General features: G+C 61.9%; 50 protein-coding genes, 1 other RNA gene and 3 pseudogenes (1 of these 54 cut by a window edge). 25 read left to right on the forward strand and 29 right to left on the reverse strand.

Annotated elements, in window-relative coordinates:
- Nucleotides 1-162: 162 nt before the first annotated feature.
- From V7787_RS29090 to V7787_RS29115, 6 genes are all read left to right on the forward strand, one after another.
- Entirely contained in the window at nt 163-1,101 is a 939-nt protein-coding gene (locus tag V7787_RS29090; protein WP_064493263.1) for a 2-hydroxyacid dehydrogenase, read from the forward strand.
- Between the two features lie 52 nt (nt 1,102-1,153).
- A complete protein-coding gene (locus V7787_RS29095; RefSeq protein WP_010955053.1) occupies nt 1,154-1,942 on the forward strand; it encodes a PhzF family phenazine biosynthesis protein in 789 nt (262 codons plus the stop codon).
- Nucleotides 1,943-2,009: 67 nt separating this feature from the next.
- Nucleotides 2,010-2,417, forward strand: a complete 408-nt coding sequence (locus V7787_RS29100; RefSeq protein ID WP_004577113.1) for a GFA family protein — start codon at nt 2,010-2,012, stop codon at nt 2,415-2,417.
- Nucleotides 2,418-2,544: 127 nt separating this feature from the next.
- Nucleotides 2,545-2,883 (forward strand): FKBP-type peptidyl-prolyl cis-trans isomerase, encoded by a 339-nt coding sequence (locus tag V7787_RS29105; RefSeq protein ID WP_064493262.1) that lies wholly within the window; start codon nt 2,545-2,547, stop codon nt 2,881-2,883.
- A gap of 234 nt (nt 2,884-3,117) precedes the next feature.
- Nucleotides 3,118-3,780: a histidine phosphatase family protein gene (locus V7787_RS29110; protein ID WP_064493261.1), complete on the forward strand. Its 663-nt coding sequence runs from the start codon at nt 3,118-3,120 to the stop codon at nt 3,778-3,780.
- Between the two features lie 44 nt (nt 3,781-3,824).
- A complete protein-coding gene (locus V7787_RS29115; RefSeq protein ID WP_064493260.1) occupies nt 3,825-5,018 on the forward strand; it encodes a D-amino acid dehydrogenase in 1,194 nt (397 codons plus the stop codon).
- A 118-nt stretch (nt 5,019-5,136) separates the two neighbouring features.
- On the opposite strand, the gene V7787_RS29120 is transcribed toward V7787_RS29115, so the two are convergent.
- From V7787_RS29120 to V7787_RS29130, 3 genes are all read right to left on the reverse strand, one after another.
- The gene (locus V7787_RS29120; protein ID WP_010955048.1) at nt 5,137-5,865 is read right to left on the reverse strand and encodes an aspartate/glutamate racemase family protein; all 729 of its coding nucleotides are present in this window, start codon (nt 5,863-5,865) and stop codon (nt 5,137-5,139) included.
- A 16-nt stretch (nt 5,866-5,881) separates the two neighbouring features.
- Entirely contained in the window at nt 5,882-7,414 is a 1,533-nt protein-coding gene (locus V7787_RS29125; protein WP_020193562.1) for an NCS1 family nucleobase:cation symporter-1, read from the reverse strand.
- Between the two features lie 496 nt (nt 7,415-7,910).
- Nucleotides 7,911-8,348, reverse strand: a complete 438-nt coding sequence (locus tag V7787_RS29130) for an Lrp/AsnC family transcriptional regulator (protein WP_064493259.1) — start codon at nt 8,346-8,348, stop codon at nt 7,911-7,913.
- Between the two features lie 133 nt (nt 8,349-8,481).
- Between V7787_RS29130 and V7787_RS29135 the strand changes: the two genes are divergently transcribed.
- Nucleotides 8,482-9,405 (forward strand): DMT family transporter, encoded by a 924-nt coding sequence (locus V7787_RS29135; RefSeq protein ID WP_010955046.1) that lies wholly within the window; start codon nt 8,482-8,484, stop codon nt 9,403-9,405.
- A 31-nt stretch (nt 9,406-9,436) separates the two neighbouring features.
- Complete coding sequence (locus tag V7787_RS29140; protein ID WP_371928137.1) at nt 9,437-10,363, forward strand: class I SAM-dependent methyltransferase; 927 nt, start codon at nt 9,437-9,439, stop codon at nt 10,361-10,363.
- A gap of 13 nt (nt 10,364-10,376) precedes the next feature.
- On the opposite strand, the gene V7787_RS29145 is transcribed toward V7787_RS29140, so the two are convergent.
- Nucleotides 10,377-11,375, reverse strand: a complete 999-nt coding sequence (locus tag V7787_RS29145) for a sulfate ABC transporter substrate-binding protein (protein WP_064493257.1) — start codon at nt 11,373-11,375, stop codon at nt 10,377-10,379.
- A gap of 211 nt (nt 11,376-11,586) precedes the next feature.
- Entirely contained in the window at nt 11,587-12,408 is an 822-nt protein-coding gene (locus tag V7787_RS29150) for an ion transporter (protein ID WP_064493256.1), read from the reverse strand.
- Nucleotides 12,409-12,562: 154 nt separating this feature from the next.
- Here V7787_RS29150 and V7787_RS29155 point away from each other — a divergent pair.
- A pseudogene (locus tag V7787_RS29155) lies at nt 12,563-12,856 on the forward strand (RHS repeat-associated core domain-containing protein); the annotation flags it as partial.
- A gap of 564 nt (nt 12,857-13,420) precedes the next feature.
- On the opposite strand, the pseudogene V7787_RS29160 reads toward V7787_RS29155, so the two are convergent.
- Nucleotides 13,421-13,576: pseudogene (locus V7787_RS29160) on the reverse strand (urea transporter); the annotation flags it as partial.
- A 217-nt stretch (nt 13,577-13,793) separates the two neighbouring features.
- Nucleotides 13,794-14,049, reverse strand: a pseudogene (locus tag V7787_RS29165) (hypothetical protein); the annotation flags it as partial.
- A gap of 140 nt (nt 14,050-14,189) precedes the next feature.
- Here V7787_RS29165 and V7787_RS53185 point away from each other — a divergent pair.
- Entirely contained in the window at nt 14,190-14,921 is a 732-nt protein-coding gene (locus V7787_RS53185) for an RHS repeat-associated core domain-containing protein (protein ID WP_081273299.1), read from the forward strand.
- Here the strand turns inward: V7787_RS53185 and V7787_RS29175 are convergent.
- The 6 genes from V7787_RS29175 to gcl form a co-directional block, all read right to left on the reverse strand.
- Complete coding sequence (locus V7787_RS29175) at nt 14,918-15,793, reverse strand: urea transporter (RefSeq protein ID WP_064493254.1); 876 nt, start codon at nt 15,791-15,793, stop codon at nt 14,918-14,920. The genes V7787_RS53185 and V7787_RS29175 overlap by 4 nt on opposite strands.
- Before the next feature lie 206 nt (nt 15,794-15,999).
- A complete protein-coding gene (gene pyk, locus V7787_RS29180) occupies nt 16,000-17,415 on the reverse strand; it encodes a pyruvate kinase (RefSeq protein WP_064493253.1) in 1,416 nt (471 codons plus the stop codon).
- Nucleotides 17,412-18,686 carry a glycerate kinase type-2 family protein gene (locus tag V7787_RS29185; protein ID WP_064493252.1) on the reverse strand — a complete coding sequence of 425 codons (1,275 nt, stop codon included), beginning with the start codon at nt 18,684-18,686 and terminating at the stop codon, nt 17,412-17,414. Before V7787_RS29185 ends, pyk begins: the two co-directional genes overlap by 4 nt.
- 233 nt (nt 18,687-18,919) lie before the next feature.
- Entirely contained in the window at nt 18,920-19,813 is an 894-nt protein-coding gene (locus V7787_RS29190; RefSeq protein WP_064493251.1) for a 2-hydroxy-3-oxopropionate reductase, read from the reverse strand.
- A 152-nt stretch (nt 19,814-19,965) separates the two neighbouring features.
- The gene (hyi, locus tag V7787_RS29195) at nt 19,966-20,748 is read right to left on the reverse strand and encodes a hydroxypyruvate isomerase (protein WP_064493250.1); all 783 of its coding nucleotides are present in this window, start codon (nt 20,746-20,748) and stop codon (nt 19,966-19,968) included.
- A 54-nt stretch (nt 20,749-20,802) separates the two neighbouring features.
- Nucleotides 20,803-22,578 carry a glyoxylate carboligase gene (gene gcl / locus V7787_RS29200; protein ID WP_010955038.1) on the reverse strand — a complete coding sequence of 592 codons (1,776 nt, stop codon included), beginning with the start codon at nt 22,576-22,578 and terminating at the stop codon, nt 20,803-20,805.
- Nucleotides 22,579-22,835: 257 nt separating this feature from the next.
- Between gcl and V7787_RS29205 the strand changes: the two genes are divergently transcribed.
- Nucleotides 22,836-23,276 carry a GlcG/HbpS family heme-binding protein gene (locus V7787_RS29205; RefSeq protein ID WP_010955037.1) on the forward strand — a complete coding sequence of 147 codons (441 nt, stop codon included), beginning with the start codon at nt 22,836-22,838 and terminating at the stop codon, nt 23,274-23,276.
- Between the two features lie 120 nt (nt 23,277-23,396).
- On the opposite strand, the gene V7787_RS29210 is transcribed toward V7787_RS29205, so the two are convergent.
- Entirely contained in the window at nt 23,397-24,008 is a 612-nt protein-coding gene (locus V7787_RS29210) for a TetR/AcrR family transcriptional regulator (RefSeq protein WP_010955036.1), read from the reverse strand.
- A gap of 132 nt (nt 24,009-24,140) precedes the next feature.
- Here V7787_RS29210 and V7787_RS29215 point away from each other — a divergent pair, with 132 nt between their 5' ends.
- Nucleotides 24,141-25,055, forward strand: a complete 915-nt coding sequence (locus tag V7787_RS29215) for a DUF808 domain-containing protein (RefSeq protein ID WP_020192148.1) — start codon at nt 24,141-24,143, stop codon at nt 25,053-25,055.
- Nucleotides 25,056-25,191: 136 nt separating this feature from the next.
- On the opposite strand, the gene V7787_RS29220 is transcribed toward V7787_RS29215, so the two are convergent.
- The 7 genes from V7787_RS29220 to puuE form a co-directional block, all read right to left on the reverse strand.
- On the reverse strand, nt 25,192-25,974 hold the full coding sequence (locus V7787_RS29220) for an outer membrane protein OmpK (protein WP_003254339.1): 783 nt from the start codon (nt 25,972-25,974) through the stop codon (nt 25,192-25,194).
- 353 nt (nt 25,975-26,327) lie between these two features.
- Nucleotides 26,328-27,113 (reverse strand): outer membrane protein OmpK, encoded by a 786-nt coding sequence (locus V7787_RS29225; protein ID WP_003254337.1) that lies wholly within the window; start codon nt 27,111-27,113, stop codon nt 26,328-26,330.
- A gap of 139 nt (nt 27,114-27,252) precedes the next feature.
- Nucleotides 27,253-28,608 (reverse strand): nucleobase:cation symporter-2 family protein, encoded by a 1,356-nt coding sequence (locus tag V7787_RS29230; protein ID WP_010955033.1) that lies wholly within the window; start codon nt 28,606-28,608, stop codon nt 27,253-27,255.
- Between the two features lie 185 nt (nt 28,609-28,793).
- A complete protein-coding gene (locus V7787_RS29235) occupies nt 28,794-30,122 on the reverse strand; it encodes a urate hydroxylase PuuD (RefSeq protein ID WP_064493249.1) in 1,329 nt (442 codons plus the stop codon).
- 44 nt (nt 30,123-30,166) lie between these two features.
- Entirely contained in the window at nt 30,167-30,670 is a 504-nt protein-coding gene (locus tag V7787_RS29240; protein WP_003254333.1) for an ureidoglycolate lyase, read from the reverse strand.
- Nucleotides 30,671-30,719: 49 nt separating this feature from the next.
- Nucleotides 30,720-31,235: a 2-oxo-4-hydroxy-4-carboxy-5-ureidoimidazoline decarboxylase gene (gene uraD, locus V7787_RS29245; protein WP_010955031.1), complete on the reverse strand. Its 516-nt coding sequence runs from the start codon at nt 31,233-31,235 to the stop codon at nt 30,720-30,722.
- On the reverse strand, nt 31,235-32,161 hold the full coding sequence (puuE, locus tag V7787_RS29250) for an allantoinase PuuE (protein ID WP_010955030.1): 927 nt from the start codon (nt 32,159-32,161) through the stop codon (nt 31,235-31,237). The genes uraD and puuE overlap by 1 nt, the downstream gene beginning before the upstream one ends.
- 399 nt (nt 32,162-32,560) lie before the next feature.
- Here puuE and uraH point away from each other — a divergent pair, with 399 nt between their 5' ends.
- The gene (gene uraH, locus V7787_RS29255; protein WP_003254328.1) at nt 32,561-32,914 is read left to right on the forward strand and encodes a hydroxyisourate hydrolase; all 354 of its coding nucleotides are present in this window, start codon (nt 32,561-32,563) and stop codon (nt 32,912-32,914) included.
- 571 nt (nt 32,915-33,485) lie between these two features.
- On the opposite strand, the gene V7787_RS29260 is transcribed toward uraH, so the two are convergent.
- Complete coding sequence (locus V7787_RS29260; RefSeq protein WP_013973528.1) at nt 33,486-34,835, reverse strand: NCS2 family permease; 1,350 nt, start codon at nt 34,833-34,835, stop codon at nt 33,486-33,488.
- Between the two features lie 280 nt (nt 34,836-35,115).
- Here V7787_RS29260 and V7787_RS29265 point away from each other — a divergent pair, with 280 nt between their 5' ends.
- The gene (locus V7787_RS29265; protein ID WP_004577063.1) at nt 35,116-35,871 is read left to right on the forward strand and encodes a GntR family transcriptional regulator; all 756 of its coding nucleotides are present in this window, start codon (nt 35,116-35,118) and stop codon (nt 35,869-35,871) included.
- A gap of 151 nt (nt 35,872-36,022) precedes the next feature.
- Nucleotides 36,023-36,721 carry an aquaporin Z gene (gene aqpZ / locus V7787_RS29270; protein ID WP_014590205.1) on the forward strand — a complete coding sequence of 233 codons (699 nt, stop codon included), beginning with the start codon at nt 36,023-36,025 and terminating at the stop codon, nt 36,719-36,721.
- Here aqpZ and guaD read toward each other — a convergent pair.
- The 4 genes from guaD to xdhA form a co-directional block, all read right to left on the reverse strand.
- On the reverse strand, nt 36,718-38,022 hold the full coding sequence (guaD, locus tag V7787_RS29275; protein WP_010955026.1) for a guanine deaminase: 1,305 nt from the start codon (nt 38,020-38,022) through the stop codon (nt 36,718-36,720). The two genes, aqpZ and guaD, sit on opposite strands and share 4 nt — an antisense overlap.
- Before the next feature lie 10 nt (nt 38,023-38,032).
- A complete protein-coding gene (gene xdhC / locus V7787_RS29280; RefSeq protein WP_064493458.1) occupies nt 38,033-38,878 on the reverse strand; it encodes a xanthine dehydrogenase accessory protein XdhC in 846 nt (281 codons plus the stop codon).
- 119 nt (nt 38,879-38,997) lie between these two features.
- Nucleotides 38,998-41,397 (reverse strand): xanthine dehydrogenase molybdopterin binding subunit, encoded by a 2,400-nt coding sequence (gene xdhB, locus V7787_RS29285; RefSeq protein ID WP_064493457.1) that lies wholly within the window; start codon nt 41,395-41,397, stop codon nt 38,998-39,000.
- Nucleotides 41,390-42,844 carry a xanthine dehydrogenase small subunit gene (gene xdhA / locus V7787_RS29290; RefSeq protein WP_064493456.1) on the reverse strand — a complete coding sequence of 485 codons (1,455 nt, stop codon included), beginning with the start codon at nt 42,842-42,844 and terminating at the stop codon, nt 41,390-41,392. Before xdhA ends, xdhB begins: the two co-directional genes overlap by 8 nt.
- A 268-nt stretch (nt 42,845-43,112) precedes the next feature.
- Here xdhA and V7787_RS29295 point away from each other — a divergent pair, with 268 nt between their 5' ends.
- The 5 genes from V7787_RS29295 (at nt 43,113) to ffs (ending at nt 51,233) form a co-directional block, all read left to right on the forward strand.
- Nucleotides 43,113-43,772, forward strand: a complete 660-nt coding sequence (locus V7787_RS29295) for a GntR family transcriptional regulator (RefSeq protein ID WP_064493455.1) — start codon at nt 43,113-43,115, stop codon at nt 43,770-43,772.
- 3 nt (nt 43,773-43,775) lie between these two features.
- The gene (smc, locus tag V7787_RS29300) at nt 43,776-47,264 is read left to right on the forward strand and encodes a chromosome segregation protein SMC (protein WP_336090861.1); all 3,489 of its coding nucleotides are present in this window, start codon (nt 43,776-43,778) and stop codon (nt 47,262-47,264) included.
- Between the two features lie 204 nt (nt 47,265-47,468).
- On the forward strand, nt 47,469-48,362 hold the full coding sequence (zipA, locus tag V7787_RS29305; protein ID WP_020193514.1) for a cell division protein ZipA: 894 nt from the start codon (nt 47,469-47,471) through the stop codon (nt 48,360-48,362).
- A 219-nt stretch (nt 48,363-48,581) separates the two neighbouring features.
- Entirely contained in the window at nt 48,582-50,912 is a 2,331-nt protein-coding gene (gene ligA, locus V7787_RS29310; protein WP_064493453.1) for an NAD-dependent DNA ligase LigA, read from the forward strand.
- Nucleotides 50,913-51,136: 224 nt separating this feature from the next.
- Nucleotides 51,137-51,233: signal recognition particle sRNA small type (gene ffs / locus V7787_RS29315), an RNA gene on the forward strand.
- A 28-nt stretch (nt 51,234-51,261) separates the two neighbouring features.
- Here ffs and V7787_RS29320 read toward each other — a convergent pair.
- Nucleotides 51,262-51,681, reverse strand: a complete 420-nt coding sequence (locus V7787_RS29320; protein ID WP_064493452.1) for a helix-turn-helix domain-containing protein — start codon at nt 51,679-51,681, stop codon at nt 51,262-51,264.
- A gap of 83 nt (nt 51,682-51,764) precedes the next feature.
- Here V7787_RS29320 and V7787_RS29325 point away from each other — a divergent pair, with 83 nt between their 5' ends.
- The 3 genes from V7787_RS29325 to V7787_RS29335 all read left to right on the forward strand — a co-directional run bounded on the left by V7787_RS29325 (nt 51,765) and on the right by V7787_RS29335 (nt 52,893).
- Nucleotides 51,765-52,253, forward strand: coding sequence for a DUF2938 domain-containing protein (locus V7787_RS29325; protein WP_064493451.1), 489 nt, complete (start codon nt 51,765-51,767; stop codon nt 52,251-52,253).
- Between the two features lie 364 nt (nt 52,254-52,617).
- Nucleotides 52,618-52,740 carry a hypothetical protein gene (locus V7787_RS29330; RefSeq protein WP_269200514.1) on the forward strand — a complete coding sequence of 41 codons (123 nt, stop codon included), beginning with the start codon at nt 52,618-52,620 and terminating at the stop codon, nt 52,738-52,740.
- 3 nt (nt 52,741-52,743) lie between these two features.
- The gene (locus V7787_RS29335; RefSeq protein WP_231114320.1) at nt 52,744-52,893 is read left to right on the forward strand and encodes a hypothetical protein; all 150 of its coding nucleotides are present in this window, start codon (nt 52,744-52,746) and stop codon (nt 52,891-52,893) included.
- 208 nt (nt 52,894-53,101) lie between these two features.
- On the opposite strand, the gene V7787_RS29340 is transcribed toward V7787_RS29335, so the two are convergent.
- The gene (locus V7787_RS29340; RefSeq protein ID WP_064493450.1) at nt 53,102-53,908 is read right to left on the reverse strand and encodes a substrate-binding periplasmic protein; all 807 of its coding nucleotides are present in this window, start codon (nt 53,906-53,908) and stop codon (nt 53,102-53,104) included.
- 121 nt (nt 53,909-54,029) lie between these two features.
- On the opposite strand from V7787_RS29340, the gene dnaX reads away from it, so the two are divergent.
- Nucleotides 54,030-56,105, forward strand: coding sequence for a DNA polymerase III subunit gamma/tau (gene dnaX / locus V7787_RS29345; RefSeq protein WP_064493449.1), 2,076 nt, complete (start codon nt 54,030-54,032; stop codon nt 56,103-56,105).
- Between the two features lie 63 nt (nt 56,106-56,168).
- Entirely contained in the window at nt 56,169-56,504 is a 336-nt protein-coding gene (locus V7787_RS29350) for a YbaB/EbfC family nucleoid-associated protein (RefSeq protein WP_003254305.1), read from the forward strand.
- Here the strand turns inward: V7787_RS29350 and V7787_RS29355 are convergent.
- On the reverse strand, nt 56,501-56,629 hold the 3' portion of the coding sequence (locus tag V7787_RS29355; protein WP_336090863.1) for a hypothetical protein. The gene runs 78 nt beyond the window's last position; only the last 129 of its 207 coding nucleotides appear in the window; its start codon lies beyond the right edge, outside the window — the gene reads right to left on this strand; its stop codon occupies nt 56,501-56,503. The genes V7787_RS29350 and V7787_RS29355 overlap by 4 nt on opposite strands.

The following is a 56,629-nucleotide window of genomic DNA, read 5'->3' on the forward strand; positions in this document are numbered from 1 at the left end:
GATCAAGATCAAGATCAAGATCAACAGCAACAGCAACAGCAACAGCAACAGCAACAGCAACAGCAACAGCAACAGCACAGTACAGTTTTGCCTTGTTATTTCCGTTGACTGTACCGGCCGGTGACTCCGCATAATGACGCCTCGAATTCACCCGGAGGTGGCATGAGCAAGACAGTCCTGGTACTGGTGGAAACCGTCGACGATTACCTGCCCATGCTGGAGCAGGCCGGTTACCACCTGATCCGTGCCCCTTCGCCGCAACTGCGCGCCGATGCCATTCATCGCCACGCCGAAGAAATCGATGCGGTACTCACCCGTGGGCCGCTGGGGCTATCCGCCACCGAAATTGACGCATTACCCAGATTGCAGATCATCTGCGTGATCGGCGCCGGCTACGAGCAGGTCGACCTGGCCGCCGCCGCCGCACGCGGCATAACCGTCACCAATGGCGCCGGGGCCAATGCCGCAGCCGTCGCCGACCACACCCTGGCCCTGCTGCTGGCGCTGCTGCGCGACATCCCCCGTGCCGATGCCAGCACGCGGCGCGGTGAATGGAACCGGGTGATCAGCCCCTCGGTGAGCGGCAAACGCCTGGGCATTCTCGGCCTCGGCGCAGTAGGGCTGGCAATCGCCAAGCGGGCCCACTTGGGCTTCGACATGCACGTCAGCTACCACAGCCGCACAGCACGCCAGGATGTGCCCTATGCCTGGTACGACAGCCCCCGACACTTGGCTGAAGCCGTCGACATCCTGGTGGTGGCCACCCCCGGTGGCGCCAACACCCGGCATCTGGTCGATGCCCACGTCCTTCAGGCCCTGGGGGCTGTCGGCTATCTGGTGAACATCGCCCGTGCCAGCGTGGTCGACACCCAGGCCCTGATTGCTGCATTGCAGCGTGGCCAGCTGGCTGGCGCCGCGCTGGATGTATTCGATGACGAGCCGACAGTGCCCGATGCACTCAAGGCCTTGCCCAACACCGTGCTCACACCCCACGTGGCTGGCCAGTCGCCAGAAGCCGCGCGCGACACGGTGGACTTGGTGCTGCGCAACCTGCAGGCGTTCTTTGCCGGTGAGCCAGTTTTGACCCCGGTACGCCCTTAACCCTTTTTCCAGATATCTGCCTGGCAGCGCCCGGGCAACAAGGAGTGTGTGCATGCAACTCGAAATCTTCCAGGTCGATGCCTTTTCCACTGAACCGTTCGGTGGCAACCCGGCCGCAGTGATCCCGCTGGACAGCTGGCTGCCGGACGATGTGCTGCAGCGCATCGCTGAAGAAAACAACCTGTCAGAAACAGCCTACTTCGTGCGCAAAGGCGAAACGTTCGACCTGCGTTGGTTCACCCCCACCGTGGAAGTCGACCTGTGCGGCCATGCTACCTTGGCCTCGGCTTACGTGCTGTTCGAGCAACTGGGTGAGCAGGCGCAAGTGCTTCGCTTCAATACCCGCAGTGGCGAGTTGCGCGTCAGCCGTGGCGCTGATGGCCTGCTGGCCATGGACTTCCCCGCCAAACAACCCGTAGCGGTCGACATGCCAGCGGGCCTTTTGCAGGCGCTGGGCTTGAGCCAGGCGAAGGCGGTGTACCTTAGCGACGATTATGTCGTGGTGATCGATGACGCCATGCTGCTCGAAACGTTGAAACCAGACTTTGTTGCGCTGTCGGCCTTCGACGTCCGTGGCATTGCCGTGACCGCGGCAGGGCGTGGCTTTGACTTCGTCACCCGCTGGTTCGGCCCGCGGGTTGGTGTGAATGAAGACCCGGTAACCGGTTCGGCACACACCTCGCTGGCGCCGTTGTGGGCCCAAAGGCTGGGCAAGAACGTGCTGAGCTGCGAGCAGGGCGGGGCACGCAAAGGGCAGTTGCAGTGCGAAGTGCCGGGCAATGGCCGCGTGATTATCAGTGGGCGGGCGGCGTTGTACCTGCGGGGCAATGTGTACATCTAGTACGGCGTGCGATGCCCTGGCGGGCTTCTATAATTGCAGGCCCATCTTTCCGTTCAAGGAGCCACCCATGGCCCTGGAAAAACACGGCACCTGCCTGTGCGGCGACACGCGGCTGACGGTCACCGTCGACAATACCCATATCAGCGCTTGTCATTGCAGCATGTGCCGCAAGTGGACCGGCGGCCCGCTGCTGGTGGTGCACTGCAGCAAGCCTCCGCTGATCGAGGGGCGTGCGCCGAGCGTCTATGATTCGTCCGACTGGGCCCAGCGTGCTTTCTGTGGCCGCTGTGGTACGCACCTGTACTACCGGCTCAAGGCCAACGACTTCCATGCCGTGCCGGTCGGCCTACTCGATGGCGACCAAGCCTGGGATTTCGACCTGCAGATCTTCGTCGAAGAGAAACCCGCGTGGTACTGCTTCGCCAATCAGACCAAGGAGCTGTCCGGCCAAGAGGTGTTCGAGCAGAACAGCTGATTCAACGTCATATCTGTACGGAGGCATTCCGTCGGCGAATGCCTCCGTACAATTCTGCGTGAACTTGCCAAACCGGTGCATTCCTGAGAAAAGGGCGGTTTTGTTTTTCAGCGTTTGGAGTGTACCCGTGAGCCAAGAACTGCAGATCATCGACCTGGTCGAGGGAGACGGCAAAGCCGCCGTCAAAGGTGCCCTGATCACCACCCAGTACACCGGCTGGCTGGCCGATGGCAGCGAGTTCGACTCGTCCTGGTCGCGCGGTAAGCCGTTCCAGTGCGTGATCGGTACCGGCAGGGTAATCAAAGGCTGGGACCAAGGCCTGATGGGCATGCGCGTTGGCGGCAAGCGCAAGCTGCAGGTACCGGCACACCTGGGGTATGGCGAACGCAGCGTAGGGAAGATCCCGCCGAATTCGGACCTGACCTTCGAGATCGAACTGCTGGAAGTGCTCACGCGGGATGATTGAGTGGTCACGTTGCAACCCGAGGTTCTTGCACCTTACACAATTGCGCAACACCCAGCCCCTAACCTAGGCCTTGCCTAGGGAACGGCAATCACCTCCAGGGAGGAACCAAACGGGTTCGGGGCACTCTGACCCTCACGCGTTGCCAAGGATGGCATTCACTGCACGGGCGCCCTGCAACTGGCCGGGCGATGTGGCGGGTAAACCCGATATTCTCTGCCACACGAGCCTGCCTTGATGAAGTTGCCAACATTCTTTCGCCGTCGCCGTCACTTGCTGCTGAGCCTGGTGCTCACTGCCATCGCCGCGCCGTTGGCGCTGGAGGCTGTCGAAAGCCGGGCACAACCGGTGGATGGCACCCAGACCCTGGTGTTTCTGCGTCATGGCGAGAAGCCGGGCGAGGGGCTCGGGCAGTTGAACTGCCAAGGCCTCAACCGTGCGCTGGACCTGGCCACTGTACTGCCCGAGCGCTTCGGCAAGGCCGACTATGTGTTTGCCGCCAACCCCACGCGGCATGTCGAGGAAGGCAGCCGGGACGAAAGCTACAGCTATATCCGCCCATTGATGACCATCACCCCCAGTGCCATCCGCCTCGGCTTGCCGGTGAATATCGACTACGGCGCCAACGACACCGCCGAACTGGCCGATGAGTTGCTGAGCGACAAATACCGCAATGCGACCATCTACACGGCCTGGTCCCACGGCTACCTGCCGGAACTGATCAACACCGTGGCCGGCAAGGCCCTGGGGGAGGAGCGGGTGATCACCGAGGACTGGAGCGGCGAAGACTTCGACACCCTCTACGTATTGACCCTGACCTGGCGCGATGGCAAGGCCAGCCTGCTGAGCCGCAATGTGCGCCAGGGCCTGAATGACGGTGCGCATAGCTGCCCGACCTGATCCGCTGGTACTGTTTGGCAAGGAAGCCGGAACAGGGATGAGCGATGAAGCAGCGGGTAACAGTGATCGGTGGTGGAGTGGTGGGCCTGGCGACGGCTTACGCGCTGGTGCGGGAAGGGTGGTCGGTTGACCTGATCGAGGCCCGCGACAGCCTGGCGTCGGCCACCAGCTTCGCCAATGGCGGGCAATTGTCCTATCGCTATGTAGCGCCGCTGGCTGATGCCGGGGTGCCGTGGCAGGCGCTGGGCTGGCTGTTGCAGGGCGAGTCGCCATTGCGCCTGCGCTTGCGCATGGACCCGGCCCAGTGGCGCTGGCTGCTGGCATTCACCCTGGCTTGCCGGCGTAGCGTCAATCGCCGTAATGCCGGGCAATTGCTTGAGCTGGCGATGTGCAGCCAGGCCGTTCTGGCGCAATGGCGCGAAGACCATAACCTGGGGGATTTCGCCTGGCGGCGCAATGGCAAGCTGGTGGCTTTTCGCAGTGAGCGGGCCTTTGCCCAAGGCCGGGAACAGTTGACGGACCCAGCCAGTCAGCAGGTGTTGGCGGCTGCCGAGCTGCGCGGGCTGGAGCCTGCCCTGGATGGCGCACCGTTTGTGGGTGGCGTGTTCACGGCGGGCGAAGAGGTTGGCGATTGCCACGTGTTTTGCTTGCGGCTGGAGGCGCTGTTGCGCGCGTCGGGCCAGTGCCGTTTCCTGCTTGGCCGGCCGGTGACGCAATTGGTTCAGCGCCAGGGCCAGGTCGTGGCACTGCAACTGGGCGATCAGCAGCTGGACGTGGAGCAGTTGGTGCTGTGTGCCGGGCATCGCGGCCCAGGCTTGGCATTACCGGGGGTGCAGATACCGGTATACCCGTTGAAGGGCTACAGCCTGACCGCACCGATCAGCGCCGGGCACCTGCCCCCGGAGGTGAGCCTTACCGACTATGAGCGCAAGATCGTCTATGCACGCCTGGGGCAGCAGCTGCGGGTAGCGGCGATGGTGGACATTGTCGGCTTCGACGAGTCGGTGGACATGCGCCGTTTGCAGAGCATGCGGCGGCTGGCGCTGGAGACGCTGCCAAGGGCGGCGGATTATGGCCAGGCGGTGGAATGGGCGGGGATGCGACCAGCGACACCGACCGGGGTGCCGATCATAGGTGGGACGGTGTACCGCAACCTGTGGCTGAACCTGGGGCATGGGGCGTTGGGATTCACCTTGGCCTGTGGCAGTGCGCAGCGTCTGGCCAGGATGATGCGTTAAGCGGGCCGGCCTCTTCGCGGCTAAAGCCGCTCCTACGAGGACCCCACGGTATTCAGGCTTGTGCTGGTCCGGTAGGAGCGGCTTCAGCCGCGAAGTGGCCGGTACAGGCGAAGGATGTCTAGCGGCCGAAGCGCATCGGCCATCCCACCACTTTCTTCGCCCGTGGCGTCGCATAGGTGCGCACTTTGGACGTGCTCAAACCCATGCGCACCAGCGATTCGGCAATGGTCACCGCTGCACTCACACCATCCACCACCGGCACGCCGGTGCGTTGGCGAATCTGCTCGTCCAGCCCGGCCATGCCGCCACAACCCAGGCAGATCACCTCGGCCTTGTCGTCGCGCACGGCGCGTTCGGCCTGCTCGACAATCGCCTCTACGGCCCGCAGCGGGTCGGCTTCCAGTTCCAGCACCGCCAGCCCGCTGGCTCGCACCGAGGCGCAGCGGTCATACAGGCCCGAGAGCTTCAGGCGGTCCTCGATCAGTGGCACGGTGCGGTCGAGCGTGGTTACTACGGAATAGGCGTGGCCCAGGTACATTGCCGTGCTGGCGGCGGCGTCGGTAATGTCCACCACAGGCACGTTGAGCAGTTCCTGCAGGCCTTCGCGGCCATGCTCGCCATAACCGGCCTGGATCACGGCATCGTAAGGCCCTTCAAAGGCCAGTACCCGGTCCATCACCGCGATGGCCGCGAGGTAGCTCTCGAAATTGCCCTCCACCGATTCGGCGCCAAACCAGGGTGTCAGGCCGACGATTTCGGTACCGGGTGCGGCCACCGCACGGGCCTGTTCGGCAATGGCGTGGGTGATGGCTTCGGTAGTGTTGACGTTGGCGATCAGAATACGCATGGGCAGTCCTCCCTGACTAATGGCTGCTGTGGTCGACGGCGATGCACTCGCCGCTGACGTCGTGGTAATGGCGGTTACGTGGCGCGATCAGCAGGTACAGGGCGGCGGCGATGCCGGCACCGATCAGCCAGGAGAACGGCGCGATACCCTGGAAGTTGGGCACCAGGGCCAGCACGATGGCCAGCAGTGCGGCCGGCACGAAGGCGGCCACGGCGCGCAGGTTGATGCCCTTGCTGTAGTGATAGGCGCCGGCCGGGTGCTCGGTATACAGCTCCGGCACGTTGATGCAGCCTTTGCGCAGCAACCAGTAGTCGGACATGATCACGCCGTACAGCGGGCCGAGCAGGGCGCCCAGGCCCGACAGGAAGTACACGATCACCAGCGGGCTGTTGTACAGGTTCCAGGGCAGGATCAGCACCGCCAGGGTGGCGCTGATCAGCCCGGCACGGCGGAAGTTCAGGTGGCGCGGCGCCAGGTTGCTGAGTACGAAGGCCGGGGCGACGAAGTTGGCCATGATGTTCACCGCCACGGTGACGATCAGGAAGGCCAGGCAGCCGAGCACCAGGAATGGCGTGCTGGGTATGGCGGCAACGATCTGCGTCGGGCTGTCGATGATCTGGCCGTTGATCTGGAATTGCGCGCCGCACAGCACCACGGTGATCACGGCGAATACCAGGATGTTTACCGGCAGGCCCCAGAAGTTGCCGACGCGGATGGTCTTGCGGCAAGGCGAGGAGCGGGCGAAGTCACAGAAGTTCAGCACCAGGGTGCCGTAGATCGCCAGCCACAGTGCGCCGCCGGCAAAGATGTTGCGCCACATCTCGTAGCCGGTCAGCGGGGTAGCCACCGACCAGGCAATGCGCGCGTCGGCCTTGAAGTACATGAACACCGCCAGTGCGGCGACGGTCAGCAGGATCACAGGCCCGGCAAAGGCCTCGTAACGGCGCACCATCTCCATGCCGTAGGCCAGGATCACCAGCTGCACCAGCCAGATCGACACGAAACACACCCAGCCCAGGCTGGACAGGCCGAGGATGCTGTCGTGATCGTAGGCTGCCAGTTGCGGCCACACGGCGGTGAGCAGCACCCGCAGCACCACCGATGCCAGGTAGGTCTGGATGCCGAACCAGGCGATGGCGATGACGGCACGGATCAAAGCCGGGATCTGCGCGCCATGGATGCCGAAGGCAATGCGGCTGATGACTGGGAACGGTACCCCGGTTTTCTGCCCCATGTAACCCGACAGGTTCATGAAGAAGTACACCAGTGCCGCGCCGATGGCCAGCGACAGCAGAATTTGCCAGCCGCCCAGGCCGAGGGCGAACAAGCCCATGGCGAACGAATAGTTGGCGATATTGTGCACATCGTTTGTCCACAGCGCGAAGATGCTGTAGCCGCCCCAGCGACGGCCTTCCATACGCGTTGGCGCCAGGTCGCGGTTATGCAGGCGCGGGCTGAGAACAAGGTCCGGCTGGTGGCCGGCAAGCGTGGACGCGGGGTGTGTGCTGGCGACGGATAGTTCAGGGGCAAGGTCGAGGCTGCTACTCATTCCGGCGGGCTCCTGATGCACTTGGACTGCGATGAGCGGGCATGCGCACGGGCTCGCCATCTCGTCGGTGCAGCGTTGGCATCACAGGGTTGTGGGCGCGGCGGCTGACATTGGGTCGGCGTCGCGGATTCTTGTGTATCTATGTTTTGTTTAAGTTGTATACAAAACACGAACACACAAAAGCGAGTTCCATGCCAAGGGAAGAGCAGGTTTCAACAGGCGATGATTTCGAACTTATCTTGTTAAAAGGTAAGTTAATGAAATACAGAGAATATAAGTTGACCGTATGAACAAGTTTAAATTTTTGAAAGATTGATTAGTTGATCATTTGGTCAAAATAAAGGGAGGAAAGTGTGTAACGAATTGGGGCGCTACTGAAGAAAGTGCACACAAAAATGGCACCTATGGTTACGTTTTTGTGTACAAAAAATAGTCAGCTTTTCCTGTGCTGGCCTCTTCGCGAGCACGACTGCGAGGAGGCCAGTACAGGGGCCGATCAATCCATTGGCGGCAACCGCCGCTTGACCGGGGTCTTCTTGATGATCGCGGTATTGGTCTCAGCCAGCACATTCATGAGGTCGAGCAGCGTGTCCAACTGCTCCATCGAGCGCACATGTAGTCGGGCTATGAAGCAGTCCTCGCCAATGACCTTGTCGCATTCGGTGAACTCAGGGATGGCAATGATCTGGCGCTCCACTTCTTGCAGCTTCCCCGGCAACGGACGGATACGCACGATCGCCTGCAACTGGTAGCCAAAGGCGCGTGGGTCGACCTCCACGGTATAGCCGCGCAGCACGCCACGCTCTTCCAGCCGCCGCAGGCGCTCGCTGACGCTGGGTGCGGACAGCCCGCTGACCTGCGCCAGAGCCTTGAGCGAGCGGCGCGAGTCCTCCATCAGTGCGTTGATCAATAATTGGTCAATGGCATCGGTCATGCTCACCTCATCAGGTAATTCGTGTTATCTGCCTTGATAGTAAAGGCAGGTTGGCAAAAACGCCTTGGTTATCCGCTGGATGGCCCGCCTTCAGCCTTTGCATACTGTGGCCATTATCAAAGGGAGGTTTGAGATGGACAGTTCATTGCGCCGCGGCTCGCTGGAAATGGTGGCCGCCATGCTGATTTCCGGGACCATTGGCTGGTTCGTGCTGGTGTCCGGCCAGCCGGTGCTGGATGTGGTGTTCTGGCGCTGCGTGTTCGGTGCCGTGACCTTGCTGGCGATTTGCGCCGCGTTTGGCTTTCTGCGCCCAGGCGTGATCAGCCGCACGGCATTTTTGCTGGCGATTGCCAGCGGGGTGGCCATTGTCGGCAACTGGCTGCTGTTGTTCGCTTCGTACGCACGGGCGTCGATTGCCATTGGCACGGCGGTGTACAACGTGCAGCCGTTCATGCTGGTGGGGCTGGCGGCGCTGTTTCTGGGCGAAAAGATCACGTTGGCCAAGGTGACCTGGTTGAGTGTGGCGTTCCTCGGCATGCTGGCCATCGTCAGTGCCCACGGCGCTGGGCAAAGTAATGGCGAGGACTATCTGCTGGGGATTGCCCTGGCGCTGGGGGCGGCGTTTCTGTATGCAATCGCGGCCTTGATCATCAAGCGCCTGAGTGGCACGCCCCCGCACCTGATTGCGTTGATTCAGGTAACCACGGGTGTGTTGCTGCTGGCGCCATGGGTCACGCTTGGCGGGTTGCCGGTCGAAGTGCCGGCGTTGGCCAGCTTGTTGACACTGGGGATGGTGCACACCGGCCTGATGTATGTGCTGTTGTACAGCGCCATCCAGCGTTTGCCCACGGCCTTGACCGGTGCGCTGTCGTTCATTTACCCGATTGCGGCAATTCTGGTGGACTGGGTGGCGTTCGGGCACCGCCTGGCGCCGCTGCAGTGGCTGGGCGTGGGGTTGATCCTGCTGGCGGCAGCGGGCATGCAGCAGGGGTGGTGGTTCCGCTCGGCGCGCCATCCTGTAGGCGCGGGTTTACCCGCGAAGAGGCCCGCAAGGTAGAATGCCGCTTTTTGCCAGCCTGCGATCCGCCATGACCTCGCCCATCGACACCCTTGAGCAACACCTGCTTGCCGCCCTTGACCCTGCACCACGGGAAACCCGCCGCCTGTTTCACGGGCGCGGCCGCTGCTGGCAGGGCCTGGAGCAGGTCACCGTCGACTGGCTGCAGGGCGTGCTGTCGGTCGCCTTGTTCCGTGAGCCGCCCGAGGGCCAGCTCGCCGAACTGGAAGCCATGCTGCGCAGCTTGGCCGAGCGCCCGCAGTGGACGGGTCAGGCAGTCATCATCCAGCACCGCTACCTGCCCGACAGCCCGGGCCAGTGGCTGCTGGGCGAGCCGTGCCAGCAACGCGAAGTGATCGAGGACGGCCTGACCTACCTGCTGGACCTGGGCGTGCGGCAAAACAATGGCCTGTTCCTCGACATGCGCTATGGCCGCCGCTGGGTGCGCGAGCAGGCGGCGGGCAAGCGCGTGCTGAACCTGTTCGCCTATACCTGCGGCTTTTCCGTGGCAGCGATTGCCGGTGGCGCTGAGCAGGTGGTGAACCTGGACATGGCCAAGTCGGCCCTGTCGCGGGGCCGGGACAACCATCGCCTCAATGGCCACGATGCATCACGGGTGGCGTATCTGGGGCATGAACTGTTCAAGTCGTGGGGCAAGGTGCGTAAGTACGGGCCTTATGACCTGATCATCATCGACCCGCCGACCTTCCAGCGTGGCAGCTTTGTGCTGACCCAGGATTACGCAAAGATCCTGCGGCGTTTGCCGGAGTTGTTGAGCGAAGGCGGGACGGTGCTGGCGTGTGTCAACGACCCGGGGATCGGGCCTGAGTTTCTGATTGAAGGCATGGCAGAGCAGGCGCCTTCGTTGGCTTATGTCGAGCGCCTGGAAAACCCGCCGGAGTTTCCGGACGTTGACCCGGCGGGGGGGCTGAAGGCCTTGGTGTTCCGCCGGGTTTGATGTTGCTTGTGCGTTACTGACCGGTATAGATCTGGTCAAACACCCCACCATCATTGAAGTGGGTCTTCTGCACGGTACGCCAGTCACCGAAGGTTTTCTCCACCGACAGGAAGTCCACTTTCGGGAAGCGGTCGGTGTACTTGGCCAGTACCGTCGCATCACGCGGGCGCAGGTAGTTGTTGGCGGCGATCTCTTGGGCTGCTGGTGACCACAGGTACTTCAGGTATTCCTCGGCCACGGCCTGGGTGCCTTTCCGGGCCACTACCTTGTCGACCACCGTCACCGGTGGCTCGGCTTCGGCCGATACGCTTGGGTAGACCACTTCGAACTGGTCGCGGCCGAACTCGCGGGCGATCATCTCGGCTTCGTTCTCGAAGGTGACCAGCACGTCACCGATCTGGTTGGTCATGAACGTGGTAGTGGCGGCGCGGCCACCGGTGTCCAGCACGGGTGCCTGCTTGAACAGCTTGCCGACGAAGTCGCGGGCTTTGCTTTCATCGCCGCCTTGCTTGAGTACGTAGCCCCAGGCCGACAGGTAGGTATAGCGGCCATTACCCGAGGTTTTCGGGTTGGGCACAATCACCTGGACACCGTCCTTGAGCAGGTCGGGCCAGTCTTTGAGGGCTTTCGGGTTGCCCTTGCGCACGATGAACACAGTGGCCGAGGTGAACGGCGCGCTGTTGTTCGGCAGGCGGGTGACCCAGTTGTCGGGCACCAGCTTGCCGTTGTCTGCCAGGGCGTTGATGTCGGTGGCCATGTTCATGGTGATGACATCGGCCGGCAGGCCATCGATCACTGCACGGGCCTGCTTGCTCGAGCCGCCGAAGGACATCTGCACGTTGACCTTCTCGTTGTGCTCGGCTTCCCAGTGCTTCTGGAAGGCCGGGTTGTAGTCCTTGTAGAAGTCGCGCATCACGTCGTAGGAAACGTTGAGCAGGGTGGGGGCGGCCTGGGCGAGGTTGCCCAAGGCCAGGCCTGCGGCGAGCAGCGAGGTGGTGAAGAGTTTTTTCACGTTGCTTCCTTGTTCTTGAAGGGTGTTGGGGCAGATTGCCAGCGACTATAACGGGTGGGTTTACACGGGTTAAAGAACAAAAAATGCTTTGGTTATGCTTCTGCCTGTGCCGGCCTCTTCGCGGGTAAACCCGCTCCTACGGGGGACCGCGCACGGTCCCGGCCTGTTGGTAGGAGCGGGTTTACCCGCGAAGAGGCCGGCGCAGGCGATATCACGCTTTGGGAAACAACCCATTCCCACAGCGAGAACAGAACGCCGCCCCCTGCTCGTGGGTCTTCTTGTGGCAGGTCGGGCAATCATGCTGCAGCTGCTCCCCACGCATGGCATTGGCCAGCTCGGCGGTAAAGATGCCGGTCGGCACGGCAATGATCGAGTAACCGGTAATCATCACCAGCGACGACAGCACCTGCCCCAGCGGGGTCTTCGGCACGATGTCGCCAAAGCCCACTGTGGTCAGGGTAACGATGGCCCAGTAGATGCCTTTGGGGATGCTGGTAAAGCCATGCTCAGGCCCTTCGATCACGTACATCAGCGTGCCGAACACGGTCACCAGCGTCGATACCGTCACCAGGAACACGATGATCTTCTGCTTGCTGCCGCGCAGCGCCTCCATCAGGTAATGGGCCTGCTTTAGGTACGGGCTGAGCTTGAGTACACGGAAGATCCGCAGCATCCGGATGACCCGGATGATGAGCAGGTACTGGGCGTCGCTGTAGTACAGCGCGAGGATCCCCGGCACGATCGCCAGTAAATCGACCAGGCCGTAGAAACTGAAGGCATAGCGCAACGGCTTGGGCGAGCAGTACAGGCGGGTGATGTATTCGGCCAGGAAGATCGCGGTAAAGCCCCACTCGATGCCGGCCAGCAGGCCGGCGTAGCCTTGGTGCACCTCGTCGATGCTGTCGAGAATGACGGTGACCAGGCTGGCCAGGATGATCAGCAGGAGGATCTTGTCGAAGCGGCGACCGGCTACGGTGTCGGTCTGGAAGACCATGATGTAGAGGCGTTCGCGTAAAGGCAGAGGTGCGGTCATGAAGTGCAGGTTCCGAAAGCTTGAGATGCAAGACTAGATGCACAGGGCCTGCTACGGAAAGGTGAATCATGTCACCTGCTAAAAATGCCAGTACTAAGGTTCTCGTCGAGGCCTCAGTATAAGACTGGGTATTTCATTGACAGCGAGGCGGGAAATGAACGACCAGTCAAAAGCAGTAAGCCGGCAGCGTTTGGGGCACACTTTGTTAGCTTACACACCATTTGGTTTTTTACAGTGCATCGAGAGCGCAACGCGCTTGGCGTTCAATGGGCAGTGGTTGGAGAGAGGAACGCAGGGGTATCTGCTGGGCAGTGGGAAGCGGCTGTTCAATCCTGCACTTATGCGTTTTTCCAGTCCAGACAGTTTGAGCCCCTTTGGCAGAGGTGGCGTGAATGCATACATGTATTGCGGTGGAGATCCTGTGAACCATACCGACCCCTCAGGCAACGCAGGAGTAAAAACCGGTTTCGGTAAGTTCATGAAGCAGAAGAATGTGAACTTGGCGCAGCGGACGAGAGCCAAGAAGTTCTTACGCGAGCCGATGCAGGCGATTGCCGAGCAGAAAGGAACGTTTAGATTTACGGTAAAGGTAGGTTCATCTTATATTGAGGTGAATGTAGTGGACGGGAGCTTCTCTTATGCGTCTAGAACCAGTTTCGATTTGCTGTCGAATCCTGCTAAATACCAAAAAAATGGCATTGAAGTGAGTCTCGATCATGTTCCTATGATGCCGGTTGGCAGGGGTTTTTCATCAACAATGGATCTTGTTCCTAAAGAAAAAACCAGCGCAATGCCACCGATTACTCCACAACACCCTCAACTACCGGCTGCAGGGGCGAATTTAAGAGCTAACTTGCCTATCGACGCGACGATTGATTCTTCTGAGGCTTAGCTGAGTAAACGCACTGTCACCTACATGCATTAACCAGCAGGCAACTACAAATGGTGCGATCAGCGCTGCCATAGGTAGAAGGCCGGACAGCGGTTGCGGCAGCAAGGCCAGGGCGTTCGCCAGCAGACCGGCTAGGGCAACAAACAGGGCGCCGCCGATCAGGTTGGGCGCGGTCAGCAGGATGGCCAGGGGGGTGTGCAGCAGCACCTGGCTGAAGCCGTTGAGTAACGCCGTGGCTCGATCGGGGCACGGGTTGACGAAATGTTTGGTGTACATGGGGCAGTCAGTGAGGTTGATGGGGGGCGGTGGGCCTCTTTGGGCCTCGGTTTTCCGCGGTCGGGTAGAGCGGTATTCGGGGAGGGCTTTGCCCTCCAATCGCGACACAAGGCCGCTCCCACAGGGATCGCATTTCCTTGTGCCAGCGCGGCCCTGTCGGAGCGGCCCGCGAATAGGCGGCGCAGGCGCTATCACGCTTTGGGAAACAACCCATTCCCACAGCGAGAACAGAACGCCGCCTCACCAGGAACACGATGTTCTTCTGCTTGCTGCCGCGCAGCGCCTCCATCAGGTAATGGGCCTGCTTGAGGTACGGGCTGAGCTTGAGTACAGATGGCGGCCAGTAAGCCGGCTTAGCTCTGGTGCACTTCGTCGATGCTGTCGAGGATCACCGTGACCAGGCTGGCCAGGATGATCAACAGCAGGATCTTGTCGAAGCGGCGACCGGCTAGGGTGTCGGTCTGGAAGACCATGATGTAGCGGGTTCCGAAGGCAAAGCGGAAAGCCTAGAGGGTCTTTGCCCAAGGCTGCAACGAATGAACTGTTAAAATTGCTAGTTCTCCGGATCGGATTGGCTGGGGCAGAATCCCGTAGGGTCAGGGGGGAGGCGAGCATGAAACTGCAGAGTGGACAGTTACCCGAGCAAATTGCTGTTGAGCGTGCTCAGACGAAGTGGATACGGTCATACGCAGCTTATGGGTATTCACTGAATTGGCCGATTCCTTCATTGGGTTTCAATGGCGAACGGCACGATGGCATCTTGCAAGCCTATGCGCTGGGCAATGGTCACCGATTCTATAGCCCCATTTTTATGCGTTTTTACAGCCCGGATGGTTTAAGCCCTTTTGGGAATGGTGGGCTGAATGCTTACTGTTATTGTGAGGGTGATCCGATAAACAGCTCTGACCCGTCAGGTCAGATGAAACGTGTGAAAACTGGGCTAACTGCTGAGTTTAAGCGCTTTGGCATACCGAAAATTTTCAAACGGGGAGTGAAGAATCATTTCGCGAACAGCTCTGAAGCTTACAGCTTGGGTATTGGTAGTGCTGGATACGAAATTTCCAGAGGTAAGGATGGTCGGTTTACGGTGGTCAAGGTTGATGGTTTGGGCGCTACTCGGAAACAGTTGGAGCGCTCTCAAGCAGACAACGTTCTCCTTCAAGAACAGAATCAAGTGCTGCAGAGCAGGCTAGATGAGCAGCTAGCGCTACGCTCTCTTCCGAAGCCTCTTCGTCCTCTACCTCCGTCTCCGCCCCCGCGCCCGCCAAAGGGTATTTCCTCGGCACCCGATCCAGCTCCCATTAGGCTGCCAGAGGCGGAGTGGATATCTGCACCCCCCCGTTAGTTCGGTAATCGATGTGAGCTGTCTTTCTGTGTCCTATGACCTAGGTGATCAGCTACATGCATCAGCCAGCAGGCGGCGACAAAGGGCGCGGTCAGGCCGGGCACAGGCATCAGCTTGAACAGCGGTTGCAGCAGCAAGGCCAAGGCAATCGCCAGCAGGGTCACCCAGGGTTTTTCACCTCGCCTGCTGAAGGCCAGTGCCGCCAGGGCTGCGTTGAAACCGTATAGCCCCAACCAGGCAGCTTGCGGTTGATCGGCGAGCAGCGCCACCCCGCCACCAATAGCCGAACCGATCACCGCCCACATCGCCGCATAGGGGTTGGCGATGAACATGCCGACGATGATCAGCAACCCGGCCAAGGGCTGGTCGAGCAGGAAGATCTGGCCTATGCCGCGGGCCAACGCATACAGCGGGTCAGCTTCGACGAAGCCGCTGGGCGAGGGGCTGGCGATTAGCAGTGTGGCCCAGCCGAGCATGACGAAGGGGGCGGTGTAGGCGACCAGCAACTTGCCGCCGCGCTTGCGCCACTGGTGGGTGATGATGCTGGACAGGCCGCCGGCGGCGATGATCAGGGGGGGCAATATGGCCGACCAGGGCAGCACGGCGCTGATCAGGATGCCGATCAGTACGCCGTTGTAGCAGTAAAGCCCGGCCTGGCGGTCGGCACGGTCATAGCCGCGTGCCTGGGCGGTGAGCAGGCCGGCCAGGGCGCCAAGCAGCGCGCCGCCGACCAGGTTGGGTGCTGTCAGCAGGATGGCCAGCAGGCAGCACAGGCCGCACAGGGGGTTGCGCAGCAGCAGCACCTGGCTGAAGCCGTTGAGTAACGCCGTGGCCCAGTCGGGGCACGGGTTGACGAAATTTTTGGTGTACATGGGGCAGTCAGTGAGGTTGATGGGGGAGCGGTGGGCCTCTTTGGGCCTCGGTTTTCCGCGGTCAGGTAGAGCGGTATTCGGGGAGGGCTTTGCCCTCCAATCGCGAAACAAGGCCGCTGCCACAGGGATCCCATTCCCTTGTGCCAGCGCGGCCCTGTGGGAGCGGCCTTGTGTCGCGAAAGGGGCGCAACGCGCCCCCGGCAATCTCAGATCAAAGTCTCGATCCGCAGTGTGTTAGTCGTACCCGGCTTGCCGAAAGGCACGCCAGCGGTGATCAGCAGCGTGTCGCCACGGCTGGCCATGCCTTGCGCCTGGGCAATCTCCAGGGCGGTGGAAACCACCTCGTCGACCTGACGCAGGCGGTCGTTGACCACTGAATGCACGCCCCAGGCCACGCTCAGGCGGCGCGCGGTGTTCAGGTTCGGCGTCAGGTTGAGGATCGGTGCCCGTGGCCGCTCGCGTGCCGCGCGCAGGGTCGAGGCACCCGACTCGCTGTAGTTGACCAGCACCGCCACCGGCAGGATGCCGCTGATGCGGCGGATGGCGCAGCTGATGGCATCCGACACGGTCGCTTCGGCCTTTGGCCGGCCGACGTCGAGCTGGGCCTGGTAGTCCGGGCCGTTCTCCACCTGGCGGATGATCTTGCTCATCATCTGCACGGCTTCCAGCGGGTAATCACCCGAGGCGGTTTCGGCCGACAGCATCACTGCATCGGCACCTTCGGCTACCGCGTTGGCCACGTCGGTGACTTCGGCACGGGTTGGCGCTGGCGAGAAACGCATCGACTCGAGCATCTGCGTGGCCACCACCACGGGTTTGCCCAGCTGGCGGCAGGTGCCGATGATGCGCTTCTGGATCTGCGGCACGCTCTCGGCCGGTACTTCCACGCCCAGGTCACCACGGGCCACCATGATCGCGTCTGCCAGCTCGGCGATGGCTTGCAGTTGCTCGACGGCCGATGGTTTCTCGATCTTGGCCATCAGGTAGGCGCGGTCACCGATCAGCTGGCGCGCTTCGACGATGTCTTCAGGGCGCTGAACGAACGACAGGGCGACCCAGTCCACACCCAGCTCCAGGCCAAAGGCCAGGTCGCGGCGGTCTTTTTCGGTGAGCGGGGAGAGGTCGAGCACCGCTTGCGGTACGTTGACGCCCTTGCGGTCGGAAAGCTCGCCACCGTTCAGCACCTCGGTGTCGATGGCGTCGCTGTGCTTGGCGGTCACGCGCAGGCGCAGTTTGCCGTCGTCCAGCAGCAGGTCCATGCCGGGCTCGAGGGCGGCGATGATTTCGGGGTGCGGCAGGTTGACCCGGCGGCTGTCGCCCGGGTTTTTGTCCAGGTCCAGGCGCAGGGCCTGCCCGCGTTGCAACTGCACTTTGCCTTCGGCGAAGCGGCCAACGCGCAGCTTCGGCCCTTGCAGGTCCATGAGGATGCCCAGCGGGTAGTTCAGCTGTTGCTCGACTTCGCGGATCCACTGGTAGCGCAGGGCGTGGTCGGCATGCTCGCCATGGCTGAAGTTGAGGCGAAAGATGTTCACCCCGGCTTCGACCAGCTGGCGGATATCGTCGATGCCGTTGATCGCAGGGCCAAGGGTGGCGAGGATCTTAACTTTTTTATCAGGCGTCATGATTGGGCAGTCTCGAGGATCAGGATGGCGCGGAAGTCGTTGACGTTGGTGCGGGTCGGTTCGGTGACGATCAGCGCATCCAGCGCGGCGAAGTAGCCGTAGCCGTTGTTGTTGTCCAGCTCGTTGCTGGCCGACAGGCCCAATGCTTCGGCGCGGTCGTAGCTGGTTGGGGTCATCAAGGCGCCGGCGTTTTCTTCCGAGCCATCAATGCCGTCGGTGTCACCGGCCAGGGCGTACACGCCCGGCAGGCCTTTGAGGCTTTCGGTGAGGCTGAGCAGGAATTCGGCGTTGCGCCCGCCGCGGCCGTTGCCGCGCACGGTCACGGTGGTTTCGCCACCCGACAGGATCACGCAGGGCGCTTTGAGCGGCTGGCCGTGCTGAACGATTTGCCGGGCGATACCGGCATGCACCTTGGCCACTTCGCGCGATTCGCCTTCCAGGTCGCCGAGGATCAGCGGGCTGAAACCGGCCTGACGGGCTTTGACCGCGGCGGCCTCCAGCGACTGCTGGGGTTTGGCGATCAACTGGAAGTGGCTGCGGGCCAGGGCCGGGTCATCAGCCTTGACGGTTTCCGAGGCCGGGTTGTTCAGCCAGTCGATGACCGCTTTGGGCGCTTCGATGTTGTAGCGTTTGAGGATGGCCAGGGCGTCGGCCGAGGTGCTCGGGTCGGCCACGGTGGGGCCGGAGGCGATTACCGTGGCGAGGTCGCCCGGTACATCGGAAATGGCATAGGTGTAGACCGTGGCCGGCCAGCAGGCCTTGGCCAGGCGCCCGCCCTTGATCGCCGAGAGGTGCTTGCGCACGCAGTTCATCTCGCCGATGGTGGCGCCGGATTTCAGCAGTGCCTTGTTGATCTGCTGCTTGTCGGCCAGGGTCAGGCCTTCGGCAGGCAGGGCCAGCAGCGCCGAGCCACCGCCAGACAGCAGGAAGATGACGCGGTCTTCTTCGTTGAGGTTGCTGACCAGTTCCAGCACGCGCTTGGCCACCGCCAGGCCGGCAGCGTCCGGGACCGGGTGGGCGGCTTCGACCACCTCGATCTTCTGGCAGTTGGCGCCGTGGCCGTAACGGGTCACGACCAGGCCGGAGACTTCGCCCTGCCAGCTTTTCTCGACCACTTCGGCCATGGCGGCTGCGGCCTTGCCGGCGCCGATGACGATAACCCGGCCGCTGCGATCGGCGGGCAGGTAGGGTTCGAGGACTTGACGGGGGTGGGCGGCGGCGATGGCTGTGTCGAACAGCTCGCGGAGAAGTTTTTGCGGATCGACCGACATGGCAGGCTCCCAATTATTGTTGTTCTGCAGAATCAAAAACGCCCCTGGAACTGCCTCCGTGCAGGCCGAACCAGGGGCGGGTGTTGCTCGGGGTCACCCCTGAGCCTGTGGTCGCAGGTTCAGCGGTGTTGGCTTCTTCGCGGGCTTGCCCGCTCCCACAGGTACTGCACAGGTTTCGAGGGTGGTGCGATCCCTGTGGGAGCGGGCGTGCCCGCGAAGAGGCCGGTAAGGTCTTACTTGTCGCCGCGGATCGAGAAGTTGGCCATGTGCTCCAGGCCTTTGATCAGCGCCGAGTGGTCCCAGTTGCCGCCGCCCAGTGCCTGGCAGGTGTTGAACACTTGCTGGGCATTGGAAGTGTTGGGCAGGTTGATGCCCAGTTCCTTGGCGCCTTGCAGGGCCAGGTTCAGGTCCTTCTGGTGCAGGTTGATGCGGAAGCCTGGGTCGAAGGTGCCCTTGATCATGCGCTCGGCGTGCACTTCGAGGATTTTCGACGAAGCAAAGCCGCCCATCAGTGCTTCGCGCACCTTGGCAGGGTCGGCGCCGTTCTTGGCGGCGAACAGCAGGGCTTCGGCCACGGCCTGGATGTTCAGGGCGACAATGATCTGGTTGGCGACCTTGGCGGTCTGGCCGTCACCGTTGCCACCGACGCGGGTGATGTTCTTGCCCATGGCTTCGAACAGCGGCAGGGTGCGCTCGAAGGCGTTCGGGCAGCCACCGACCATGATGCTCAGGGTCGCCGCCTTGGCGCCGACTTCACCACCGGACACCGGGGCGTCCAGGTAGGCGGCACCGGTAGCCTTGATCTTCTCGGCGAAGGCTTTGGTGGCGGTTGGCGAGATCGAGCTCATGTCGATCACCACCTTGTTCGGACCAACGCCTTCGGCCACGCCGTTTTCACCGAACAGGACGCTTTCGACCTGCGGGGTGTCGGGGACCATGACGATGATGAATTCGGCTTCCTGGGCAACCTCTTTCGGGTTGGCCAGGGCCACGGCACCGGCAGCGATCAGGTCGGCTGGCGCGGCGTCGTGGTGGGTGGAAATGAACAGGCTGTGACCTGCCTTTTGCAGGTTCTGAGCCATGGGCTTGCCCATGATGCCGGTGCCGATGAAACCGATTTTAGCCATGAGAAATTACCTCTTTGTAATTGTGATATCTCAAGCAAGCTTTGGCCCCCTGTGGGAGCGGGCTCGCCCGCGAAGCAGACAACTCGGTGGATGGCACCGGCTTTGCCGGTGTTCGCGGGCGAGCCCGCTCCCACAGGGTCCCGAGTTGTTCCTCAGATTGCGTTATGGGTTTTCAGCCAGCCCAGGCCCGCTTCGGTGGTGGTCAGCGGCTTGTACTCCGCGCCCACCCAGCCCTGGTAGCCGATGCGGTCCAGGTGTTCGAACAGGAAGCGGTAGTTGATCTCGCCGGTGCCTGGTTCATTGCGGCCTGGGTTGTCGGCCAGCTGGATGTGGTTGATCAGCTTCAGGTTGGCTTCCATGGTGCGAGCCAGGTCACCTTCCATGATCTGCATGTGGTAGATGTCGTACTGCAGGAACAGGTTGTCGCTGCCCACTTCGGCCTGGATTTCCAGCGCCTGCTGGGTGGTGTTCAGGTAGAAGCCGGGGATGTCGCGGGTGTTGATCATTTCCATGACCAGACGGATTCCGGCGGCTTTCAGCTTGTCAGCGGCGTAGCGCAGGTTCTCGACGAAGGTCTTGCGCACGGTGGCGCAGTCCGGGCCTTGTGGGCGGATGCCGGCCAGGGCGTTGACCTGGGTATTGCCCAGCACCTTGGCGTACTCGATGGCCTTGTCGACACCGGCACGGAACTCTTCGATGCGGTCGGGGTGGCAGGTGATACCGCGCTCACCTTTGGCCCAGTCGCCGGCCGGCAGGTTGAACAGCACCTGGGTCAGGCCGTTGGCCTCCAGCTGCTGCTTGATGTCGGCAGCGCTGAAGTCGTACGGGAACAGGTATTCGACGCCGCTGAAACCAGCATCGGCGGCAGCCTTGAAGCGGGCCAGGAAGTCCTGTTCGGTGAACAGCATGGACAGGTTGGCAGCGAAGCGAGGCATGAGTTGTCTCCTTGCGATGAAGGCCCCCAGGGCGTGCCTGGGGGCGTCAGGCGATCAGTCCAGCAGCGAGATGGCGGTTGGCGCGTCGTTGCCGACCAGAGCCAGGTCTTCGAATTCGTTGACCGCGTTGATCTCGGTGCCCATGGAAATGTTGGTCACACGCTCGAGAATCACTTCAACCACCACCGGCACGCGGAACTCTTCGGCCATCTTCTGTGCCTTGATCAGGGCAGGGGCGATTTCTGCTGGCTCGAACACACGGATGGCCTTGCAACCCAGGCCTTCGACCACGGCGACGTGGTCGACACCGTAGGTGGCAGCGTCGGTCGAGTTGATGTTCTCGAACGCCAGTTGTACACAGTAATCCATGTCGAAGCCACGCTGCGCCTGGCGGATCAGGCCCAGGTAGGCGTTGTTCACCAGCACGTGGACGTACGGCAGGTTGAACTGGGCGCCTACCGCCAGTTCTTCGATCATGAACTGGAAGTCGTAGTCACCCGACAGCGCCACAACCTTGCGCTTCGGATCGGCTTTGACCACGCCCAGCGCAGCAGGGATGGTCCAGCCCAGCGGGCCGGCCTGGCCGCAGTTGATCCAGTGGCGAGGCTTGTACACATGCAGGAACTGCGCGCCGGCAATCTGCGACAGGCCGATGGTGCTGACGTAGCAGGTGTCTTTGCCGAACACCTGGTTCATTTCTTCGTAGACGCGCTGCGGCTTGACCGGCACGTTGTCGAAGTGGGTCTTGCGCTGCAGGCTCGACTTGCGCTCCTGGCACTCTTCCAGCCAGGCCTTGCGGCACTTGAGCTTGCCGGCGGCTTTCCACTCGCGGGCCACTTCCAGGAACACGTCCAGTGCCTTGCCAGCATCGGAAACGATGCCCAGGTCCGGGGTGAACACGCGGCCGATCTGGGTCGGTTCGATGTCGACGTGCACGAACTTGCGGCCTTCGGTGTAGACATCGACGGAACCGGTGTGGCGGTTGGCCCAGCGGTTACCGATACCGAATACCAGGTCGGATTTCAGCAGGGTTGCGTTGCCATAGCGGTGCGAGGTCTGCAGGCCGACCATGCCGACCATCTGTGCGTGGTCGTCCGGGATGGTGCCCCAGCCCATCAGGGTCGGGATCACGGGTACGCCGGTCAGTTCGGCGAATTCGACCAGCTTGTCGCTGGCGTCGGCGTTGATGATGCCGCCACCGGCTACCAGCAGTGGGCGCTCGGCGTCATTGAGCAGGGCCAGGGCTTTTTCGGCCTGTACGCGTGTGGCGGACGGTTTGTGCACGGGCAGCGGTTCGTAGGCGTCGATGTCGAATTCGATTTCGGCCATCTGCACGTCGAACGGCAGGTCGATCAGCACCGGGCCTGGGCGGCCGGTACGCATTTCATAGAAGGCCTTCTGGAAGGCGTAAGGCACCTGGCCTGGCTCCAGAACGGTGGTCGCCCACTTGGTTACTGGCTTGACGATGTTAGTGATATCGACAGCCTGGAAGTCTTCCTTGTGCAGGCGGGCACGTGGCGCCTGGCCAGTGATGCACAGAATCGGGATGGAGTCGGCCGAGGCACTGTACAGGCCGGTGACCATGTCGGTGCCGGCAGGGCCGGAAGTGCCGATGCACACACCGATGTTGCCCGGGTTGGCGCGGGTGTAGCCCTCGGCCATGTGCGAGGCACCTTCGACGTGACGAGCGAGGACGTGATCGATGCCACCGACTTTCTTCAGGGCCGAATACAACGGGTTGATGGCAGCCCCCGGGATGCCGAACGCGGTATCTACACCTTCACGGCGCATGACCAGAACGGCTGCATCGATTGCTCTCATTTTGCTCATGGTTTGTGCCTCATCGATTTTGTAATTGTATACAACTTGCTTTGCGACAGAGTGTATTCACGCCTGGCGGCTTAGGTCAATGGGTTTTCATCGGCTAAGCTGGCTTTCGTCAGAGCGCCCGTGAAAACGGGGGTTTGCGCCATCGCATACGATCGTTTCAAAATATTGTATACAAAAATATCTCTCGTTGTGTTCTATTTGTTCGATCGGTTTTCAACTGCCCTTAGGGCTTCTCACAACAAGAAGAGGACCTTTCCATGAACGTTCTTAACCTGAAAGTCGCCGTCAGCCTGGTGAATGCCGCGCTGGTGGCGGGTCGCAAGATCAATGCCGCGCCGCTGACCGTGGCGGTGCTGGATGCCGGCGGGCACCTGCTGGCGCTGCAGCGCGAGGATGGCGCGAGCCTGATTCGGCCTGAAGTGGCCACTGGCAAAGCCTGGGGTGCGATTGCCCTGGGCAAGGGCTCGCGCTTGCTGGCGCTGGATGCGCAGCAGCGGCCGGCTTTTTTTGCCGCGTTGAACGGGATGGGTGAGCGGCCGGTGGTGCCGGCGCCGGGTGGGGTGCTGATTCGTGATCAGGACGGCAAGGTGCTGGGTGCCGTGGGGATCAGCGGCGATACGTCGGATATCGACGAGCAGTGTGCGATCAGTGCGATCGAGGAGGTGGGGTTGCGGGCAGATGCTGGGGTAGCGGCCTAAATCTCTATTGCCTGTTCTGGCCCATTCGCGGGCAAGCCCGCTCCTACAGGGACTCCACAACCTTCAGGCATGTGGATCCTCTGGGAGCGGGCTTGCCCGCGAATGGCCCTTCGAGATGGTTCAGGCTGCCTCAGGCTCACAACCTTTCAAGACCATACGAATGATGGTCTCGGCCGCCGCGTCATAATCACTGTCGGCCAACTTGGCCTTGCCGGTCACCGCAGAAATCTGCCAGTCGAAGTCGGCATAGGTCTGGGTCGCTGCCCAGATGCTGAACATCAGGTGATGCGCGTCCACATGGGCGATCTGCCCGCGGTCGATCCAGCGCTGGATGCACTCGATGTTGTGTCGGGCCTGTTCGTTCAACTGCTCGACCTGGTTCGGAGACAGGTGCGGCGCGCCATGCATGATCTCGCTGGCGAACACCTTGGACGCATGGGGCAGATCACGCGAAATGCGAATCTTCGAACGAATGTACGCACTCAGCACTTCCTTCGGGTCGCCGTCTGCATTGAACGGCGTGGATGCCTGCATGATCGGCGCGATGATGCTCTCCAGAACCTCGCGGTAGAGATTGTCCTTGGACTTGAAGTAGTAATACACGTTCGGCTTGGGCAGGCCGGCCTTGGCCGCGATATCGCTGGTCTTGGTGGCGGCGAAGCCCTTGTCGGCGAATTCCTCGCTGGCCGCGCGCAGGATCAATTCCTTGTTGCGCTCGCGAATGGTGCTCATGGTCAGGGATCTTCCTCGTGTCTGGCCACCTCTAAGAGGGATCGGGCATGGTAGCACCGGCCTCGACGGGCGCTCAAGGCAGCGGCTTTGGGCTAGAATCCGGCACATTGACTTATTTGGATACAAGCAAACATGGCAGGAAGCAGTCTACTGGTACTGATCGACGACATCGCCACGCTGCTGGATGACGTCTCGCTAATGACCAAAGTCGCGGCGAAAAAGACAGCGGGTGTGCTGGGTGACGACCTGGCGCTGAATGCCCAGCAGGTCACCGGCGTGCGTGCCGATCGCGAACTTCCGGTCGTCTGGGCGGTGGCCAAGGGGTCGTTCGTCAACAAGGCGATCCTGGTACCGGCCGCGTTGCTGATCAGTGCGTTCATACCGTGGGCGGTTACGCCGTTGTTGATGTTGGGTGGCGCGTTCCTGTGCTTCGAGGGTTTCGAGAAGCTGGCGCACAAGTTCTTGCACAGCAAGGAAGAGGATGAGGCACAGCACGAGGCGCGCAAGGAGGCCGTTGCCGATGCCAGTGTTGACCTGGTGGCTTTTGAAAAAGCCAAGATCAAGGGGGCGGTGCGTACCGACTTCATCCTGTCGGCGGAAATCATCGCCATTACCTTGGGTATCGTGGCTGACTCGCCGCTGACCCAGCAGATCATCGTGCTTTCCGGCATTGCGGTGGTGATGACCATTGGTGTGTACGGGTTGGTAGGCGGGATCGTCAAGCTTGACGACCTTGGGCTGTGGATGGCCCGCAAAACCTCCAGGCTGACTCAGGCAGTGGGTAACGGCATCCTGCGGGCGGCGCCGTACATGATGAAAAGCCTGTCGGTGATTGGTACTGCGGCGATGTTCCTGGTTGGCGGTGGGATCCTGGTGCATGGCATCGAGCCGCTGCATCATGCCATCGAGGCGTTCAGCGAAGGGCGTGGTGGGGCGCTTACCGGGGCGTTGCTCAACGCTGGGGTCGGGGTTGTGGCCGGTGCCATGGTGCTGGCGGTGGTCAGTGCTGCGGGGAAGTTGTGGCGGGCGCTCAGACCTGCCAATTGAGGCGCCTGGCCGGGGCTTTGCCCCGGTTCGCGCGTGAACCCGCCCCCAGGTACCGCGTTTGCCTTGAACCCGGTGCGGCCCCTGTAGGAGCGGGTTTACCCGCGAATGGGCCGCAAAGCGGCCCCGCTAACTCAGTTCAGAAGTGAACCTTGACCAAGAAGCTCATGGTGTTCTGGTCGGTAGTGAAGGCATCGCTGTCCTTGATGCCGTACTTGTTCTTCCAGTAGTCATACTCCACACCCACGTACAGCTGTTTCTCACCCAGGTGCAATGCCTTGCCCAGGTCGTACTTGATCTGCGGGTTGAAGTGCAGGTTGGCCTGGTAGGTGCCGCGGCGGTTCTCGTCGTTGTCCACCACCCAGTCCATGAAGCCGTCGATCAGCACGTCGGAATCTCCGACCGGAATGGTGTACGACCACACCGGGGTGATCTGCCACACGTTGTCGCCGGCGCGGCTGCCGTCGGTGGTGCGGTTGTAGAAGTTCAGCTGGAAGTAGTCGAAGCCCGGGATGGCCAGGTCGAAGCCCGGGCCGATCAGGTAGGACTCGGTGTCACCCTCGCCAAACTCGTAGGTCATTGCCAGCAGCACGTCCTTGACCGGGCCAAACTCGATCTTCTGGTCGAAAATCTTGCCGAACGACAGGCGTGGGCTGATCTCACCGTAGTAGGTGTTCGGGCCGTTGCCGGCGTCTTTCTGGCCCTGGTAGAAGATCTTGTCGACGAAAATGAAGTTGTCGCCGTACTTCCAGCCATCGGCGTGCTCGAAGGTGACGGTTTGCTGAATCGCCGGGTTGACCTTGAAGTTCTTGCCCCACAGGTAGGTCAGGCTGTTGTTCTGCCATTGCAGCAGGTCGCCGCCGAAAGTGGTGCCGCAGGCCAGCAGGCCGCCGGCGAGGATCAGGCTCTTGATAGTACGCATTGCGAGTGTCGCTCCCTTGATTGATCTGTTGTCAGCGCTCGGTGTCGGCGCTTTTTTTGTCTTTTGAGTCAGCTTTTTTCGATAGGCCACAGCTGTTTGGCAAGGGTTGGGCCAACTTTTCCGGGTTGGCAAAACCTTCCTGCTCGACTTCGTTCTGAACGGATGAAAAGGGTATTTCAGGCTGGCAACACGTTGGCCAACCGCCCGAATTCATTGACTGAGCGGTCAGTAAACGCAGGCAGAATCCGTTCTGCCCTGATCGAGGGGGCGCGCAGATTACTGGCTTGCGCGCCGCGCCTCAAGTGCTCCGTCCTGGAGCGGGGTGATTCAAACTTGTGCGTTTGGTCAACTTCCTAGAAGTGCACCTTGATCAGCGCACTGGCGACGCTCTGGTTGCTGTCCAGGTTGCCGCGGCTGTCAATGCCGTACTTGTCTTTCCAGTAGCTGTATTCAAAGCCGACGTAGAGCTGCTTGGCGCCCAGGTTCAGCGCCTTGCCCAGGTCGTATTTGACCTGCGGGTTGAAGTGCAGGTTGGCGTGATAGGTGCCACGGCGGGTCTGGTCATTGTCGGTAACCCAGTCCATGTAACCGTCGATCAGAATGTCTGACCGGCCTACGGGGAGGGTGTACGACCAGCCGGGGGTAATCTGCCAGACGTTGTCACCGGGGCGGCTGCCTTCGGTGTTACGCACGTAGAAATTGAGGGTGAAATAGTTGAAGCCGGGGATGTTCAAGTCGAAGCCTGGGCCGATCAGGTAGGCCTCGTTGTCGCCTTCACCGCGCTCGTAGGTCATTGCCAGCAGCACGTCCTTGATCGGACCGAAGGCAAGCTTGCGGTCGAAGATCTTGCCCAATGACAGGCGTGGGCTGAACTCGCCGTAGTAGGTGGTCACACCTTTGCCGGGGTCGGCCTTGCCGTTGTAGAAGATCTTGTCGACGAACATGAAGGTGTCGCCGTACTTCCATTTGTTGGCGTGCTCGAAGGTGATGGTCTGCTGGATATCAGGGTTGACCTTGAAGTCCTTGCCGTACAGGTAGGTCAGGCTTTCGCCGTGCCATTGCAGCCATTCGCCTGCGTGCGAGGGTAGGGTGGCCAGCAGGCTGCTGCCCAACAACAGGGACGTGGTGATGCGCTTCATGTTGTGATTCCCGGACTTATTGTTTTTGTTGGCGTTTTTTTGGCGCGCAGGCGCCCCGGGCGACCCATTCCGGCGGGTCGACGGCGTAGCGGTTACTGCAGAGGTGAACGAGGGGCGGCCATGCACCGCCCCCCTTGGCTCAATGCTGGTGACAGACGTCGTTGTGCATTGCGCGGTCGGCACCGCCAAGGATGTTGAACAATACGTTCAACACCAGGGCACAGACCGTGGCCATGGCGATACCGCTGTGGGTGATGGGTTCCATCCACTGTGGCATCTGGGCAAAGAACTCCGGACGCACCACGGGGATCAACCCGAAGCCGACGCTCACGGCAACCAACAGCTGGTTGCGGCGGTCGCCGATGTCCGCCTCCTGAAGAATCTTGATCCCGGTGGCAGTGACCATGCCGAACATGGCGATGGACGCGCCGCCCAGTACTGCGGGCGGGATCGAGGCAATCAGGAAGGCCGCCTTGGGCAGCAGGCTGAGCAGGATCAGCAGTGCACCGGCCACGATGGTGACGTAGCGGCAGCGCACCCCGGTCATTTGCACCAGGCCGATGTTCTGGGCGAACGAGGAGTGGGTGAAGGTGTTGAAGAAGCCCGCAATGAACGACGCACCGGCATCGCACAGCAGGCCGCGACGCAGCATGCCAGGGGTTACTTCACGATCAGTCACCTTGCCCAAGGCCAGGAACATGCCGGTGGACTCGACGAAGATGATCACCACTACCAGGCACATGGACAGGATCGGCGCCAGGCTGAAGGTCGGCATGCCGAAGTGCAGTGGGGTGACCACCTGCAACCACGGTGCTTCATTCAGGCCCGACAGGTCGACCATGCCGATGGAGCCGGCCAGGATGTAGCCAAGGCCCATGCCCACCAGTACCGACACGTTTACCCAGAAACCGCGCATGAAGCGGTTGATCAGCAGGATCACGGCCAGTACCAGGCCGGCCACCAGCAGGTAGATCGGCGAGCCGAACGTTTCTGCTTCATGGCCGCCACCGGCCCAGTTGACAGCCACCGGGAACAGCGACAGGCCAATCGAGGTGATCACCGTACCGGTGACCAGCGGTGGGAAGAAGCGGACAACCTTGGACATGAACGGCGCGATCAGCATGCCGAAGAACCCGGCAGCGATGGTCGCGCCGAAGATCCCCTGCAGGCCCACGCCGGGCATGCCGGCCATGGCCACCATGCTGCCGACGGCAGCGAAACTGGCACCCATCATCACCGGCATGCGGATGCCCACCGGGCCGATACCGAACGACTGGATGATGGTAGCGACGCCAGCGACAAGCAGGTCGGCGTTGATCAGGAAAGCGACTTCTTCACGGGACAACCCGGCGGCCTGGCCGATGATCAACGGCACGGCGATCGCGCCACCGTACATCAGCAGAACGTGTTGCAGGCCAACCAGGATCAGTTGGAACAGGGGCAAGGGTTCGCGCGGCGGCGCAATGGGGATATACGCCTTGCGTGACTCGGACATGCAGCACCTCGAGTTTTGTTTTTATTCTCGGATCCAAGCGGCAGGCTTCATGCCTGCGCGCTCGATGCTTGCTTGTTGCGTAACACATGGAGCTTGAGGCTGGGGCTATCGGCCTCTTCGCGGGCAAGCCCGCTCCTACAGGGAAAGGTGATTCCCCTGGGGGCGGGTTGCCTGGCGAGGTGCTGTCAGTTGACCTGGGCGCCTTTGGCGATCCATTCGCCGACGAGCTTGCGCTCTTCGGTGGTCATCTGGGTGATGTTGCCCAGCGGCATGATCTGGCTGGCAACCGCTTGCGCCTGAATGCGCGCGGCCTGGGCCTGGATCTGCTGCGGAGTGTCGAACATCACGCCGGCAGGGGCGGTGCTGAACAGTGGGCTGGTCGGCTTGGACGAGTGGCACACAGTGCAGCGTTCCTGGATGACATTGTGGATCTTGTCGAATTCGCCACCTCCGGCCTGGGCAGCGGCCTGGGCCGGTGCTTGCGCAGGTGCGGCGGGTGCTTCGGCAGCCTTGGCGGCGTCCTCGGCACGCTGCTCGGCAGCCGTCTTGCCGCCTACCGCAGTTGCCGGCAGCGGTTGGTACTCGATCTTCGCTGCGGCTTGCTCAGGGCTTACGGCAATCGGTTTCGGGCCGGTAACGTAAGCCAGGCAGATCATCGCCAGAGCGCCGACGGGCAGGGTCCAGGCGTACTTGTTGCTGTCGTGGCGGGTGTTGAAGTAGTGGCGGATCAGAACCGCGGCTACTGCGATACCGGCCAGGATCAGCCAGTTGTACTGGCTACCGTAGGTGCTCGGGAAATGGTTGCTGATCATGATGAACAGCACCGGCAGGGTGAAGTAGTTGTTGTGACGCGAGCGCAGCAGGCCCTTGGCCGGCAGTACCGGGTCGGGCGTCTGGTTGTTCTCGATCGCCGCCACCAGCTGGCGTTGGGCCGGCATGATGATGCGGAACACGTTACCGACCATGATGGTGCCGATGATCGCGCCGGTGTGCAGGTAGGCGCCACGGCCGCTGAACACCAGGCTGAAGCCCCAGCAGGCAGCGATGATCAGCACGAACAGCACAGCACCGAGCAGCGCTGGCTTCTTGCCCAGGGGCGAGTCGCACAGGAAGTCGTAGATGAACCATCCCGCGATCAGCGAACCGATACCGATGGCCACGCCTTCGGCACCGCTCAGGGTGCTGCCAGGTGCCAGCAGGTACAGGGTCGGGTTCCAGTAGAACACCACGCACAGCAGGGCGATACCGGACATCCAGGTGAAGTAGGCTTCCCATTTGAACCAGTGCAGGTTCTCGGGCATTTTCGGGGGGGCGAGCTTGTATTTCTCCAGGTGGTAGATACCACCGCCGTGAATCGCCCAGAGATCACCCGACAACCCATCGCGCGGGTTGCTTCGGTTCAGGTGGTTCTCCAGCCAGACGAAGTAGAACGATGCACCGATCCAGGCGACGCCGGTGATCATGTGAACCCAGCGAATGCTCAGGTTCAGCCATTCGTGAAGGTGTGCTTCCACAGTATGTACCTCTGCCAGTCACCGAGAAGATGACTGACCTTTTCTTATTGGTGGGGATTGAGGATCAGCATCTGTTCCTCGGTGAAGTAATGCTCATCGCAGTTGTTGCCAGAACCACTGCGATCAACCACCAGGAAATCATCCCGCTTTTCGATCGTCAGCACCGGGTGGTGCCAGACGCCGCGATGGTAATTAACGCCCTGCCTGCCATTACTGCGGAAGGCTCGGACCAAGCCTGATACAGGTGCATCGCCAACGGGCGCGACCACGATCAGAAAGGGGTTGCCGAGCAGCGGGATGAAAGCCTGGCTGCCCAGCGGATGGCGTTCCAGCATGCGCACGGTCAGCGGCATGTCCTGCGCGTCGGCGCGGAAGATGCTGATGATCGCCTTGTCTTCAGGCTCGGCGGTTTCGACCGTGGCGAGCTTGTGAAAGCGCATGGTCGAGCCGTTGTTGATCATGAAGTGGTCGCTGCCGTCGGTTTCGATCACGTCTCCGAACTGGGCGAAGGCTTCTTTGGTCAAGGGCTCGATCATCAGGGTGCGCATGCGTTTATCTCTTCTATTGTTCGTTTTCTGAATAAGGTTCGGCTGTTGCTTACAGCTGCAGCAGGCGGAACAGGGCGATCAGGTTGATCTGCGCCAGGGCTTCCTTGAATTCGGCATCGGCATCGTTGTGGATGCGCTTTTCAAAGGCGGCGAGAATCTGGTGCCGGTTGCTGCCCTTCACCGCCATGATGAACGGGAACTGAAACTTGGCTTTATAGGCATCGTTCAGCTCGGTGAAACGGGCGAACTCCTCGGCGGTGCACTGGTGAATGCCGGCGCCGGCCTGTTCGTTGGTGCTCGATTCGGTCAGTTCGCCCTGGATGGCGGCCTTGCCTGCCAGGTCCGGGTGAGCATTGATCAGCGCGAGCTGGTCAGCGTGGTTGGCGCTGAGCAGGATGTCGCTCATGCGCTGGTGCAGCGCCTCGATCTCGTCCAGCTCGCCCAGTTGGCCCAGGTCGTAGGCTTTTTCGGCAACCCACGGCGAGTGCTCGTAGATGTCGGCGAAGGCCTTGACGAAGGCGTCACGGTCCAGGGTGGATGGTTTGAGGGTATTGAAGGCGGTCATCAGGCGTTCTCATTCTTGTACGGGTGGGTGGCGTGCCAGTGGCGGGCGATATCCACGCGACGGGCGAACCAGACCTGGTCATGACTTTTTGCGTAATCGACGAAGCGCTTCAGTGCAGCCAGGCGTGCCGGGCGGCCGACCAGGCGGCAGTGCAGGCCGATGGAAAGCATTTTCGGTGCGTCGGCGCCTTCGGCGTACAGCACATCAAAGGCGTCTTTCAGGTACTGGAAGAACTGCTCGCCGCAGTTGAAGCCCTGTACCTGGGTGAAGCGCATGTCGTTGGTGTCCAGGGTGTAGGGGATCACCAGGTGCGGTTTGCCGGTGGGGTTGTTCGGCTCCCAGTAGGGCAGGTCGTCGTCGTAGGTGTCGCTGTCATAGAGGAAACCACCTTCCTCCATCACCAGGCGGCGGGTGTTCGGGCCGGTACGGCCGGTGTACCAGCCCAGCGGACGCTCGCCGGTGAGTTCGGTGAGGATACGGATGGCTTCGAGCATGTGCTCGCGCTCCTGGGCCTCGTCCATGTTCTGGTAGTCGATCCAGCGATAGCCATGGCTGCAGATCTCGTGGCCGGCTTCGACCATGGCGCGGATCACATCGGGGTGGCGCTGGGCGGCCATGGCCACGGCGAAGATGGTGAGTGGCACGCCGCTGTCCTTGAACAGCTTCAGCAGGCGCCATACACCGGCACGGCTGCCGTATTCATACAGCGACTCCATGCTCATGTTGCGCTGGCCCTGCAGGGGTTGGGCAGCGACCATCTCGGACAGGAAGGCTTCGGATTCCTTGTCACCGTGCAGGATGTTGCGTTCGCCACCTTCCTCGTAATTGAGGACGAAAGACAGCGCGATGCGGGCGTTGCCCGGCCATTGCGGGTGAGGAGGGTTGTTGCCGTAACCGATCAGGTCGCGAGGGTAATCAGCGCTCACTGCAGTCTTCCTTCTTGTGCGTTAGTGCGGGGGGTGGGCGGGCCGCGTCGGTATGTCGCACCACCGGATGGGCTGATTGTATACAACTTCTGAAATCTTTTGTAAGCCTGTTTTTCCGCATTTCTTCCCTTTTGTCGCCTCGCAGCAACCTGGAAATACAGTGCAAGAAACCTGCCTGTTTGGTCAGCTAATGAGGTTGGCATCGTTATGGTGCGTGTATTTGCGACCGATGGGTCGTTTATGGGCAGCAAATGGAGGGTGTGACAGAGGGGATCAAAAAATTGTGTACAATCCTTGGATGGAATGTCTTAATAACGTCATTCCCGCCTGCCGCAGGCGCTAAGCTGGTGCGATGGCTGAGTATTTTTTGCCCACAGATTGAACAAGAGGCGACACGCAATGGGACGTTTGACCACACACGTACTGGATGCCGCGCATGGCTGCCCGGGTAGCTCGATCAAGGTCGAGCTGTACCGCGTCGAAGGCCAGCAGCTGGAACTGGTGAACACCGCCCTGACCAACAGCGATGGCCGCGTCGACGCGCCGCTGCTGCAGGGGGACGATTACCGCACTGGCGTTTACCAGTTGCAGTTCAGCGCTGGGGATTACTACCGCGCCCGTGGCGTGCAATTGCCGGCCCAGGCGTTTCTGGATGTTGTCGTGCTGCGCTTTGGCATCGACGAGTCGCAGGAGCACTACCATGTGCCGCTGCTGATTTCGCCGTACAGCTATTCGACCTATCGTGGAAGCTAGTTGGTCGCTAGAAGAATCTTCGTAGGTCCTTTGGCCCGCTCTCACACTGGCGGGCTTTTTTTCGTCTGCTGTTTTTTGCGTTGCCTGTGCCGGCCTCTTCGCGGGTGAACCCGCTCCTACGACGGGCTGTATCCAACTGTCCACCCCCGTGGTAGGAGCGGGTTTACCCGCGAATACGGTGGTGGCGGCAACGGTGAACGGCGGGTGGGGATTGGTCAGCAGGGCCGGCCTCTTCGCGGGTGAACCCGCTCCTACGGCGGGCTGTATCCAACTGTCCACACCGTTGTAGGAGCGGGTTTACCCGCGAATACGGTGGCGGCAGCAACGGTGAACGGCGGGTGGGGATTGGCCAGCAGGGCCGGCCTCTTCGCGGGTGAACCCGCTCCTACGGCGGGCTGTATCCAACTGTCCACCCCCGTGGTAGGAGCGGGTTTACCCGCGAATACGGTGGCGGCAGCAACGGTGAACGGCGGGTGGAGATTGGCCAGCAGGGCCGGCCTCTTCGCGGGTGAACCCGCTCCTACGACTGGCTGTATCCAACTGTCCACCCCCGGGGTAGAAGCGCCCTCGGTCAGAGGAACACGAACTTGGCAATGAAGATCGCGCACAGCACCCACAGGCTGGCCGAGATTTCCTTGTATTTGCCGGTACCCGCCTTCAATGCCACATAGCTGATGAAGCCCAGGGCAATACCATCGGCGACCGAGAACGTCAGCGGCATCATGATCACCGTGACGATCGCCGGAATGCTGTCGGTGGCCTCATCCCAATGGATATGCGCCATGCTGCCCATCATCAGCATTGCAACATAGATCAGTGCACCTGCTGTCGCATAGGCCGGAATCATCCCGGCCAGCGGTGCGAAGAACATCGCGGCGATGAACAGCAGGCCTACCACCACAGCCGTCAGGCCAGTTCGGCCACCTGCGGCAACCCCCGCAGCACTCTCCACATAGCTGGTCACCGGCGGTACACCGACCACCGCGCCGAACACACTCGAGGCACTGTCAGCCTTCAACGCCTTCGACAGGTTCTCGATCCGCCCGTCCGGCGCCACCAGGTTGGCCCGTTGCGCGACGCCCATCAGGGTGCCGGCAGTGTCGAACATGTGCACGAAGAGGAACGCCAGCACCACGCTGATCATGCTGACGTTGAACACGCCAGCCACGTCCATGGCCATCCAGGTGGGCGCCAGGCTCGGCGGCATCGACATCACCCCGCCAAATTTGACCAGGCCCAGGCCCCAGCCGGCCAGGGTGACGCCAATGATGCTGATCAGGATCGCGCCGAATACCCGCTTGTAGCTGAGGATGGCGATCAGCAGGAAGCACACGGCCGCCAGCAGCGGCCCCGGCTCATGCAGCGAGCCCAGCTTGATCAGGGTGGCGGGGCTGTCGACGATGATGCCTGCAGTCTTCAGGCCGATCAGCCCGAGAAACAATCCGACGCCGGCCCCCATGGCATGGCGCAGGCTGACCGGAATGCTGTTGAGCAGCCATTCGCGCACTTTCGACAAGGTCAGGAACATGAACAACACGCCCGAGACGAATACCGCCCCCAGCGCCGTTTCCCAGTTGTAGCCCATGGTGCCGACCACGGTGTAGGTAAAGAAGGCATTGAGCCCCATGCCTGGCGCCAGGCCCACCGGCCAGTTGGCGTACAGGCCCATCAGCAGGCAGCCCAGCGCGGCGGCGATGCAGGTGGCGACGAAAGCGGCACCATGGTCGATGCCGGCGTCGGCCATGATGTTGGGGTTGACGAAGATGATGTAGGCCATGGTGATGAAGGTGGTCACCCCAGCGATCATTTCGGTTCTGACGGTGCTGCCGTGTTGCTTGAGTTTGAAAATCCGCTCCAGCCAGCTCGTTTCGAGCGGTGGGGCAAGATCCAGCGTAGGGGCTTCGGATTTGCGGCTTTCCACAGCGAGTACTCCTCAAGTCGTTCTTGTTGTTATGGAGCCAGTTTCCTGAGCGATGCACTTGGCGGCTCCGCGGGAAGGCAGACGTCTGACCGTTTGTTGACTTATGGGTCAAGAAGTTGCTCGGTGGATTATGCTTTTGTGTACAAATAAAGCAAATAATGTTTTATTTTTTGTATGCGCAATGTGTCGTACAACGGCTATATAGGTAAAACGCCCCCTGCGGAATCGCCTCAGCCTGTGTACAATGGCGCCATACTTTCTCTTCGTGCCTCGAGAGCCCATGAACGAACAGCTGCAACCTCTGAAGAAACCTGCACGAGTCGGCAAGGCCGGCCGCAGCGGTACCCAGGACGACATCGTCTACGCGCATATTTTCGAGGCGATCCTCGAGCAGCGTCTGGCTCCGGGCACCAAGTTGAGCGAGGAAGCGCTGGGCGAGATCTTTGGCGTCAGCCGCACCATCATCCGCCGCGCCTTGTCGCGCCTGGCCCACGAAAGCGTGGTGCTGCTGCGGCCGAACCGCGGCGCGGTGGTGGCCAGCCCGACTGTAGAAGAGGCGCGCCAGGTGTTCTTCTCGCGGCGCATGGTCGAACGCGCCATCACCGAGCTGGCGGTGCAGCATGCCACCCCCGATCAGCTTAACGAGCTGCGGCAGATGGTGCGTGAGGAGCGCGACAGCTTTTCGCGCGGTGACCGGGGTGCCGGCATTCGCCTGTCCGGTGAGTTCCACCTCAAGCTGGCCGAAGCGGCGGGCAATGCACCGCTGGTAAGTTTCCAGCGCAGCCTGGTATCGCAGACTTCGCTGATCATTGCCCAGTACGAAAGCGGCAACCGCTCGCACTGCTCTTACGATGAGCACATGCAGCTCATCGATGCCATCGAGGCGCGCGATGCCGAGCAGGCCGTGAGCCTGATGATGCATCACATGGACCACATCGACAGCAAGCTGAACCTGGACGAGGAGAGCGCCTCGGACGATTTGCATGCCGTGTTCTCGCATCTGTTGAAAAAACCCAAGGTTTCCGTCAAGGGTTGATCGTTTGCCTGCGTGATCGAGGGGCTGCAAGGCAGCCCTTCCAGCCACTACTGGCCATAACCCAAAGGTCTGCTAAATTCTTGTGAGCAAACCTTCATCAAGCAGTTGGGCTTGCGCATTCGTTGCGTTCAACTTCTTGAGGAATGGATTCATGAGCATGTCCCTGGGTAAACGCATGGGGGCCGAACTGATCGGCACCTTCTGGCTGGTCCTTGGTGGCTGTGGCAGTGCGGTACTCGCAGCCAGTTCCCCTCTCGGCATCGGTGTGCTCGGTGTCGCCTTCGCCTTCGGCCTCACCGTACTGACCATGGCCTTCGCCATCGGCCATATTTCTGGTTGCCATCTAAACCCTGCCGTGTCGTTCGGGCTGGTGGTGGGCGGGCGCTTCCCGGCAAAAGAGCTGCTGCCTTATGTGATCGCCCAGGTGATCGGTGCCATCCTGGCGGCCGGTGTGATCTACCTCATCGCCAGCGGCAAGGCCGGTTTCGAGCTGTCTGCGGGGTTGGCTTCAAACGGCTACGCCGACCACTCGCCCGGTGGCTATACGCTGGGTGCGGGCTTTGTCAGTGAAGTGGTGATGACGGCGATGTTCCTGGTGGTCATCATGGGGGCGACCGACGCCCGCGCACCGGCAGGTTTTGCACCCATCGCCATCGGCCTGGCCCTGACCCTGATCCACCTGATCTCGATCCCGGTGACCAATACCTCGGTCAACCCCGCGCGAAGCACGGGGCCGGCCTTGTTCGTCGGTGGCTGGGCCCTGCAGCAGCTGTGGCTGTTCTGGGTGGCGCCGCTGATCGGTGCTGCTATCGGCGGCGCGCTGTATCGGGGCCTGGCGAAAGAACCTTAACGCTGGTGCACGCAGCGCCCGGCGGCGTAGGTTTCACGTACGGTACGGTCATCGCCCAGGGTGGTGAGCACGAACAAGGTTTCTTCGATGCTGTTGGACTGCTGGATGCGGTAGTCCAGCAGTGGCGTGGCCTTGTAGTCCAGCACCACGAAGTCGGCATCATTGCCCGGGCGCAGGCTACCGATACGGTCGTCCAGGCGTAGCGCGCGGGCGCCGCCGAGGGTGGCCAGGTACAGCGATTTGTACGGATGCAGGCGCGCGCCTTGCAGCTGCATCACCTTGTATGCCTCGTTCAGGGTGTTTAGCAGAGAGAAGCTGGTGCCGGCGCCAACGTCGGTACCCAGGCCCACGTTGACCCCGAACCGCTCGGCCTGGGGCAGGTTGAACAGGCCGCTGCCGAGGAACAGGTTGGAGGTGGGGCAGAAGGCCACGGCCGAGCCGGTTTCGGCCAGGCGTTGGCACTCTTCGTCGCACAGGTGCACGCCGTGGGCAAACACCGAGCGCTCGCCCAGCAGCTCGAAGTGATCGTAGACGTCCAGATAACCCTTCTGCTCGGGGAACAGCGACTTGACCCAGTCGATTTCCTTGAGGTTTTCCGACAGGTGCGTGTGCATGTACACGCCCGGGTGCTCCTTGAGCAATTGGCCGGCCAGGGTCAATTGTTCCGGCGTGCTGGTTGGGGCGAACCGCGGGGTAACGGCATAATGCAGGCGGCCCTTGCCATGCCAGCGCTCGATCAGTGCCTTGCTTTCGGCATAGCCCGATTCGGCGGTGTCGGTCAGGTAGTCCGGCGCGTTGCGGTCCATCATCACCTTGCCGGCGATCAGGCGCAGGTCCAGGCGTTCAGCCTCTTCGAACAGGGCATTCACCGACTCCGGGTGCACGCTGCCGAATACCAGCGCAGTGGTGGTGCCGTTGCGCAGCAGTTCCTTGAGGAAGATCTTCGCCACCTGGTCGGCGTGGCCTTTGTCGGCGAACTGTTTTTCGCAGGGGAAGGTGTAGGTATTGAGCCAATCCAGCAGCTGCTCGCCGTAGGAACCGATCATGCCGGTCTGCGGGAAGTGGATGTGGGTATCGATGAAGCCCGGGGTGATCAGCGCGTCCTGGTAGTGCTCGACCGGGATGCCGGCATCCAGCGTCGGCAGCAGTTCACTGGCGTGCCCCACGGCGCTGATGCGGCCATCGTCGACCACCAGCAGGCCGTCTTCGTAGTATTCATGGGAAGCCTCCAGGCCCACCTCGGCCGGGTCGGCAATGCTGTGCAGGATGGCGGCACGGTAGGCTTTGCGGGTAACGGTCATAACACACTCGTCAAATGGCTTGGCTGCGCCGGGAGGGCGGCAGCAACTGGGCAATGGGGCCGGCATTGGCGGCAGCGTCGTGCTGGCCGAAGCAGGCGTTGTAAGTGGCAATGATTTCACCGGCGATGGACACGGCGATCTCGATGGGCAGCTTGCCTTTGACCTCGGCCAGGCCCATCGGGCAGCGCATGCGGGCCATCACGGCCTCGTCGAAGCCACGTTCGCGCAGGCGGTGCTCGAACTTGACCCGTTTGGTCTTCGAGCCGATCAGGCCGAACCAGGTGAAATCGTTGCGCTTGAGAATGGCGGCGGTCAGTTCCAGGTCGAGCTGGTGGTTGTGGGTCATGACGATGCAGTAGCTGCCGGGCGGCAGGTCTGCGATTTCGTCGACCGGTTCCTCACTGACGACCTTGGTCACCCCATTGGGGATGAGTTCGGGGAATTCCTGTTCACGCGAGTCGATCCAGCGCACCCGGCAGGGGAGCGCGGCGAGCAAGGGTACCAGAGCCCTGCCGACATGGCCCGCGCCGAACACGGCGATCTGCGCCTGTACCGCGGCCATCGGCTCGAACAGCAGCACGGTGGCGCCGCCGCAACACTGGCCCAGGCTGGCACCGAGGCTGAAGCGCTCCAGGTGCGGGGTGGTGCGCTGCTCTTCGAGCATTTGCCGGGCGATGTGCAGCGCCTTGTATTCCAGGTGGCCGCCGCCGATGGTGTCGAACAGGCCGCTGGCGCTGACCACCATCTTCGAGCCTGCGTTGCGCGGGGTAGAGCCGCGCTCTTCGATGATGGTCACCAGCACGCAAGCTTCGCCACGGGACTGGTGGTCGGCGAGGGCGTTGATCCATTGGTGCATGATGCAACCTCTCTAAGCCATGCTGCCGACCCTGGTAGGAGCGGGTTTACCCGCGAATGCGGCGGTGAAGCCACTATCGCATTCGCGGGTAAACCCGCTCCTACAAGGGCCTTGCGTTGTCAGGGGGTGATGGTTTCCAGTTCCCGTTCGCGCGACTGTGTTTCAGCCACTGCCTTGCGCATCTGCTCGCAGCCCCACAGCACCCGCTCCGGCGTTGCCGGCGCATCCACCTGCGGCTGCACGCGGTAATCAGCCAGGCTGGCCACGGCATCCTTGATTGCACACCAGGCAGCAATGCCGAGCATGAACGGGGGCTCGCCCACGGCCTTGGAGTGGAACACGGTGTCTTCCGGGTTCTTGCGGTTCTCCACCAGCTTCACTCGCAGGTCCAGTGGCATGTCGGCCACGGCCGGGATCTTGTAGCTGGCCGGGCCGTTGGTCATCAGCTTGCCTTTGGCGTTCCACACCAGCTCTTCGGTGGTCAGCCAGCCCATGCCCTGGATGAAACCGCCCTCCACCTGGCCGATGTCGATCGCAGGGTTCAGCGAATCGCCCACGTCATGCAGGATGTCGGCGCGCAACATCTTGTATTCGCCGGTCAGCGTATCGACGATCACTTCCACGCAGGCAGCGCCAAAGGCGAAGTAGTAGAACGGCCGGCCGCGGGCCTGGCTGCGGTCGTAGAAGATCTTCGGCGTGCGGTAGAACCCGGTGCTGGACAGCGACACCTGGGCGAAGTAGGCCTGCTGCACCAGTTGCTCGAAGCTGACGATCTGGTCGCGCACCCGCACATGGCCGTTGCGGAACTCGACGTCTTCCTCGGTCACTTGATAGTGCCGTGCGGCAAACTCGGTCAGGCGTTTCTTGAGGATTTCGGCGGCGTTCTGCGCCGCCTTGCCGTTCAGGTCGGCGCCGCTGGAAGCAGCCGTAGGCGAGGTGTTAGGCACCTTGTCGGTGTTGGTAGCGGTGATCTGGATGCGGCTGAAATCCACCTGGAAGATCTGCGCCACCACCTGGGCCACCTTGGTGTTCAGGCCCTGGCCCATTTCGGTGCCGCCGTGGTTCAGGTGAATGCTGCCGTCGGTGTAGATATGAATCAGTGCACCAGCCTGGTTGAGGAAGGTGGCGGTGAACGAAATGCCGAACTTGACCGGTGTCAGTGCCAGGCCTTTCTTCAGGATCGGGCTGTTGGCGTTGAAGCGGCGGATCGACTCGCGTCGCTCGGCGTAGTCGCTGCTGGCCTCCAGCTCGGCGGTCATCTCTTCGAGCATGTTGTGCTCGACGGTCTGGTAGTAGTGGGTGACGTTGCGTTCGGTCTTGCCGTAATAGTTGGCCTTGCGCACGGCCAGCGGGTCGCGGCCCAGATGACGGGCGATATGGTCCATCACCTGCTCGATGGCGACCATGCCCTGTGGGCCGCCAAAGCCGCGGTAGGCGGTGTTGGAGGCGGTGTTGGTCTTGCAGCGGTGGCCGTGGACGGTGGCATCGCCCAGGTAGTAAGCGTTGTCGGAGTGGAACATGGCACGGTCGACGATCGAACCGGACAGGTCGGGCGAATAGCCACAGTTGCCAGCCAGGTCGAAATTGATACCGTGCAGCCGGCCGTTGTCGTCGAAGCCCACGTCATACTCGACGTAGAACGGGTGGCGCTTGCCGGTCATGGTCATGTCTTCGACCCGCGGCAGGCGCATCTTGGTTGGCTGGCCGGTCAGGCGCGCGATTACCGCGCACAAGCATGCCGGGCTGGCGGCCTGGGTTTCCTTGCCGCCAAAACCGCCGCCCATGCGACGCATGTCCAGCACAACCTTGTTCATCGGCACGTCGAGTACTTCGGCGACCAGTTTCTGCACTTCGGTGGGGTTCTGGGTGGAGCAGTAGACGATCATGCCGCCGTCTTCGGTAGGCATGACCGAGGAAATCTGCGTTTCCAGGTAGAAGTGCTCCTGGCCGCCGATGTGCAGGGTGCCCTGAATGCGATGCGGGGCGCTGGCCAGGGCGGCAGCCGAATCGCCGCGCTGATGAGTGTGGCTATCGAGCACGAAGTGCTTCTTGCGCAGCGCCTCGACCACATCCAGCACCGGTTCCAGGTCTTCGTACTCGACGATGGCGGCCATGGCCGCTTTGCGTGCGGTTTCAAGATCGCGGGCAGCGACAGCGAGCACCGGCTGGCCGAAGAACTCGACCTTGTCGATGGCCAGCAGCGGGTCGCCGGCCACCACCGGGCCGATGTCCTTCAGGCCGGGGATGTCTTCGTGGGTGATGGCGATACGCACACCCTCGAAGGCATAGCACGGCGTGGTGTCGATGCGCAGGATGCGCGCATGGGCGCGGTCGGCGGTACGTGCATACACATGCAACTGGTTAGGGAATTCCAGGCGATCGTCAATGTAGAGCGCCTCCCCCGATACATGCTTGTCGGCGCTGTCGTGCTTGACGCTGCGGCCGACCCCGGTGGTCAGGTCCTGGCTGAACAGTTCGGCCATCTCGGCCTGGCTCTTGGCTACGTGATGGTTAGACATAAGCGGTCACCCGGGTTTCGATGTACGGTGTTTGCTGTTCGATGAAATACTTGCGCAGCAGGTTCTGCGCGGTCAGCAGGCGGTATTCCTTGCTGGCGCGGAAGTCGCTTAGCGGGGTGAAGTCCTCGGCCAGGGCCTGGCAGGCGCGCTCGATGGCAGCCTGGTCCCACGGCTTGCCGCGCAGCGCCGCCTCACAGGCGCGGGCGCGCTTGGGAATCGCCGCCATGCCGCCGAAGGCGATACGCACACCGCTGACCACACCGTCTTCGATGCTCAGGTTGAAGGCTGCGCACACGGCGGAGATGTCATCGTCCAGGCGCTTGGACACTTTATAGGCGCGGAACGCCCAGTCACTGGAGGCGCGCGGTACGATGATCTTCTCGATGAACTCGCTGTCCTGGCGAGCCGTGATGCGGTAGTCGATGAAGTAGTCTTCCAGCGGCATCACCCGTTGGCGTTCACCCTGGCGCAGCACCACCTGCGCGTCCAGGGCGATCAGCAGGGGTGGCGAGTCGCCGATTGGCGAGGCGTTGCCGATGTTGCCGCCGAGGGTGCCCTGGTTGCGGATCTGCAGCGAGGCGAAGCGGTGCAGCAGGGCGCCGAAGTCGGGATATTCCTCGTTAAGCGCGCCATAGCAGTCGGTGAGCGGGGTGGCGGCGCCGATTTCCAGGTGGCTGGCGGTTTTCTCGATGCGCTTGAGTTCTGCCACATGGCCGACGTAGATCATCACCGGCAAGGTCTTGTGGAACTGGGTGACTTCCAGCGCCAGGTCTGTACCACCGGCCAGCAATCGCGCTTCGGGGTGCGAGCTGTACAGGTCGGCCAGATCCGCCACGGTCAGCGGCACCAGGCAGCGCTTGTCGCCGCTGTTCAGCTCGCCGGTCTGGGTCGGGGCAATGGCCTTGAGGCGGCTGATGGTTTGCGCCTGCTGGGTATCGAACTGGTCGCGGCAGGGCTGGCGGCAGCTCTGCTCGGCGGCGTCGAGGATCGGCCGGTAACCGGTGCAGCGGCACAGGTTGCCAGCCAGGGCTTCCTGGGCCTGATGCAGGTCGGGGCCGCTGCTGTTCTTTTGCAGGGCAAACAGTGACATGACGAAGCCGGGCGTGCAGAAGCCGCATTGCGATCCGTGGCAGTCTGCCATCGCTTGTTGAACGCTGTGCAGTTGGCCCTGTTGTTTGAGCCCCTCGACGCTGATCAGTTGCTTGCCGTGCAGCGACGACACAAAGGTCAGGCACGAATTGAGGCTGCGGTAGCGCAGGCTGTCGTTACCCAGGTCGTCCTGGATCAGTTCGCCGACCACCACGGTGCAAGCGCCGCAGTCTCCACTGGCGCAGCCCTCCTTGGTGCCGGTTTTGCCCAGGTGCTCGCGCAGGTACTGCAGCACCGTCATGTTAGGGTCCAGGGCGTGCTCACTACGCAGCTCCTGGTTGACGAGAAACTGGATCACGGGGAAGGCCTCGCAATGGTTTTATTGTTGTTGGGCGGACTCTAAGCAAGACCTGTCTAGCAGGTCAATATTTTTCTGACTCAAGGGTCAAGAAAATGCACATGTCCATGCCCAGCCGCACACACTGCCTCTATTACAAGCATAGATCGCGCCGAGCGCGTGGCTGTCTGACAGGTCAAATAAACCACCTGGCCCCTCTGCGCGATTACCGCCCAAGTACGCTACAATTCGCCCCTTGTGCCCAGTTCAATGATTTTGAAGGAAAACCATGACGTTCAAGGCCCCGGACAGCCTCTCCGAGCAGATTGCCGATTACCTGGCCGAACGCATCATCCGCGGCGAGCTGGCGCCAGGCGAACGTATCCAGGAGCAGAAAGTTACCCAGGCGCTCAACGTCAGCCGCGGCTCGGTGCGCGAAGCACTGCTGATCCTCGAGCGCCGCCATCTGGTGGCGATCCTGCCGCGCCGGGGTGCCCATGTGACCGTGCTGGACGAGCGCAGCGTTCGCAGCCTGTGCTCGCTGATGGGCGAGTTTTACATCCTGCTGGGCAATGCGGTTGCGCAAAAATGGCGCACCGAAGCCGACCTGCGCCCGTTTCTGGAAATCCAGCAGCGGCTGCAGCGTGCCCATGACCAGCTCGACATCAAGACCTTCGTCGCCGACAGTTTTGCGGTCATGCGTGCGGCCTATCCGTTCGCCGACAACCCGTTCCTGCAGGAAACCGTGGAAAACCTGCAGCCGGCCATGAGCCGTGCCTATTACCTGTCGCTGGACCAGCGCCAGGCCAACATGATCGACTATCTCGACCTGTTCGCCCGCTTGCTCGAAGCCGTGGTCTCGCGTGACCTGCCGCGCATTCGCGAGGTGCTCACCGCCTATGGCCAGCGCAGCTGCGAACTGGTGCTGGCGGCACTGGCCAGAGGCTGACCGATGCGCCTGAAGTGCATTCGCCTGGCCGGGTTCAAGTCGTTCGTCGACCCGACCACGGTCAACTTCCCCAGCAACATGGCGGCGGTGGTCGGGCCAAACGGCTGCGGCAAGTCCAATATCATCGACGCGGTGCGTTGGGTGATGGGCGAGAGTTCGGCGAAGAACCTGCGCGGCGAGTCGATGACCGACGTCATCTTCAACGGCTCCAGTGGCCGCAAGCCGGTCAGTCAGGCCAGTATCGAACTGGTGTTCGACAACAGCGAAACCACCCTGGTCGGCGAGTATGCCGCCTACGCCGAGATTTCGATCCGCCGCAAGGTTACCCGCGACGGGCAGAACAGCTATTACCTCAACGGCACCAAGTGCCGACGGCGTGACATCACGGATATTTTCCTCGGGACGGGGCTGGGGCCGCGCAGCTACTCGATCATCGAGCAGGGCATGATCTCCAAGCTGATCGAGGCCAAGCCCGAGGAGCTGCGCAATTTCATCGAGGAAGCGGCTGGCATTTCCAAATACAAGGAGCGCCGCCGCGAAACCGAGAACCGCATCCGCCGCACCCAGGAAAACCTGGCGCGCCTGACCGACCTGCGCGAAGAGCTCGAGCGCCAGCTGGAGCGTCTGCATCGCCAGGCCCAGGCAGCCGAGAAGTACCGTGAGTACAAGGCTCAGGAGCGGCAGATGAAAGCGCGCCTGTCTGCCTTGCGCTGGCGAGACCTGGACGAACAAGTACGCCAGCGCGAATCGGTGATCGGCGATCAGGGCGTTTCTCACGAGGCACTGGTGGCCGAGCAGCGCAATGCCGATGCCAGTATCGAACGCCTGCGCGACGGTCATCACGAACTGTCCGAACGCTTCAACCAGGTGCAGGGTCGTTTCTACTCGGTTGCCGGTGACATCGCCCGGGTCGAGCAGAGCATTCAGCACGGCCAGCAGCGCCTGCGGCAGTTGCAGGACGACTTCAAGGAAGCCGAGCGCACACGCCTGGAAACCGAATCGCACCTGGGGCACGACCGTACCCTGCTGGCGACTTTGGGCGAAGAGCTGGCCATGCTCGAACCCGAGCAGGAAATGACCCTGGCTGCTGCCGAGGAAGCCGCTGCTGCGCTTGAAGAGGCCGAGCTGGGCATGCACGGCTGGCAGGAACAGTGGGACAGCTTCAACAGCCGCTCCGCCGAACCGCGCCGCCAGGCCGAAGTGCAGCAGGCGCGCCTGCAGCAGCTGGAAACCAGCCTTGAGCGCCAGGCCGAGCGCCAGCGTAAGTTGGTCGAGGAGCGCGAGCAACTGGGCAGCGACCCGCAGGATGCCGCCATGCTCGAACTGGCCGAGCAACTGGCCAGCAGCGAAATGCTGCTGGAAGAACTGCAGCTCTCCGAAGAGCAGGTGATCGAGCGCCTGGAAAGCGCGCGCGAGCAACTGCAGCAGGCCACCCAGGCGCAACAGCAGGCACAGGGCGACCTGCAGCGCCTGGGTGGGCGCCTGGCCTCGCTTGAAGCCTTGCAGCAGGCCGCCCTGGAGCCGGGCGCAGGTGCTGCGCAATGGCTGCACGGCCAAGGGCTGGAGCAACAGCCGCGGCTGGCCGAGGGCTTGCGGGTGGAGCCGGGTTGGGAGCTGGCAGTAGAGACGGTGCTTGGCGCCGATCTGCAGGCTGTGCTGGTGGACGATTTCAACGACCTCGATTTTGCCGGCCTGGAACAGGGTGAGCTGCGCTTGCTGCTGGCCGTCGGCGCGGGGGCGACGTTGACCGGCAGCTTGCTGGAGAAGGTCGAGGGCCGTATCGACCTGGCGCCCTGGCTGGGCCAGGTCAGGCCTGTGGAAGGCCTGGCTCAGGCACTGGAGCAGCGCGGATCGCTCGGCGAAGGGCAGAGCCTGGTCAGTCGCGATGGCTACTGGGTCGGCCGGCACTTCCTGCGGGTACGCCGGGGTGGCGAGGCCGAAGGCGGCGTGCTGGCGCGCGGCCAGGAAATCGAACGCCTGGGCCAGGAACAACTGGAACAGGAAGCGGCGCTGGAGCAACTCGATCAACAGTTGCAGGCCCTGCGCGAGCAGCAACTGGACCTGGAGGAGCAGCGCGAACAGTTGCGCCGCCGCACCCAGGATGAAAACCGCCTGCACGGCGAGCTGAAGGCCAGTCTTTCGGCCAGCCGCGCGCGCGCTGAGCAGGTCGAACTGCGCCGCCGCCGCCTGCAGGAAGAGCTGAGCGAGCTGGAAGAACAGCGCGCCCTGGAACACGAGCAACTGGGCGAAGCGCGCCTGCTGCTGCAAGAGGCTCTGGAGCTCATGGCCCAGGACACCGAGCAGCGCGAACAGTTGATGGCCCGCCGCGATACTCTGCGCGAAAGCCTTGACCGGGTGCGTCAGGAGGCCCGCCAGCACAAGGACCACGCTCACCAGCTGGCGGTGCGTCTGGGGTCGCTGCGCGCCCAGCACGACTCTACCCGCCAGGCGCTGGAGCGTCTGGAGCAGCAAGCTGCGCGCCTGACCGAACGCCAGGAACAACTGAGCCTGAACCTGGAGGAGGGTGAAGCCCCGCAGGAAGAACTGCGTCTGAAGCTGGAGGAGCTGCTGGAGCGGCGCATGAGCGTCGACGAGGAAATGCGCCTGGCTCGCCTGCACATGGACGAAGCTGACCGCGAACTGCGCGATGCCGAAAAACGCCGCACCCAGGCCGAGCAGCAGGCCCAGCTGCTGCGTGGTCAACTGGAGCAGCTGCGCCTGGAGTGCCAGGGCCTGGATGTGCGGCGCAAGACCTTGCAGGAACAGTTGCTGGCCGACGGCTATGACCTGCAAGGCGTGCTCGCCACCCTGGAAGCCGAGGCCAGCGAGCAGGGCACCGAGCAGGAGCTGGAACAGCTTGAAGCGCGCATCCAGCGCCTGGGGGCGATCAACCTGGCGGCCATCGAAGAATACGAGCAGCAGTCCGAGCGCAAACGTTACCTGGACGCCCAGGACGCCGACCTGGTCGAAGCGCTGGAGACCCTCGAAAACGTCATCCGCAAGATCGACAAGGAAACCCGCAACCGCTTCAAGGATACCTTTGATCAGATAAATGCCGGATTACAGGCACTTTTCCCAAAAGTTTTCGGTGGTGGCAGCGCTTATCTGGAACTGACGGGCGAAGATCTACTCGATACAGGGGTAACGATCATGGCGCGACCGCCGGGCAAGAAGAACAGCACCATCCATCTGCTGTCCGGCGGCGAGAAGGCACTGACCGCTTTGGCGCTGGTGTTTGCCATCTTCAAGTTGAACCCCGCACCGTTCTGCATGCTCGACGAGGTCGATGCACCGCTGGACGATGCCAACGTCGGGCGCTACGCGCGTCTGGTCAAGGAAATGAGTGAAAGCGTGCAGTTCATCTACATCACCCATAACAAGATTGCCATGGAGATGGCGGACCAATTGATGGGGGTGACCATGCATGAACCAGGTTGTTCACGCCTTGTTGCGGTTGATGTGGAGGCGGCCATGGCCATGGTCGACGCTTGATGCACGACGATAGGGGCACATTCTGCAGCGAAATGCCCCGCCGTGTGCGACAGACGGTGTAAAGTTGTCTTTGGTCGTGCTAGCTTAATGTCACTCGTTTTTTGCGTGGGTAAAACGCCTGTCAGAACATAGAGTTGGCGCCACGTGTTAAAGGGCTTTGAACCCTTTGTTTTCAAGCATATTTTTATAGAGGCACGGGATTACATGGAAATCGGTCTGCGCGAGTGGCTGATCCTCATCGGCATCATTGTTATCGCCGGGATTCTTTTCGACGGCTGGCGCCGCATGCGCGGCGGGAAAGGCAAGTTGAAATTCCGTCTGGATCGCAGTTATTCCAACCTGCCGGACGAAGAGGGTGGCAGTGCCGAAGTGCTCGGCCCGTCGCGAGTGCTCGATACCCACAAGGAGCCTGAGCTGGACGAAAGCGACCTGCCGTCGCTCAGCGCGTCTGCGCGTGATCGCGAGCGTGAGCCCAAGCCGGTCAAGGCCAGCAAGCGCGGCAAGCGTGCCAGTGCGGCTGCCGATGTGCAGCAGGGTGACCTGAACCTGAGTGCCGAGCCGCGCGAGCCCGACCTGTTTGCCGACAGCGATGACGACTTTGCCGCCGACAACAACCGTAGCAGCGGCGCAGCGCCTGCCAGCAACAGCGTCAAGGAGTTGCCACCTGCCGAAGAGGTGCTGGTCATCAGCGTGATCTCGCGCGACGAGGGTGGCTTCAAGGGCCCGGCGTTGTTGCAGAACATCCTGGAAAGCGGCTTGCGCTTCGGCGAAATGGACATCTTCCACCGCCACGAGAGCATGGCTGGTCACGGCGAGGTGCTGTTCTCGATGGCCAACGCAGTCAAGCCTGGCGTGTTCGACCTGGACGACATCGATCACTTCAGCACCCGCGCGGTGAGCTTCTTCCTCGGCTTGCCGGGCCCACGTCATCCGAAGCAGGCTTTCGACGTGATGGTTGCTGCGGCACGCAAGCTGGCCCACGAACTGAACGGTGAGCTCAAGGATGACCAGCGCAGCGTGCTGACTGCCCAGACCATCGAGCACTACCGCCAGCGTATCGTCGAGTTCGAGCGCCGTGCGCTGACCCAGAAACGCTGACAGATCCAGACGAAAGAGCAGCCTGAGGGCGTGCTGGCCGGTTCGGGTATCGTCGTTGCCTGTGCCGGCCTCTTCGCGGGTAAACCCGCTCCTACAAAGGCATGTGATGCCCTCGTAGGAGCGGGTTTACCCGCGAAGAGGCCGGCACAGGCAACGACTCCCTAGAACCCCACGCACCACCCCAAGCTGCTCTTTTGCTTTGCAAGAGAAGACAATCCCATGACCGCCGAAACCCGTATCCTCGAACTGCGTGCCGAGCTCGATCAGCACAATTATCGCTACTACGTGCTCGACGAGCCCAGCGTGCCTGATGCCGAATACGACCGCCTGTTCAACGAGCTCAAGGCGCTGGAAGCCGAACACCCGCACCTGGTAACCCCCGACTCGCCCACCCAGCGTGTGGGTGGAGCTGCCTTGGCTGCGTTCAGCCAGGTGCGCCACGAAGTGCCGATGCTCAGCCTGGGCAACGCCTTCGAAGAAGCCGACCTGCGTGAGTTCGGCCGTCGCGTGGTAGAAGGCCTCGATCAGCCTGGCGCGGTCGACTACAGCTGCGAACCCAAGCTCGATGGCCTGGCCGTGAGCCTGCTATACCGCGACGGCCAGCTGGTGCAGGGTGCCACCCGTGGCGACGGCACCACTGGCGAAGACATCAGTGCCAACGTACGCACCGTGCGCAACATCCCGCTCAAGTTGCAGGGCAAGGGCTGGCCGGCGGTGCTGGAGGTGCGCGGCGAGGTATACATGAGCAAGGCCGGCTTCGACCGGCTCAATGCCGCCCAGGCCGAGGCCGGTGGCAAGACCTTCGCCAACCCGCGCAACGCTGCCGCTGGCAGCCTGCGCCAGCTGGATTCGAAAATTACCGCCAGCCGCCCGCTGGAGTTCTGCTGCTATGGCGTTGGCCAGGTGTCCGAGAGCATCGGCGACAGCCACATCGGCATCCTCGAGCAACTCAAGGCCTGGGGCCTGCCGATCAGCCGCGAGCTCAAGCATGCGGCGGGCATCGAAGAATGCCTGGCCTACTACCGCGACATTGGCGAGCGGCGTAACAGCCTGCCGTATGAGATCGACGGGGTAGTGTTCAAGGTCAACAGCCTGGCCGCCCAGCGCGAGCTGGGCTTCCGCGCCCGTGAGCCGCGCTGGGCGATTGCCCACAAGTTCCCGGCCATGGAAGAGCTGACCGAGGTGCTGGACGTTGAGTTCCAGGTTGGCCGTACGGGTGCAGTCACGCCTGTGGCGCGCCTGAAGCCGGTCAAGGTGGCCGGTGTGACCGTGTCCAACGCCACCTTGCACAACATGGACGAAATCGCCCGCCTGGGCCTGCGTATCGGCGACACGGTGATCATTCGCAGGGCCGGCGACGTGATCCCGCAGGTGATGCAGGTGGTGCTGGAGCGTCGTCCGCAAGGCGCCCGCCCGGTAGAGGTGCCAAGCGCATGCCCGGTCTGTGGCTCGCAGGTCGAGCGTACCCGGCTGGTAAAGCGCAGCAAGGGCAAGGAAACCACCAGCGAAGGTGCGGTGTACCGCTGTGTCGGCCGCCTGGCCTGTGGCGCCCAGCTCAAGCAGGCGATCATTCATTATGTGTCGCGCCGTGCCATGGACATCGACGGTCTGGGTGAGAAGAGCGTCGAGCAGTTGGTGGATGAAGGCCTGATCGGCTCGCCGGCTGACCTGTACAAGCTGCAGTTCGAGCAGATCGTCGGCCTGGAAGGCTTCGCCGAGGTGTCTACCCAGAAGCTGCTGGATGCCATTGAAGCCAGCAAGCGCCCGAGCCTGGCGCGCTTCATCTACGCGCTGGGCATCCCGGATGTCGGCGAGGAGACCGCCAAGGTGCTGGCCCGCTCGCTGGGCAGCCTGGCGCGCGTGCAGCAGGCATTGCCGCAGGTGCTGACCTATTTGCCGGACATCGGTCTCGAAGTGGCCTACGAGATCCACAACTTCTTTGAAGACGAGCACAACCAGAAGGTTATCCAGCAACTGCTCGACAGCGGTATGCAGTTGCAGGACGAAGGCGAACTGGCTGCCGAATTTGCCGCCAGCACCACCTTGGCCGGGATGATCGCCAAGCTCGACATTGCCTCCGTCGGCCCGACCGGTGCCGAGAAGTTGGTGGCCAGGCTCGACAGCCTGGACAAGATCATCGCCGCCGACGGCATTGACCTGCGCCAGGCCCTGGCGGCCAAGCAGGCCGACGCAGTGCGTGAGTTCTTCAAGGATGAAGCAAACCAGAAACTGGCCCGGGACATCGAAGCGCAGCTGCTGGCGTTCGGCATGCACTGGAGCAGCGAGAAGAAGGTGGCCGAAGGCTTGCCGCTGGCCGGCCAGACCTGGGTGCTGACCGGTACGCTGGAGCGCATGAGCCGCGACATTGCCAAGGACAAGTTGGAAAGCCTGGGGGCCAAGGTTGCCGGTTCCGTTTCCGGCAAGACCCACTGCGTGGTGGCAGGTCCGGGGGCAGGTTCCAAGCTGGCCAAGGCTGCTGAGCTGGGTGTGAAGGTACTGGACGAAGATGCCTTCGTCACATTCCTGGCCGAACAGGGCATAGCGGTCTAGGCATCCGTGCCCCCTGTGGGGGGCAACTGTCTTGCTCAAAACTTGAAAAGCCAGCGCGGTCGCCCGTAGGAGCGGGTTTACCCGCGAAGAGGCCCGTCCAGGCCATCTCGACCCTGACAAGTCATTGAGAAATGATGACTTTTTCTGCCGCGGTGGTTGTATCTGCTCCAAAGACCGGTACAATGGCGCCACTCGCTGCTCAGCGAGGCATGTTGTGGTGGCCCCATCGGTCCCCCCGCATTGATTACCCGTTAACCTGGTCAGGCCCGGAAGGGAGCAGCCATAGCGGGAACATCGAGTGCCGGGGTGTGGCTGGTGGGGCCGCCTCCATTTCTGGGGCCGCAAAACCTCAATCTGTAACGAACGCCCTCGTTCTTTCCTGCTTTTCGCCCAATGCTCCCGCCGCCGACAGCTTCATCAGCCGCTGGAATTTCGGGCATGCCAGATGATCTTTCTCAGGGCATTGCGCGGCATGCCGCAACCCCTTGCTCATCGCCTGCAACCGCTTGATCCGCGCATCCAGCTCGTCCGCCTTGGCCATCAGCATCTGCCGGTCGACCTGCAGGTCCACCAGCATCGCCCCCACTTCATCCAGCGAAAACCCCGCAGCCTGCCCCAGGGCGATCAGCGCCAGCCTGTCCGCCACATCGGCTGCAAACTGTCGTCGCTGGCCGCGCCCGGCCAGGGACTTGAGCAAGCCTTTCTTCTCGTAGTAGCGGAGTGTCGATGCAGGTACGCCTGTGCGTTTGGCGACGTCGGCAATGTCCATTTCGGGCCCTTGACTTGAAGTTGACTTCAACTTCTATGCTGCGCGGCATGGGTAAGGACCGTCAACTTTCGAGGGCTTGTTCAATGACGTTTACTGCTATGTTTTTAGCTGCGTTGCCGATTGGCATCGGCGCCACTGTAGTGATGGACCTGTGGGGCCTGCTGCTGAGGCGGTTGGGTGTGGCAACGCTGAACTTTGCCATGGTCGGGCGTTGGGCGGGGCACTTGCTAGGCGGGCGTGTTTCGCACCAAGCGATTGCCAAAGCGGAACCGGTGCGAAATGAGTTGGCGTGGGGATGGGTGATTCACTACGCCACCGGCGTGCTTTTCGCGATGCTGCTGGTTGTGATCGTAGGGGAGGGCTGGTTGCGGTCGCCTACTCTTTTACCTGCAGTAGTTGTAGGTGTGGGTACAGTCGTGGCGCCGTTTTGCCTCATGCAGCCGGCGATGGGGGCAGGGTTCTTTGCGTCCAGAACGCCGACACCTGCGCGGAACTGTCTGAAGAGCCTGGCCACGCATTTTGTGTTTGGTGTGGGGTTGTTCTTGAGTGCGTATTTACGGGCTTTGGTGTGAAGACAGGGATCCCGATTACAGTAAGCACATGATCAGAGTGCCCGCTTTTAAGATAGGTCTGATAACGGTCTAGGAAAGCCCCTACACGTCAGGCAGGCATAGCGAATTATCCTACGTGTTCCGTCGACTCCCGTCTGATTGTCCCGGTCAACCTCGCCCACTAGGCTTTCGCGGTCGCTGTCAGTTCAGCGATCGGGTGTGGAAGCCTGGGTGGCACATGGGACAGTTGTCATTTATGGCGGCTGTGCGCGGGAGGTATTCGTACCTGCCGGGTCTACCGTGTGCCTGGTCTTCCACCCCGCGTACAGTTGCCACCCTAATGCGTGGAAGCAGAAGGGGACAACACAGCCAACACGGAGCTGTCATGAAAAAACTGGTCCCCGATCCGCCCCACGTCTTCGATCTTCCCCAAGGCAAATCCCTTTCCCGCGCGATCAGCGAAGGCATCGTCCCGATGGAGTTCGCGTTGATGAATGTTTCCCACTAACTGATGTTCGCCTACAGCGATAGCCGCCGGGCGCTTGAGCGTATTCAGGACGAAGAAACCAGGCAGTTATTGGAGCATGGGTTGCGGGCCATGCAGATTGCCTGGGGGCAGGCGGATGCTGTCAGCGTGGCGTTTGAACGTAAAGGCCGGTGACATTGAGTTTGTGATAGAGATTGTAGTGTGCCGCACAACGCTGTGGGAGCGGGCGTGCCCGCGAAGAATATAGCGCGGTGGATGGCACGGGCTTCGCCCGTGTTCGCGGGCAAGCCCGCTCCCACAGAGAACGCGCCAGCTTTTAGAAATTGAGCAAGACAGTTGCTCTCACAGTGTTTGCGCAAGCGTTCGCGAAATGAGCAGGGCGTTAGTTGCGCTGGCTGTGTGCCGGCATTTTGCTGGGTATTTCGGGGCGGGCCACAGACATACTGTCCGGGTCGCCCGTCGCTTCATACCGCTGCAAAATCCGCTCTATCTCCCTCGACTGCTTCATCCTTACCAACGCCCGCAACAGCCCTTGTGTCGGTATCGCCGGATCGTTGCGCACCATGCACCCCAAATCCTGTTCGTCCAGCACCGCCAGCGCTTGCAATTGCTGCTCCGCTGGCAACCCTTGGTTGAACCACTGCAACGACAACTGGTTGCTCACCGCATGGCGATACCGGCCGGCCTGCAGCTTTTGCAGCACCAGCAACTGGTTGCGGCTGTCCTCACGGTGCAATTGGCCGTGGTCCAGCAGTGGTTGCAGGGTTGAATAGGTGTAGCCCAGTACCGTGCCGATCGCCTGGGGTGGCAGTTGCTCCGGGGGTATCGGGGTGCTGTCGCCGGCGCGGCCAACCAGTACGTCGCGCTGGTGAATCAGCGGGATACTCCACACAAAATCCCTTGGACGGTCGTTGAGCCACTGGGTGCTGACGTAGCAACGCACATCAATATCGCCGCTGCTCATGGCTTCCTCCAGGCGCAGGCGGGCCATGACGTGGAACTCGGGGCGAGCGCCCACTTGCCTGGCAACGGCTTGCATCAGGTCGTAAAGCAATCCCTCCACTGGCTGATCACCTTCGATGCGTACCAGGGGCATGCTCCAGCTCTCGGCTACGGAGAAGCGCAGCACCGGCTGGTCAGCCAGGCTGTTTGTAGACCACAGCAGTAACAGGGCCAGCAGTCTTCGCAAAGGCAATCCTCCCTGGACAATGCGCCATTCCAAGCTTAGACGAGTTGCGCAGGGTGCAATTTTGCCCCCGCTCCGCTAGCATTAGCGATCTTCCGCTCGATCAGGCTACGATGGTTTTTCGATGAGTTATCAGGTTCTTGCACGAAAATGGCGTCCGCGCTCGTTCCGCGAAATGGTCGGCCAGACCCATGTGCTCAAGGCCTTGATCAATGCCTTGGACAACCAGCGCCTGCACCATGCCTACCTGTTCACCGGTACCCGCGGCGTGGGCAAGACGACCATCGCCCGTATTATCGCCAAGTGCCTGAACTGTGAAACCGGCATCACCTCCACCCCCTGTGGCACCTGTTCGGTGTGCCGGGAAATCGACGAAGGCCGTTTCGTCGACCTGATCGAGATCGACGCCGCCAGCCGTACCAAGGTCGAGGACACTCGCGAACTGCTCGATAACGTGCAGTACGCCCCTAGCCGTGGGCGCTTCAAGGTCTACCTGATCGACGAAGTGCACATGCTCTCGACCCACTCGTTCAACGCCTTGCTCAAGACGCTGGAAGAGCCGCCGCCCTACGTCAAGTTCATCCTCGCCACCACCGACCCGCAGAAGCTGCCGGCCACCATCCTGTCGCGCTGCCTGCAGTTCTCGTTGAAGAACATGAGCCCGGAGCGGGTGGTGGAGCACCTCAGCCACGTACTGGCCGCCGAGAACGTGCCGTTCGAGGAGGATGCCCTGTGGCTGCTGGGCCGTGCCGCCGATGGTTCCATGCGCGATGCCATGAGCCTGACCGACCAGGCCATCGCCTTCGGTGAAGGCAAGGTACTGGCCGCCGATGTACGTGCCATGTTGGGTAGCCTCGACCATGGCCAGGTGTATGGGGTCCTGCAGGCACTGCTCGAAGGCGATGCCAGGGCTTTGCTGGAGGCCGTGCGTAATTTGGCCGAGCAAGGGCCGGACTGGTCGGGCGTTCTGGCTGAAATGCTCAATGTGCTGCACCGTGTAGCCATTGCCCAGGCGCTGCCCGAAGCGGTAGACAACGGCCAGGGTGATCGCGAGCGGGTATTGGCGCTGGCTTCGGCGCTGCCGGCCGAGGATGTGCAGTTCTATTATCAGATGGGCCTGATTGGCCGCCGTGACCTGCCCCTTGCGCCGGACCCGCGCGGTGGCTTCGAGATGGTGCTGCTGCGTATGCTGGCGTTCCGCCCGGCAGACACGGACGACGCACCGAAGCCGGTGCTAAAGCCAACGGGGATCAGCCAGGCCACAGCTGATCCTGCAGGGCAGGTGGCAGCTGCGGCGCCGGTCGCGCTTTCACCGCCTGTCGCGGCTGTGCCGGCGGAGCCTGTTGCGCAAGCCCCGCAGCTGGAGGTGCCAGCACCCGCGACGGCTGATCATGAGCCGGAGGCCGAGGCAGATGTTGAGCTGAAGGCCGAAGCCGAGGCCATCTCCGTACCTGAGCCTGTTGCCGAAGTGGTCGACCTGCCGTGGGAAGAGCCTGCCGTTGCACCCGCGCCGTTAGCGGCCGAACCTGCGCCTGAACCGGCACCTGCGCCCGAGCCTGTTGCCCCGGTGGCGCCCACACAGGCCGCCCCGGCACACGACGAGCCGCCTTTCGACCCGTCTGCCTACGCTGCCGTGGGGATGGAGCGCGACGATGAGCCGCCGCTTGACGAAGACTATTACGGCGGCGAAAGCGATCCGGCAGGTTTCAGCTACCTGGACGAGTTGGCCGAACATGTTCAGGAAGACGTGTCCAAACCGGCTGCCGAACCGTTGCCGGCAGCCAAACCGGCCACCGGCCTGGCCTTGCAATGGCTGGAATTATTCCCACAGTTGCCTGTGTCCGGGATGACAGGCAACATCGCGGCAAACTGTACGCTGATTGCCGCCGATGGCGACGACTGGTTGCTGCACCTGGACCCGGGCCAGGGGGCGCTGTTCAACGCCACCCAGCAGCGGCGCCTGAACGAAGCGCTCAACCAGCACTTGGGGCGCACGCTGAACCTGCGCATCGAGCTGATCCTGCCCGAGCAGGAAACCCCGGCTCAGGCGGCGGCACGCAAGCGAGCCGAGCGCCAGCAGGACGCCGTCGCGTCGATCGAGCAGGATCCGTTGATCCAGCAGATGATCAAGTTGTTCGGCGCCAAGGTGCGGCAGGATACTATTGAGCCTGTAGAAGCCCTGGTCAGTCAGGGCCAGTAATGGATAACCATGCGGCCGGCCCGGTGCCGGGCCGCATCACATGACCCAATCGAGGTATACCCCATGATGAAAGGTGGCATGGCCGGCCTGATGAAGCAGGCCCAGCAGATGCAGGAAAAAATGCAGAAGATGCAGGAAGAACTGGCCAACGCCGAAGTCACCGGCCAGTCCGGTGGCGGGCTGGTGAGCGTGGTGATGACCGGTCGTCATGACGTCAAGCGCGTCAGCATCGACCAGAGCCTGATGTCGACTGATGAAGATGACAAGGAAGTACTGGAAGACCTCATTGCCGCTGCGCTGAACGACGCCGTGCGCAAGGTTGAGCAAAGCAGCCAGGAAAAGATGGGCGGCATGACCGCCGGCATGCAGCTGCCGCCAGGCTTCAAGATGCCGTTCTAAGGCATTGAGGTACTCAAAAACGCCGCTGATATCAGCGGCGTTTTTTTTGCGTAGATTTCAACCCAGACGCGGTCTGCTTTTTTATGTCGGGACAACTGTTTTGCTCGAACTTTGAAATTTTGCAC

The sequence above is a fragment of the Pseudomonas sp. CGJS7 genome (genome assembly GCF_036961695.1).

Coding starts and splice junctions, on each gene's coding strand:
- V7787_RS29185 (WP_064493252.1), bottom strand. CDS start 18,686: ATGTCGGTCGATCCGCAAAAACTTCTCCGCGAGCTGTTCGACACAGCC.
- V7787_RS29095 (WP_010955053.1), top strand. CDS start 1,154: ATGCAACTCGAAATCTTCCAGGTCGATGCCTTTTCCACTGAACCGTTC.
- gcl (WP_010955038.1), bottom strand. CDS start 22,578: ATGAGCAAAATGAGAGCAATCGATGCAGCCGTTCTGGTCATGCGCCGT.
- V7787_RS29100 (WP_004577113.1), top strand. CDS start 2,010: ATGGCCCTGGAAAAACACGGCACCTGCCTGTGCGGCGACACGCGGCTG.
- V7787_RS29140 (WP_371928137.1), top strand. CDS start 9,437: ATGACCTCGCCCATCGACACCCTTGAGCAACACCTGCTTGCCGCCCTT.
- V7787_RS29215 (WP_020192148.1), top strand. CDS start 24,141: ATGGCAGGAAGCAGTCTACTGGTACTGATCGACGACATCGCCACGCTG.
- aqpZ (WP_014590205.1), top strand. CDS start 36,023: ATGAGCATGTCCCTGGGTAAACGCATGGGGGCCGAACTGATCGGCACC.
- V7787_RS29110 (WP_064493261.1), top strand. CDS start 3,118: ATGAAGTTGCCAACATTCTTTCGCCGTCGCCGTCACTTGCTGCTGAGC.
- V7787_RS29120 (WP_010955048.1), bottom strand. CDS start 5,865: ATGCGTATTCTGATCGCCAACGTCAACACTACCGAAGCCATCACCCAC.
- V7787_RS29350 (WP_003254305.1), top strand. CDS start 56,169: ATGATGAAAGGTGGCATGGCCGGCCTGATGAAGCAGGCCCAGCAGATG.
- xdhC (WP_064493458.1), bottom strand. CDS start 38,878: ATGCACCAATGGATCAACGCCCTCGCCGACCACCAGTCCCGTGGCGAA.
- ligA (WP_064493453.1), top strand. CDS start 48,582: ATGACCGCCGAAACCCGTATCCTCGAACTGCGTGCCGAGCTCGATCAG.
- pyk (WP_064493253.1), bottom strand. CDS start 17,415: ATGACGCCTGATAAAAAAGTTAAGATCCTCGCCACCCTTGGCCCTGCG.
- uraD (WP_010955031.1), bottom strand. CDS start 31,235: ATGACCGCCTTCAATACCCTCAAACCATCCACCCTGGACCGTGACGCC.
- V7787_RS29295 (WP_064493455.1), top strand. CDS start 43,113: ATGACGTTCAAGGCCCCGGACAGCCTCTCCGAGCAGATTGCCGATTAC.
- V7787_RS29325 (WP_064493451.1), top strand. CDS start 51,765: ATGACGTTTACTGCTATGTTTTTAGCTGCGTTGCCGATTGGCATCGGC.
- V7787_RS29175 (WP_064493254.1), bottom strand. CDS start 15,793: ATGTACACCAAAAATTTCGTCAACCCGTGCCCCGACTGGGCCACGGCG.
- uraH (WP_003254328.1), top strand. CDS start 32,561: ATGGGACGTTTGACCACACACGTACTGGATGCCGCGCATGGCTGCCCG.
- xdhB (WP_064493457.1), bottom strand. CDS start 41,397: ATGTCTAACCATCACGTAGCCAAGAGCCAGGCCGAGATGGCCGAACTG.
- hyi (WP_064493250.1), bottom strand. CDS start 20,748: ATGCCTCGCTTCGCTGCCAACCTGTCCATGCTGTTCACCGAACAGGAC.
- V7787_RS29150 (WP_064493256.1), bottom strand. CDS start 12,408: ATGACCGCACCTCTGCCTTTACGCGAACGCCTCTACATCATGGTCTTC.
- smc (WP_336090861.1), top strand. CDS start 43,776: ATGCGCCTGAAGTGCATTCGCCTGGCCGGGTTCAAGTCGTTCGTCGAC.
- zipA (WP_020193514.1), top strand. CDS start 47,469: ATGGAAATCGGTCTGCGCGAGTGGCTGATCCTCATCGGCATCATTGTT.
- V7787_RS29205 (WP_010955037.1), top strand. CDS start 22,836: ATGAACGTTCTTAACCTGAAAGTCGCCGTCAGCCTGGTGAATGCCGCG.
- V7787_RS29320 (WP_064493452.1), bottom strand. CDS start 51,681: ATGGACATTGCCGACGTCGCCAAACGCACAGGCGTACCTGCATCGACA.
- V7787_RS29330 (WP_269200514.1), top strand. CDS start 52,618: ATGAAAAAACTGGTCCCCGATCCGCCCCACGTCTTCGATCTTCCCCAA.
- dnaX (WP_064493449.1), top strand. CDS start 54,030: ATGAGTTATCAGGTTCTTGCACGAAAATGGCGTCCGCGCTCGTTCCGC.
- V7787_RS29135 (WP_010955046.1), top strand. CDS start 8,482: ATGGACAGTTCATTGCGCCGCGGCTCGCTGGAAATGGTGGCCGCCATG.
- V7787_RS29115 (WP_064493260.1), top strand. CDS start 3,825: ATGAAGCAGCGGGTAACAGTGATCGGTGGTGGAGTGGTGGGCCTGGCG.
- V7787_RS29090 (WP_064493263.1), top strand. CDS start 163: ATGAGCAAGACAGTCCTGGTACTGGTGGAAACCGTCGACGATTACCTG.
- V7787_RS29265 (WP_004577063.1), top strand. CDS start 35,116: ATGAACGAACAGCTGCAACCTCTGAAGAAACCTGCACGAGTCGGCAAG.
- V7787_RS29125 (WP_020193562.1), bottom strand. CDS start 7,414: ATGAGTAGCAGCCTCGACCTTGCCCCTGAACTATCCGTCGCCAGCACA.
- V7787_RS29225 (WP_003254337.1), bottom strand. CDS start 27,113: ATGAAGCGCATCACCACGTCCCTGTTGTTGGGCAGCAGCCTGCTGGCC.
- V7787_RS29130 (WP_064493259.1), bottom strand. CDS start 8,348: ATGACCGATGCCATTGACCAATTATTGATCAACGCACTGATGGAGGAC.
- V7787_RS29240 (WP_003254333.1), bottom strand. CDS start 30,670: ATGCGCACCCTGATGATCGAGCCCTTGACCAAAGAAGCCTTCGCCCAG.
- V7787_RS29335 (WP_231114320.1), top strand. CDS start 52,744: ATGTTCGCCTACAGCGATAGCCGCCGGGCGCTTGAGCGTATTCAGGAC.
- guaD (WP_010955026.1), bottom strand. CDS start 38,022: ATGACCGTTACCCGCAAAGCCTACCGTGCCGCCATCCTGCACAGCATT.
- V7787_RS29210 (WP_010955036.1), bottom strand. CDS start 24,008: ATGAGCACCATTCGCGAGCGCAACAAGGAATTGATCCTGCGCGCGGCC.
- V7787_RS29220 (WP_003254339.1), bottom strand. CDS start 25,974: ATGCGTACTATCAAGAGCCTGATCCTCGCCGGCGGCCTGCTGGCCTGC.
- V7787_RS29190 (WP_064493251.1), bottom strand. CDS start 19,813: ATGGCTAAAATCGGTTTCATCGGCACCGGCATCATGGGCAAGCCCATG.
- V7787_RS53185 (WP_081273299.1), top strand. CDS start 14,190: ATGAAACTGCAGAGTGGACAGTTACCCGAGCAAATTGCTGTTGAGCGT.
- V7787_RS29230 (WP_010955033.1), bottom strand. CDS start 28,608: ATGTCCGAGTCACGCAAGGCGTATATCCCCATTGCGCCGCCGCGCGAA.